Origin of the sequence: Enterococcus sp. UD-01 (genome assembly GCF_044909655.1) — a bacterium.
In the GTDB taxonomy this organism is placed as follows: domain Bacteria; phylum Bacillota; class Bacilli; order Lactobacillales; family Enterococcaceae; genus Enterococcus_L.
Map to the genome: position 1 here is coordinate 1 of NZ_JBIYEU010000012.1, position 57,671 is coordinate 57,671.

The 57,671-nt window shown below is 37.1% G+C and carries 58 protein-coding genes and 1 tRNA gene (1 of these 59 running past the window's edge); 17 read left to right on the plus strand and 42 right to left on the minus strand.

The window, feature by feature from the left end; all coding sequences use genetic code 11:
* Positions 1 to 243 precede the first annotated feature (243 nt).
* The 3 genes from ABH902_RS10570 to ABH902_RS10580 form a co-directional block, all read right to left on the minus strand.
* A complete protein-coding gene (locus tag ABH902_RS10570; RefSeq protein ID WP_404590686.1) occupies positions 244 to 756 on the minus strand; it encodes a GNAT family N-acetyltransferase in 513 nt (170 codons plus the stop codon).
* Positions 757 to 831: 75 nt separating this feature from the next.
* Positions 832 to 1,191, minus strand: coding sequence for a hypothetical protein (locus ABH902_RS10575; RefSeq protein WP_404590687.1), 360 nt, complete (start codon positions 1,189 to 1,191; stop codon positions 832 to 834).
* Positions 1,192 to 1,262: 71 nt separating this feature from the next.
* Positions 1,263 to 1,631 (minus strand): CvfD/Ygs/GSP13 family RNA-binding post-transcriptional regulator, encoded by a 369-nt coding sequence (locus ABH902_RS10580; RefSeq protein WP_404590688.1) that lies wholly within the window; start codon positions 1,629 to 1,631, stop codon positions 1,263 to 1,265.
* Between the two features lie 193 nt (positions 1,632 to 1,824).
* On the opposite strand from ABH902_RS10580, the gene ABH902_RS10585 reads away from it, so the two are divergent.
* On the plus strand, positions 1,825 to 2,991 hold the full coding sequence (locus ABH902_RS10585) for a MalY/PatB family protein (protein ID WP_404590689.1): 1,167 nt from the start codon (positions 1,825 to 1,827) through the stop codon (positions 2,989 to 2,991).
* Between the two features lie 57 nt (positions 2,992 to 3,048).
* On the opposite strand, the gene ABH902_RS10590 is transcribed toward ABH902_RS10585, so the two are convergent.
* Positions 3,049 to 3,636, minus strand: coding sequence for a peptidylprolyl isomerase (locus ABH902_RS10590; protein WP_404590690.1), 588 nt, complete (start codon positions 3,634 to 3,636; stop codon positions 3,049 to 3,051).
* Between the two features lie 223 nt (positions 3,637 to 3,859).
* Here ABH902_RS10590 and ABH902_RS10595 point away from each other — a divergent pair, with 223 nt between their 5' ends.
* Positions 3,860 to 4,873 (plus strand): NAD(P)/FAD-dependent oxidoreductase, encoded by a 1,014-nt coding sequence (locus ABH902_RS10595; protein WP_404590691.1) that lies wholly within the window; start codon positions 3,860 to 3,862, stop codon positions 4,871 to 4,873.
* A 53-nt stretch (positions 4,874 to 4,926) separates the two neighbouring features.
* On the opposite strand, the gene ABH902_RS10600 is transcribed toward ABH902_RS10595, so the two are convergent.
* Positions 4,927 to 5,169 carry a DUF1450 domain-containing protein gene (locus tag ABH902_RS10600; RefSeq protein WP_404590692.1) on the minus strand — a complete coding sequence of 81 codons (243 nt, stop codon included), beginning with the start codon at positions 5,167 to 5,169 and terminating at the stop codon, positions 4,927 to 4,929.
* Positions 5,170 to 5,255: 86 nt separating this feature from the next.
* On the opposite strand from ABH902_RS10600, the gene ABH902_RS10605 reads away from it, so the two are divergent.
* A complete protein-coding gene (locus ABH902_RS10605) occupies positions 5,256 to 5,762 on the plus strand; it encodes a phosphatidylglycerophosphatase A (protein WP_404590693.1) in 507 nt (168 codons plus the stop codon).
* A gap of 798 nt (positions 5,763 to 6,560) precedes the next feature.
* Here the strand turns inward: ABH902_RS10605 and ABH902_RS10610 are convergent.
* The 5 genes from ABH902_RS10610 to ABH902_RS10630 all read right to left on the minus strand — a co-directional run bounded on the left by ABH902_RS10610 (position 6,561) and on the right by ABH902_RS10630 (position 10,576).
* On the minus strand, positions 6,561 to 7,418 hold the full coding sequence (locus ABH902_RS10610; protein ID WP_404590694.1) for a hypothetical protein: 858 nt from the start codon (positions 7,416 to 7,418) through the stop codon (positions 6,561 to 6,563).
* Positions 7,419 to 7,609: 191 nt separating this feature from the next.
* Positions 7,610 to 7,682, minus strand: a tRNA-Lys gene (locus tag ABH902_RS10615).
* A 132-nt stretch (positions 7,683 to 7,814) separates the two neighbouring features.
* Positions 7,815 to 7,943 carry a FeoB-associated Cys-rich membrane protein gene (locus ABH902_RS10620; protein ID WP_154775226.1) on the minus strand — a complete coding sequence of 43 codons (129 nt, stop codon included), beginning with the start codon at positions 7,941 to 7,943 and terminating at the stop codon, positions 7,815 to 7,817.
* A gap of 4 nt (positions 7,944 to 7,947) precedes the next feature.
* Positions 7,948 to 10,104, minus strand: coding sequence for a ferrous iron transport protein B (gene feoB, locus ABH902_RS10625; RefSeq protein WP_404590695.1), 2,157 nt, complete (start codon positions 10,102 to 10,104; stop codon positions 7,948 to 7,950).
* A gap of 4 nt (positions 10,105 to 10,108) precedes the next feature.
* Positions 10,109 to 10,576, minus strand: coding sequence for a ferrous iron transport protein A (locus ABH902_RS10630; protein WP_404590696.1), 468 nt, complete (start codon positions 10,574 to 10,576; stop codon positions 10,109 to 10,111).
* Between the two features lie 1,153 nt (positions 10,577 to 11,729).
* On the opposite strand from ABH902_RS10630, the gene nrdH reads away from it, so the two are divergent.
* The 5 genes from nrdH (at position 11,730) to ABH902_RS10655 (ending at position 16,426) form a co-directional block, all read left to right on the plus strand.
* On the plus strand, positions 11,730 to 11,951 hold the full coding sequence (nrdH, locus tag ABH902_RS10635; RefSeq protein WP_154775223.1) for a glutaredoxin-like protein NrdH: 222 nt from the start codon (positions 11,730 to 11,732) through the stop codon (positions 11,949 to 11,951).
* Between the two features lie 3 nt (positions 11,952 to 11,954).
* The gene (nrdI, locus tag ABH902_RS10640) at positions 11,955 to 12,332 is read left to right on the plus strand and encodes a class Ib ribonucleoside-diphosphate reductase assembly flavoprotein NrdI (RefSeq protein ID WP_404590697.1); all 378 of its coding nucleotides are present in this window, start codon (positions 11,955 to 11,957) and stop codon (positions 12,330 to 12,332) included.
* Positions 12,313 to 14,472: a class 1b ribonucleoside-diphosphate reductase subunit alpha gene (gene nrdE / locus ABH902_RS10645; RefSeq protein WP_404590698.1), complete on the plus strand. Its 2,160-nt coding sequence runs from the start codon at positions 12,313 to 12,315 to the stop codon at positions 14,470 to 14,472. The genes nrdI and nrdE overlap by 20 nt, the downstream gene beginning before the upstream one ends.
* A gap of 69 nt (positions 14,473 to 14,541) precedes the next feature.
* Positions 14,542 to 15,504, plus strand: a complete 963-nt coding sequence (gene nrdF / locus ABH902_RS10650) for a class 1b ribonucleoside-diphosphate reductase subunit beta (protein WP_404590699.1) — start codon at positions 14,542 to 14,544, stop codon at positions 15,502 to 15,504.
* A gap of 106 nt (positions 15,505 to 15,610) precedes the next feature.
* A complete protein-coding gene (locus ABH902_RS10655; RefSeq protein WP_404590700.1) occupies positions 15,611 to 16,426 on the plus strand; it encodes a DUF92 domain-containing protein in 816 nt (271 codons plus the stop codon).
* A 225-nt stretch (positions 16,427 to 16,651) separates the two neighbouring features.
* Here ABH902_RS10655 and ABH902_RS10660 read toward each other — a convergent pair whose 3' ends face one another.
* From ABH902_RS10660 to ABH902_RS10725, 14 genes are all read right to left on the minus strand, one after another.
* A complete protein-coding gene (locus tag ABH902_RS10660) occupies positions 16,652 to 17,356 on the minus strand; it encodes an MgtC/SapB family protein (protein WP_404590701.1) in 705 nt (234 codons plus the stop codon).
* A gap of 175 nt (positions 17,357 to 17,531) precedes the next feature.
* Positions 17,532 to 18,233, minus strand: coding sequence for a glucosamine-6-phosphate deaminase (gene nagB / locus ABH902_RS10665; protein ID WP_404590702.1), 702 nt, complete (start codon positions 18,231 to 18,233; stop codon positions 17,532 to 17,534).
* 123 nt (positions 18,234 to 18,356) lie between these two features.
* Positions 18,357 to 19,463, minus strand: a complete 1,107-nt coding sequence (locus ABH902_RS10670; protein ID WP_404590703.1) for an LCP family protein — start codon at positions 19,461 to 19,463, stop codon at positions 18,357 to 18,359.
* 180 nt (positions 19,464 to 19,643) lie between these two features.
* On the minus strand, positions 19,644 to 20,972 hold the full coding sequence (locus ABH902_RS10675) for an O-antigen polymerase (protein WP_404590704.1): 1,329 nt from the start codon (positions 20,970 to 20,972) through the stop codon (positions 19,644 to 19,646).
* Positions 20,973 to 21,000: 28 nt separating this feature from the next.
* Positions 21,001 to 22,035 (minus strand): glycosyltransferase family 2 protein, encoded by a 1,035-nt coding sequence (locus ABH902_RS10680; RefSeq protein WP_404590705.1) that lies wholly within the window; start codon positions 22,033 to 22,035, stop codon positions 21,001 to 21,003.
* Entirely contained in the window at positions 22,029 to 22,460 is a 432-nt protein-coding gene (locus ABH902_RS10685; protein WP_404590706.1) for an adenylyltransferase/cytidyltransferase family protein, read from the minus strand. The genes ABH902_RS10680 and ABH902_RS10685 overlap by 7 nt, the downstream gene beginning before the upstream one ends.
* A 10-nt stretch (positions 22,461 to 22,470) precedes the next feature.
* A complete protein-coding gene (locus ABH902_RS10690) occupies positions 22,471 to 23,286 on the minus strand; it encodes a phosphorylcholine transferase LicD (RefSeq protein ID WP_404590707.1) in 816 nt (271 codons plus the stop codon).
* A gap of 12 nt (positions 23,287 to 23,298) precedes the next feature.
* A complete protein-coding gene (gene cps2T / locus ABH902_RS10695; RefSeq protein WP_404590708.1) occupies positions 23,299 to 24,489 on the minus strand; it encodes a beta 1-4 rhamnosyltransferase Cps2T in 1,191 nt (396 codons plus the stop codon).
* Positions 24,489 to 25,193: a sugar transferase gene (locus ABH902_RS10700; protein WP_404590709.1), complete on the minus strand. Its 705-nt coding sequence runs from the start codon at positions 25,191 to 25,193 to the stop codon at positions 24,489 to 24,491. The genes cps2T and ABH902_RS10700 overlap by 1 nt, the downstream gene beginning before the upstream one ends.
* A gap of 94 nt (positions 25,194 to 25,287) precedes the next feature.
* The gene (locus tag ABH902_RS10705) at positions 25,288 to 26,052 is read right to left on the minus strand and encodes a tyrosine-protein phosphatase (RefSeq protein ID WP_404590710.1); all 765 of its coding nucleotides are present in this window, start codon (positions 26,050 to 26,052) and stop codon (positions 25,288 to 25,290) included.
* Positions 26,053 to 26,073: 21 nt separating this feature from the next.
* Positions 26,074 to 26,775: a CpsD/CapB family tyrosine-protein kinase gene (locus tag ABH902_RS10710; protein ID WP_404590711.1), complete on the minus strand. Its 702-nt coding sequence runs from the start codon at positions 26,773 to 26,775 to the stop codon at positions 26,074 to 26,076.
* 17 nt (positions 26,776 to 26,792) lie between these two features.
* The gene (locus tag ABH902_RS10715; RefSeq protein WP_404590712.1) at positions 26,793 to 27,617 is read right to left on the minus strand and encodes a YveK family protein; all 825 of its coding nucleotides are present in this window, start codon (positions 27,615 to 27,617) and stop codon (positions 26,793 to 26,795) included.
* Between the two features lie 545 nt (positions 27,618 to 28,162).
* Positions 28,163 to 29,146, minus strand: coding sequence for a diaminopimelate epimerase (gene dapF / locus ABH902_RS10720; protein ID WP_404590713.1), 984 nt, complete (start codon positions 29,144 to 29,146; stop codon positions 28,163 to 28,165).
* 125 nt (positions 29,147 to 29,271) lie between these two features.
* Positions 29,272 to 29,883, minus strand: a complete 612-nt coding sequence (locus ABH902_RS10725; RefSeq protein WP_404590714.1) for a superoxide dismutase — start codon at positions 29,881 to 29,883, stop codon at positions 29,272 to 29,274.
* Positions 29,884 to 30,049: 166 nt separating this feature from the next.
* Between ABH902_RS10725 and ABH902_RS10730 the strand changes: the two genes are divergently transcribed.
* The 3 genes from ABH902_RS10730 to ABH902_RS10740 all read left to right on the plus strand — a co-directional run bounded on the left by ABH902_RS10730 (position 30,050) and on the right by ABH902_RS10740 (position 33,104).
* Complete coding sequence (locus ABH902_RS10730; RefSeq protein WP_404590715.1) at positions 30,050 to 30,856, plus strand: DUF1189 domain-containing protein; 807 nt, start codon at positions 30,050 to 30,052, stop codon at positions 30,854 to 30,856.
* A 103-nt stretch (positions 30,857 to 30,959) separates the two neighbouring features.
* Complete coding sequence (ispG, locus tag ABH902_RS10735) at positions 30,960 to 32,051, plus strand: flavodoxin-dependent (E)-4-hydroxy-3-methylbut-2-enyl-diphosphate synthase (RefSeq protein ID WP_404590716.1); 1,092 nt, start codon at positions 30,960 to 30,962, stop codon at positions 32,049 to 32,051.
* Positions 32,052 to 32,141: 90 nt separating this feature from the next.
* Positions 32,142 to 33,104, plus strand: a complete 963-nt coding sequence (locus ABH902_RS10740; RefSeq protein WP_404590717.1) for a phosphoglycerate dehydrogenase — start codon at positions 32,142 to 32,144, stop codon at positions 33,102 to 33,104.
* Positions 33,105 to 33,155: 51 nt separating this feature from the next.
* Here ABH902_RS10740 and ABH902_RS10745 read toward each other — a convergent pair whose 3' ends face one another.
* The 10 genes from ABH902_RS10745 to ABH902_RS10790 form a co-directional block, all read right to left on the minus strand.
* Entirely contained in the window at positions 33,156 to 34,094 is a 939-nt protein-coding gene (locus ABH902_RS10745; protein WP_404590718.1) for a glycosyltransferase family 2 protein, read from the minus strand.
* 278 nt (positions 34,095 to 34,372) lie between these two features.
* Positions 34,373 to 34,684: a HesB/YadR/YfhF family protein gene (locus ABH902_RS10750; protein WP_404590719.1), complete on the minus strand. Its 312-nt coding sequence runs from the start codon at positions 34,682 to 34,684 to the stop codon at positions 34,373 to 34,375.
* 65 nt (positions 34,685 to 34,749) lie between these two features.
* On the minus strand, positions 34,750 to 35,415 hold the full coding sequence (locus ABH902_RS10755) for a potassium channel family protein (RefSeq protein WP_404590720.1): 666 nt from the start codon (positions 35,413 to 35,415) through the stop codon (positions 34,750 to 34,752).
* A 117-nt stretch (positions 35,416 to 35,532) separates the two neighbouring features.
* On the minus strand, positions 35,533 to 36,165 hold the full coding sequence (locus ABH902_RS10760; RefSeq protein WP_404590721.1) for a response regulator: 633 nt from the start codon (positions 36,163 to 36,165) through the stop codon (positions 35,533 to 35,535).
* Positions 36,140 to 37,243, minus strand: a complete 1,104-nt coding sequence (locus ABH902_RS10765; protein WP_404590722.1) for a sensor histidine kinase — start codon at positions 37,241 to 37,243, stop codon at positions 36,140 to 36,142. The genes ABH902_RS10760 and ABH902_RS10765 overlap by 26 nt, the downstream gene beginning before the upstream one ends.
* Positions 37,240 to 37,971 (minus strand): cell wall-active antibiotics response protein LiaF, encoded by a 732-nt coding sequence (gene liaF / locus ABH902_RS10770; protein WP_404590723.1) that lies wholly within the window; start codon positions 37,969 to 37,971, stop codon positions 37,240 to 37,242. Before liaF ends, ABH902_RS10765 begins: the two co-directional genes overlap by 4 nt.
* A gap of 184 nt (positions 37,972 to 38,155) precedes the next feature.
* Complete coding sequence (gene greA / locus ABH902_RS10775; protein WP_404590724.1) at positions 38,156 to 38,629, minus strand: transcription elongation factor GreA; 474 nt, start codon at positions 38,627 to 38,629, stop codon at positions 38,156 to 38,158.
* A gap of 256 nt (positions 38,630 to 38,885) precedes the next feature.
* Positions 38,886 to 40,310: an endolytic transglycosylase MltG gene (mltG, locus tag ABH902_RS10780; RefSeq protein ID WP_404590725.1), complete on the minus strand. Its 1,425-nt coding sequence runs from the start codon at positions 40,308 to 40,310 to the stop codon at positions 38,886 to 38,888.
* A 330-nt stretch (positions 40,311 to 40,640) separates the two neighbouring features.
* Positions 40,641 to 41,978, minus strand: coding sequence for a H2O-forming NADH oxidase (gene nox, locus ABH902_RS10785; protein ID WP_404590726.1), 1,338 nt, complete (start codon positions 41,976 to 41,978; stop codon positions 40,641 to 40,643).
* Between the two features lie 211 nt (positions 41,979 to 42,189).
* A complete protein-coding gene (locus ABH902_RS10790) occupies positions 42,190 to 42,843 on the minus strand; it encodes an HAD family hydrolase (protein ID WP_404590727.1) in 654 nt (217 codons plus the stop codon).
* 150 nt (positions 42,844 to 42,993) lie between these two features.
* Between ABH902_RS10790 and ABH902_RS10795 the strand changes: the two genes are divergently transcribed.
* Together ABH902_RS10795 and ABH902_RS10800 are read left to right on the plus strand one after the other, a co-directional pair.
* Positions 42,994 to 43,968: a ring-cleaving dioxygenase gene (locus tag ABH902_RS10795; protein WP_404590728.1), complete on the plus strand. Its 975-nt coding sequence runs from the start codon at positions 42,994 to 42,996 to the stop codon at positions 43,966 to 43,968.
* A 22-nt stretch (positions 43,969 to 43,990) separates the two neighbouring features.
* Positions 43,991 to 44,611 carry a flavin reductase family protein gene (locus tag ABH902_RS10800; RefSeq protein WP_404590729.1) on the plus strand — a complete coding sequence of 207 codons (621 nt, stop codon included), beginning with the start codon at positions 43,991 to 43,993 and terminating at the stop codon, positions 44,609 to 44,611.
* Positions 44,612 to 44,652: 41 nt separating this feature from the next.
* Here ABH902_RS10800 and ABH902_RS10805 read toward each other — a convergent pair whose 3' ends face one another.
* From ABH902_RS10805 to ABH902_RS10815, 3 genes are all read right to left on the minus strand, one after another.
* Positions 44,653 to 45,009 carry an iron-sulfur cluster biosynthesis family protein gene (locus ABH902_RS10805; RefSeq protein WP_404590730.1) on the minus strand — a complete coding sequence of 119 codons (357 nt, stop codon included), beginning with the start codon at positions 45,007 to 45,009 and terminating at the stop codon, positions 44,653 to 44,655.
* Positions 45,010 to 45,332: 323 nt separating this feature from the next.
* Positions 45,333 to 47,099 (minus strand): multidrug efflux ABC transporter subunit EfrB, encoded by a 1,767-nt coding sequence (efrB, locus tag ABH902_RS10810; protein WP_404590731.1) that lies wholly within the window; start codon positions 47,097 to 47,099, stop codon positions 45,333 to 45,335.
* Entirely contained in the window at positions 47,096 to 48,826 is a 1,731-nt protein-coding gene (locus ABH902_RS10815; RefSeq protein WP_404590732.1) for an ABC transporter ATP-binding protein, read from the minus strand. Before ABH902_RS10815 ends, efrB begins: the two co-directional genes overlap by 4 nt.
* A gap of 482 nt (positions 48,827 to 49,308) precedes the next feature.
* Between ABH902_RS10815 and ABH902_RS10820 the strand changes: the two genes are divergently transcribed.
* Both ABH902_RS10820 and rnjA read left to right on the plus strand, forming a co-directional pair.
* Entirely contained in the window at positions 49,309 to 49,521 is a 213-nt protein-coding gene (locus ABH902_RS10820; RefSeq protein WP_404590733.1) for a DNA-directed RNA polymerase subunit epsilon, read from the plus strand.
* A gap of 1 nt (position 49,522) precedes the next feature.
* On the plus strand, positions 49,523 to 51,199 hold the full coding sequence (gene rnjA / locus ABH902_RS10825; protein ID WP_404590734.1) for a ribonuclease J1: 1,677 nt from the start codon (positions 49,523 to 49,525) through the stop codon (positions 51,197 to 51,199).
* A 135-nt stretch (positions 51,200 to 51,334) separates the two neighbouring features.
* Here the strand turns inward: rnjA and ABH902_RS10830 are convergent, their stop codons facing one another.
* Complete coding sequence (locus tag ABH902_RS10830; RefSeq protein WP_404590735.1) at positions 51,335 to 51,784, minus strand: universal stress protein; 450 nt, start codon at positions 51,782 to 51,784, stop codon at positions 51,335 to 51,337.
* A gap of 187 nt (positions 51,785 to 51,971) precedes the next feature.
* Here ABH902_RS10830 and ABH902_RS10835 point away from each other — a divergent pair, with 187 nt between their 5' ends.
* Complete coding sequence (locus ABH902_RS10835; protein WP_404590736.1) at positions 51,972 to 52,121, plus strand: hypothetical protein; 150 nt, start codon at positions 51,972 to 51,974, stop codon at positions 52,119 to 52,121.
* Between the two features lie 151 nt (positions 52,122 to 52,272).
* Here ABH902_RS10835 and ABH902_RS10840 read toward each other — a convergent pair whose 3' ends face one another.
* The 4 genes from ABH902_RS10840 to ABH902_RS10855 form a co-directional block, all read right to left on the minus strand.
* On the minus strand, positions 52,273 to 52,473 hold the full coding sequence (locus tag ABH902_RS10840) for a cold-shock protein (RefSeq protein WP_069636133.1): 201 nt from the start codon (positions 52,471 to 52,473) through the stop codon (positions 52,273 to 52,275).
* A gap of 149 nt (positions 52,474 to 52,622) precedes the next feature.
* Positions 52,623 to 53,291 carry a DNA repair protein RadC gene (gene radC / locus ABH902_RS10845; protein WP_404590776.1) on the minus strand — a complete coding sequence of 223 codons (669 nt, stop codon included), beginning with the start codon at positions 53,289 to 53,291 and terminating at the stop codon, positions 52,623 to 52,625.
* 86 nt (positions 53,292 to 53,377) lie between these two features.
* Positions 53,378 to 54,037, minus strand: a complete 660-nt coding sequence (locus ABH902_RS10850; protein ID WP_404590737.1) for an HAD family hydrolase — start codon at positions 54,035 to 54,037, stop codon at positions 53,378 to 53,380.
* Positions 54,030 to 55,346 (minus strand): bifunctional folylpolyglutamate synthase/dihydrofolate synthase, encoded by a 1,317-nt coding sequence (locus ABH902_RS10855; protein WP_404590738.1) that lies wholly within the window; start codon positions 55,344 to 55,346, stop codon positions 54,030 to 54,032. The genes ABH902_RS10850 and ABH902_RS10855 overlap by 8 nt, the downstream gene beginning before the upstream one ends.
* Positions 55,347 to 55,680: 334 nt before the next feature.
* On the opposite strand from ABH902_RS10855, the gene ABH902_RS10860 reads away from it, so the two are divergent.
* Positions 55,681 to 57,671, plus strand: partial view of a YfhO family protein gene (locus ABH902_RS10860; RefSeq protein ID WP_404590739.1) — the 5' portion only. Its footprint extends 610 nt past the window's final position; 1,991 of the gene's 2,601 nt are visible here — the first part of the coding sequence; the start codon lies at positions 55,681 to 55,683; its stop codon lies off the right edge, out of view.

The following is a 57,671-nucleotide window of genomic DNA, read 5'->3' on the forward strand; positions in this document are numbered from 1 at the left end:
TTCCTGGTTTTTCAAGTTTTTTTCAAACCTGAAGTGTTATTCTATTGTTGTCATCTGGCGTTGGTTACCCTCGCCTTGCGACATGTAATAATATAACAACTTTTTTCTGATTGGTCAACTACTTTTTTCAAAAAACTTAAAAAGATTTTCCCAGCTTTTTTACTCATATTTCAACTTTCGTATTTCTTCCAATTAATTTCTAAATATATCCATGCTGTTTCCTTAAAAACAAAGATTTACGATCTATTTTTTGTAAGAGTAAGTGAATAGTTCGAATTTAGTTTCTTGGGGATCATTAGTACTTTTAACGTGCTCAAATTCATTTCTTTTATAAAAAGCAATCAGTTTACGATTACTACTCAGACAATCCAAGCGTAAAGCTGTTACTTTTCCTTTAAATTCAGCTTTTAATGCATCTAAAAGTTGTTTTCCGTATTCTAATCCTCTAAAAGGAGGTCTGATAATTACTCTATGTATATAACGTACATTCTCCTGTACCTCCACATTTTTCCATAGATTTTGGTCCCAGGCAGAGGCTTTTGACCACGCTGCAGCCATTCCTACTATTTGTTCATTTTCATCATAATAGAAATAGACATCGCCATTTATTACAGCTTGAGTTATACCGTGTTTATCTTCACCGTTAAGGACATCTGACCATTGAGTGCTGCCTTGATCACGCAGCCATGCTGCTGTTTCTTTTAATAAATCCATTGCAATTGGTGCTTGCTCTGTTGTCGCTTGTTTTAAAATCATTATCATTCCTCCAAACTATATAGAAAAAAGCAAGATACGAGATCCTGCTTCTTGTTTACAAACTTTATTGTACGGTTAAAACATTGGCACTCCTTCAATTTCGTAAGAAGCTAAAAGATTTTTTAATTCTGATGGTTTCTCCCATACATAGTCTTCATTGATGGCAACCATATCTTGTTCACTCATTTCAAATACAAACAACGGCATATTCTCAGCTGCCGAATGCGCATTTGTTAATTCGACCAAACTAATTGAAGTAACATCTAATTGAATTTCTTCTTTGAAAATTTGCAGAATACTTGCTAACCCTGTCATATCTTCAGAAACTTTTGCAGTAACAAACCCCATTAAACCACCAACTGGATGAACAAGAAACTTTTTTGACCCGTCATTTAGGTTCAACATAATAGTACCAGCGACTTTTTTGTTAGACAAAACTTCCACCTCAATTAATTTTTTTCATAAACTTAGGAAAATTGTATCATATTTTCTGAAAAAAAACAGATTTATTTCGCAAGTAATTTATTCATTGCTTCTTCTCTCCAACCGGGAAGTTCTTTTTTCAACGTTGCAAAGCCAATCTTCTTATTTTTATTCGTAAAATATTTTTTTCTTCTATAATTGGGCTGCTGTACTTGTTTAGCCAAAGTTCGTAATGACAAGCTGATTTTTTTTGAATACTCATCGATATCAATCACTTGAACTTGAACCTTTTGCCCAACGGTTAATAAGCTATGTATGTTTTTAGTGTACCCTGCTTGAACTTCTGATACGTGAATTAGCCCTTGAACATTAGTATCTAAAGAAACAAAAGCTCCATAAGGCTGCAAACCTGTAATCGTCCCATCAAGTATCATTCCAATTTTGTATTCCATTATTTTGTCCTCTCTATAGTCACTTTATTGCTCTCAGTTATGATGATATCACTTTCCGCGTAAATATGCATAGATTTATTTCTACTATAAAAAATATCTTGCTTTTGGTTCATCTTTCATTGAATCTTTTATATGTTATAGTTAGAATAAAGTTAAGTAAGACCATACTACGTATATAGAAAGGAAATAGCAGATGACAGAATTTGATAAAGTATACAATCGCCGCAATACTAATTGTTCCAAATGGGATTCGATCAAAGAAACATACGGGGAAGATGATTTACTTCCTTTATGGGTTGCTGATATGGATTTTAAAGCCAACCAGCCAGTACTGGACGCATTGAAAAAGACCATTGATCAAGGAATTCTCGGTTATTCGCCTGCTCCCGCCTCTTTATATGAAGCAATTCAAGAGTGGCAAAAACGTCATCACGATTATATTGTTAATAAAGAAGCTATTTTATTTAACAGCGGTGTCGTTCCCAGTTTAGCGATCGCTGTTCAAGCGTTCACGGAACCAGGCGATGCAGTGTTAATTCATGATCCTGTTTATTTTCCATTTGCAAAAGTCGTGGAGGAAAATAAGCGCAAACTTGTCCGTAGTGTTTTATCTATTGAACAAGAGCATTTCGTTATGAATCTTGAAGAAATGGAAAAACAAATCATCAGTGAAAATGTTCGATTGTTCATTTTGTGTAATCCGCATAATCCCGGCGGACGTGTCTGGACAAAAAGTGAACTCGAAGCTGTTGGAAAATTATGTGCAAAATATGATGTTCTTGTCATTAGCGATGAAATTCATCAGGATCTAATCTTTCCGCCACACACGTTTACCACATTTGCTAATGTCCATCCAAGCTTTAGTGATTTTTCAATTACTTTAACCGCTGCTACAAAAACCTTTAATTTAGCTGGTATTAAAAACTCAATGATTTTTATTGAAAACCCAGATTTACGGAAGAAATTTGTCGCAATTCAAGAACAAAACTTCCAAAATGAAATTAATGTGTTTGGCTATGTAGGAACGGAAGCGGCTTATCGGTATGGTGATAGCTGGCTGAACGAGCTTTTAGATTATTTAAAAGAAAATATTGATTTCGTTTCCGACTATCTTCAAAAAGAATTACCCCAGATTAAAATGATGCGTCCAGAAGGCACTTATTTGATTTGGTTGGATTTTTCAGCTTACGGACTGACTGACGCAAAATTACAGGAGCAGCTGGTTCACAAAGGAAAAGTTGTCTTAAATGCCGGCATTACCTTTGGTCCTCATGGAACTCAACATATGCGTTTAAATGTTGCTTGTCCAAAATCAACATTAATCGAAGGCTTAAAAAGAATCAAAGCGGCTTTTGAATAAGCTCTTATACTAAAAAAATAGAAACAAAAGCTGAAATCAGCTCTTGTTTCTATTTTTTTATTCACTTATTTCTACTGCATCAATGACAACATCAAAGGTCGGACGATCTTGAGAGTCTCTTTGAACGCCACCGATTTCATCAACGACATCCATGCCTTCCACAACATGACCAAACACAGTATGACGGAAGTCCAACCATGGTGTACCGCCTGCTTTGTAAGCTTCAATGACTTCAGCAGGAAAGCCTGCTCCTTCCAGTTGACCCATCATATTTTCCGGAACGTTTTTGTTGCTTACGATAAAGAACTGACTGCCGTTTGTATTCGGACCAGCATTGGCCATAGACAACGCACCACGTAAATTGAATACATCTCTAGAAAACTCATCTTCAAATTTTTCACCGTAGATGCTTTCGCCACCCATTCCAGTTCCGGTTGGATCGCCGCCTTGAATCATAAAATCAGGAATTACACGGTGGAAAATCACTCCGTTATAATAGCCTTTTTTAGCTAATTGAACAAAATTTCCAACTGTTTTCGGTGCTTGTTCCGGAAACAGCTGCACAGTAATATCGCCTCGATTGGTTTTAATGACCGCTTTTGGGCCTTTGGCATTGGCCAAATCTAATTGTGGAAATTGTGACATGATTTTTCCTCCTACAATACTTTTATTTATCTCTCTTATCATACCCAACTTTATCTTTAATTTCCATTATCTTTGTTAAACTTTTAAGAGAACCTTTTTTTCCACAACGATCACTTGCTTTTTTTTGTTACAAGTGCTATTTTTTGATAAAAATGATTTACTACTTTTTTGGATTTTATCTTCATGATAACTTCTTTTTACTATAGAAACTGGAGGAATTTTAATGTCTGACGCAAAAGATATTTATGATTTAACAATTGTCGGCGCAGGGCCTGTTGGGCTTTTCGCTGCTTTTTATGCAGGTATTCGTAAAGCAAAAACAAAAATCATTGACAGTTTGCCCCAGCTTGGCGGTCAATTAGCTACGCTTTATCCTGAAAAATATATTTATGATGTGCCTGGTTTTCCGGCAATCAAAGCCAGCGATCTTGTGGAAAATTTAGAAAAACAAATCGCTCCTTTTGATCACGACACTTGCTTAGAAGAAGAAGTGCAAAACTTAGTGCAGGAAGATGGCTATTTTCGACTTGAAACCTCAAAAGGAGTGCATTTTTCTAAAGCAGTTATTTTTGCTATTGGAAATGGTTCTTTTCAGCCGCGGCGACTAACTATCGATGGTGCTGAGGAACTTGAAGGCAAGCATGTCCACTATTATGTGACAGATATGAATAAATTTTCCGGTAAAAAGGTGGCGATAGCCGGGGGCGGTGATTCCGCGATTGACTGGGCTTTAATGCTTGAGCCAATTGCCGAAAAAGTGTCAATTATCCATCGTCGACCTGAATTTCGCGGTCATGAGCATAGTGTGGATAATTTGAAAAAATCAGCTGTTTCCATTTATACACCTTACGTTATCGATCAGCTGTTAGTAGAAGATCAGTCCTTCAAAGGTATTCAATTAAAGGAAACTAAAGCAGAAAATGTTAAGCATTTGGATTTAGATTCTTTGATTATCAATTATGGCTTTACTTCCTCTTTAGGTCACTTAAAAAATTGGGGCTTAGAGGTCAGTCGTAATGCCATTGAAGTCAATTCTGATATGTCCACAAATATTCCCGGTATTTATGCGATTGGCGATATTTGTAATTATGATGGTAAGGTAAAATTAATTGCCACTGGCTTTGGTGAAGCACCAACTGCCGTGAATAATGCGCTACATTTTATCAAACCGGATACGAGAACACAGCCAATGCACAGCACAAGTCTATTCGAAGGAAAAGAAGCTAAGGCACTTTAAACACAAATAAAATCCGTCTGACAAAACTAAAGTAAATGTTGTCAGACGGATTTTTAATTCATTTCTTCTTGCCAGAGAAGAATGGCTTTTTTGATATTCTCTACAAGCGCTTCCGGTGTTTCACCAACGATGCGTTCCCCTTCAAAAAGAACGAAAAAGGTTTGAGCACAAAGTACACATTCGTTCATACATGAATACGTCACAACATCAGTGTTTTCTTCAATAAAAGCATCTTCTAACAACAAGTCGCCGCCTTTAGCCAAGTTTTGCTCGCAGCATTCAATTAACGGATTCATTGATCTTCTCCTTGCTTTTCACTCTTCAATTAGTATACCATTGAAGTATTATAAGTTTAAAAATGATGCACTGGAGGGAAATCGGAATGGTAATTAAAGGAGAAACCTTAGAACAAAAAGCTCGACAGCTGTTAAAAGAACGTGGCGTGGAAGTTGAAGATTTAGCTGAATTAGTGATGTTTTTACAAAAGTCTTATATTGATGACTTAGATTTGGCCGCTTGTCTGGAAAACGTCAATAGTGTTTTATCAAAACGAGAAGTCCAAAATGCAATTATTACTGGTATCCAGTTAGATATTCTAGCTGAAAAGAAACAATTGCTACAGCCGTTACAGGAAATTCTGGAAGTGGATGAGGGACTTTATGGTATTGATGAAATCTTAGCTTTATCTATCGTAAATGTTTATGGTTCTATCGGATTTACCAACTATGGTTATATTGATAAGGTAAAGCCTGGCATCTTAGCAAAACTGAATTCTCACGAAGGGCCTCAAGTTCATACTTTTCTAGATGATATTGTAGGCGCCATCGCGGCTGCGGCTGCGAGTCGTCTCGCTCATTCGCAACCCGATAAAAGCGATATTACAAAATAAAAATAAAATATGAATGAAATTACTATTAAGCTATACTTTCTACTGTAAAATCAATAAATTTCGTTCTTTTTATCATTTTTCCATGTTTTTGTTTGCTTCATTAGTAATTCTTCTATTATAATAAGTTTAAAGTATATTACATTTTTATACTTATTAGTTAAAGTTGCCACTATAGGTACATCACAAGAGTTCATTCTGATACAATGAGCACATCCATTCAGTTGATGATTTTCTTCCCCAATAGATAAATCAACTACCTATAGTGGTCAGCTTTATACTAGTACCCCTTTTGTCAACAGCTTTCTTCGCTTGACCAGTCAGGATACACTAATGAAAAGATAGAAGTAAAAAATAAAAAACGATATCAGAATTCCTTCCAATACCGTTGTATCGTTCAACATTAATCTTTGGCATGAGTAAGCTTACCCATCTTTTTAGGGGTAGATATTTTCCTAAAAATTGAGTACAATGAATCATGTCAGTGCTTTTACATTGACGAGGGCAACTTGATTGGTCAGTGTCTGCTGACTTCTCAGGGCTTCATAATTTGGTGGCCGCCAAATTGTGAAGTGCCTTTTTTTATTTTATTTTTTGACTTCTATCATGTACTCATTGTACAAGATTAATGAATGTTTAGTCAATGCTGATTACTTTTTATTTTTTCACAAAAGATATCCTCTTTTTTTACTTTCTTACTCTTCAAACTACTGCAGTATCACTCTTCTATTTATTTAATACCTCAATACATGAATATTATTTTAATATTTTAACTATATGTTTTAAGAAATTCCCATATAACTAATTAGTAGAAACAGCCATTTTTAACGCTTGAATGCTGTCAAAGTGCTGAATAGTATAAACATTATTGCCCTTTTGCCAGACGACTGAATTGTTTTGGTATTGATTATCCGTATTTGTCGTCAGCGTAATTTGGCCAACATTTTGCGGAGCAGGGAGCATCGCTTTTTCTAAATACGCTACTGCCTCTTTAGCCAATGGTTCTGCTTTTTCACCTTCAATATTAGATGCACGAACAACTAAGCTCCAATTACCTTCCTGCCACGATAAATAACTGGAACCAGCCGCACCTTGCTGATAGCCTGTAATACCATAGCCTAAATCGACTTTCATCCCGTTGTTATCGATAATCTGATTCACTGCTGCCGCAGCTTCTTCAGCTGAACCATACGTTTTCTTTTCAAATGAAGCAATTGGATTTAATTCATTCAAAGCAGTGTCATTCACACCAATTGGTTGGGGCTGAGCATAATAAAGGACTCTAAAATTATTGTGGTCACTTGCCGGTGTGGTTGCAGCACTTAAATAGTCAGCTGTTTGGCTTGTTAATATTGCTTGTGGTAAAGCATCATTTGGAAAAGCCGTTTTTAATTGGTTTAACACTTGCTCAGCCTGTTTTTGCGGTTCATTTGTTTTGGTCGTACTGGCTTTGGTTTGACTAGTAGTATTTTCTGACGAAGCAGCTTTATTCGAAGTTGCTTTCGTTGTGGTTTTCGTTGTACTTTCTTTGGTTGACGTTGTTTTTGACGTTTGTGTGCTCTTTTCTGTACTTGTACTTGATTCAGAAGTTGTTTTCCCGCCGCATGCAGCTAACGTTAAACCCGCTATCACTATAAATGGATACACTAATTTTTTCATTCTATCTCCCCCGTTACTTTCTTTCCCTTAGTGTATCATCAAATAACAGAATACTCACTTAATATGATTAATTTTTAGGTTGCTCATAAACGAAATTTTTACTATTTGCACAAAAAAAGAGAATGCGCATTCCATCTTCGAAACGTCCGAAGACGCCGACAGAATACCATTCTCGTGGGTTTGGCACCCAATGGGCCGTGAGGGGCTCGAACCCGCGACCCGCTGATTAAGAGTCAGCTGCTCTACCAACTGAGCTAACGGCCCAAAAATTTAGTACTTAAATATTGTATCACTAGAAAGCTGTTTGTTCAAGAGGCAACTTTCTGAAAAAATGAAAAAATTAAAGCTGAAGAATGATTCATTCCACTCCTCAGCTTTAAATAATCTCACTTTTCTTTATTCATGTTGTTTTTTTGCTGGACATGATGTATGACAATCGTCACAGCTTTCGCCCTTTTTAACCCGGGAATAGATAACATAACCGGCACTGCCAAAGATAAGTGCAGCTAAAATGTAGGTTGCCATAAACTTACCCTCTTTCTAAGGTTGTCATTGTAATCACTGGATTTAGTACCTTTTCTTTTGGTTTTCTTACTAAGAAATAAATCATCGCTAATAAAAGTAAAGCCGCAATCACGGTAAGTACACCAATATGGCCATTCTCAAAGATGACATGTCCAAATTGATAAATAATAAAGCTTACGGCATAAGCCAATGCGCATTGATAGCCAATGGCTCTTGCTGTCCATTGCCAGTCGCCCATTTCTCTGCGAATAGCACCAATAGCTGCAAAACACGGTGCACATAGTAAGTTAAAGACTAAGAATGAATAAGCGGCAACTGGTGTAAAGGCGCCCTGCAAAGCAGACCAGACTTCCACACCATTTTCTGAAACCTCGCTCAAATGACCAAATAAAATACCAAATGTTCCTATCACATTTTCTTTAGCAACCAGACCTGTAATCGTTGCTACAGCGCCTTTCCATGTGCCCCAGCCAAGCGGAGCGAAAATAGGAGCAATCACTTTACCTAAATTAGCTAAGATACTTTGATCTTCCGATACGGCTTGTAGCGTAAAGGAATAGGTTGATGTAAACCAAATAATAATACTCATGACAAAAATAATCGTTCCCGCTTTTTTTACAAAGGATTTACTGCGGTCATAAGCATGGCGCAGGACACCGCGTAGCTGTGGCATATGATACGCCGGCAATTCCATAATAAATGGTGCAGGATCTCCAGAAAAGATATTGGTTTTCTTTAACGCAATTCCTGATAAGATAATGGCTGCAATTCCAACAAAATACGCAGACGGTGACACCCAGCTGCTCTTAGGGAAAAAAGCGCCGGCAATTAAAGCAATAATCGGCAGCTTAGCGGAACAAGGCATAAACGTAGTAACCATGATGGTCATGCGTCGATCCTTTTCGTTCTCGATCGTTCTGCTGGCCATTACTCCAGGTACGCCACAGCCAGTAGCGATTAGCATGGGAATAAACGATTTTCCGGATAAGCCAAATTTTCTAAACAACCGATCCATAACAAAAGCGATACGTGCCATATAACCACAATCTTCCAAAAAGCCTAAACATAGGAATAAAACCGCTAATTGTGGTAAAAAGCCTAGTACAGCACCGACACCGGCAATAATTCCATCTAAAATCAGGCTTTGCATCCACGCTGCCACATGCCAGCTCTCCATCAAATTAGTGACCGTAGTTGGAATAATGTTGCCAAATAATTCGTCATTAATCCAATCGGTTCCCATTGTTCCCACCGTTTGAATGGATAAATAATAAACAAACCACATAATAAGAGCAAAAATCGGTAAAGCCAACCAACGATTTGTCACAATTCGATCAATTTTATCACTTCTACTAAATGTTACTGCTTCTTTTTCAATCGCACATAAAGCTGTTAATCTGGTAATAAACTCATAGCGCTCATTAATCACAATCGCTTCACTTGTATCACCAAATATTTGTTCTGTAATCTGAATAATTTCTTCTATCTCTTCTTTTTGTAGGCTGCTTAATTCTAACTCTAAGCTGACTTTGCTGTCTCTTTCAAAAAGTTTAATACTATACCAGCGCGCTTGCTTTTCCAAAACGCTGTTTCCCAGTACGTCTGCAATTTCAGTTAAAGCTGCTTCTAAGCGATTGTCATAGGTTGGATAATTGAATTCAGGAGGATAAACAGCTGTTTCCTTTTTCGCTTGTTTGATCAAGTCGTCCAAGCCGCGTTTTTTCAAGGCACTAATTCCTAATACCTTAATGCCTAAGCCATAGGAAAGCTTGTCGATATTGATTTTTTTGCCGGTCTTATCTAAAATATCCATCATGTTTAAACCAACGACAACTGGGATTCCTGTTTCCATCAATTGTGTCGTCAAATAAAGATTTCTTTCCAAATTCGTTGCGTCAACGATATTGACGATCACATCCGGACTACCACTAAGCAAATAGTCACGAGCAACGACTTCTTCCGGTGTATAAGGAGAAAGAGAATAAATTCCCGGCAAATCCTGAATAGTTATGTGTTTATCCCTTTTCAGTTTGCCTTCTTTTCGTTCAACAGTAACTCCGGGCCAATTTCCTACATATTGATTGGCGCCAGTGAGTGCATTAAATGCAGTGGTTTTCCCACTATTGGGATTTCCTGTCAGAGCGATATGCATTTCTTCCATGTATTTATCCTTCTTTCTGTACTAAAACCAGCTCAGCCTCATTTTTCCGAAGTGTCAACTCATACCCGCGCAAATTAATTTCAATAGGATCACCTAACGGAGCCATTTTCCGTACCAGTAAATCAACGCCCTTTGTCAGCCCCATGTCCATCAAGCGACGCTTCACAGCACCCTGCCCGTGAATCCCAACTACTTTAGCTTGTTCGCCTACAGACAACTGATCCAATGAAACCCAATTGGCTTCTTCAACATTTTTTTCTACTATTATAATTTGTTTTAAAACAGACAGGTTAATCGCGATTCGACTATTGTGGAGCAAAACAATTCCGTTTTCTCCGGAATGATTCACTAAAACCACTTTCCCCTCAGGCACTAAACCCAAATTGTTCAAATGCTTCTTAGCAAAACCTTCAGCCTGTATTTCTTCGATCGTATAAACCTTGTTCAATTTTGCTTGGGCCAATGTCAACATAGAAATACCTCCTTATTTAAAAGCGGAACAGGCTTGCCCAGCTCTGACAGAAAAATAGGAAATTGAGGATGAGGCGCTCTTCGCCTCATTCACAATTTATCTTTTTTCCGAAGAGCTAGCCTGTGCAGCTGGATAACGTAAAAGCGGAACAGGCTCATCCAGCTCTGACAGAAAAATAGGAAATTGAGGATGAGGCGCTCTTCGCCTCGTTCACAATTTATCTTTTTTCCGAAGAGCTAGCCTGTGCAGCTGGATAACAATGATAATGATCAACACTTTCTTACGAAAGTCTTGTACTGTTCATCATCAGTTCATTGCTTCCACTGTGATTCTCAGCAAAAGCGGAGCAAATCGCTCAATCTTGTAGAAAATTAGGAAATTGGCATTGAAACGCTTTATGTTTCACTGACAATTTATCTTTTTTCCTAAAGATTGATTTGCGCAGCTAGATAACTTAAAAGCGAAATGAGCTCGTCCGACTCTTCTGAAAAAATGATCAACACTTTCTTTGCAAAGGATCAACACTTTCTGCGAAAGTCTTGTACTGTTCATCATCAGTTCAATTCTTTTCACTGTGATTCTCAGCAAGTCTTGTACTGTTCATCATCAGTTCAATTCTTTTCACTGTGTTTCTCAGCAAGTCTTATACCGTTCGTCAACAGCTCATTTCTTTTCACTGTGTTTCTCAGCAGATCCATTCTTTGTTATCTTATTTATAAAAAATATATTCTCAAATTAACTATTAATTGTGAAAAAGTTTCATTATAGACACTGTTGAAATTGATAATCGTTCTCATTAAGTATAACTCTTTGTGAGGGCTAAATCAATATAGTTTCTAGCTATTGGTAAGAAAATAATTAAGCGCTAACAAGGTCGATTTACGTTTAGTGTCTCTCCTTCAAAACAGCCACTATATCTTGTGGTTTTGCTTTTCTAAAATTTACTTCAAAATTTAATAAAAAAATTTTCCAGACGTAAATATCCCCAAAATAGCCGTAAAAATCAAGAGATTACGTGCTTTCATATTTCTTTCAAAAACACTAAACTTGGTATTTAAGTAAAAACAGACCACAATATGTAGTGCCTAAGTGTTGACTTTTTCCCAGAGAGATTTATACTAGTGAATGTAAACTAATTGAGGAGGAATAAAAAATGAACGTAAAAATCTTTTCTAAAAATAATTGTATCCAATGTAAAATGGCAAAACGTTTTTTAAGTGAAAATAATATAGCATTTGAAGAAGTTAATATCGACAATCAGCCGGATGCAATCGACTGGTTAAAAGAACAAGGATTCCAAAGTGTTCCGGTAATTACTTCCGATGCGGCAACTGTTGTAGGCTTCCGTCCCGACCAGTTGAAACAATTGGCTTAATCAATGAAACTTGTTTTTTTTTCAGTCACCGGACAAACCAGACGCTTTATTAAAAAATTGGATTTGCCAGCTTACGAAATTGAGCCTGCGAATCCTTTTTTTGAGATAAATGAGCCTTTTATCCTAATCGTTCCTACTTACGACCAAGAAATCACCGAAGTAGTGAATGATTTTCTTGATTATAAGAGTAATCAAACCTATCTGCTGGGTGTAGCAGGCAGCGGCAATCGTAATTTTGCTGAATTATTTATATACACAGCCAAAGACATAGCACGTGATTATCAGGTACCGCTGCTTTTCGCTTTTGAATTTAGCGGAACCTCTGATGACGTGGAATCCTTTAAGAAAGTAGTGAGTGAACTTGAGCCTAAAAGAAATTAAAGATGTCAGTTACTTTAAACTGAATAATGAAATCAATCGTCCTGTCAACGGACAAATTCCTTTGAACAAGGATAAAGAAGCGTTAGCTGCCTTTTTCAATGAAAATGTACTCCCAAATACAAGAACCTTTAATACCATAGAAGAAAAAATCAATTATCTAATCTCTAATGATTATATTGAAGCTGCATTTATTGAAAAATACTCTATGGCTTTTATTGAAAAATTATACGCTTTTCTTGCAGAACAAAATTTCCAGTTTAAATCATTTATGGCAGCTTACAAGTTTTATTCACAATATGCTCTAAAAAACAATGAAGGAACCGAATACTTAGAAAGCTATGAAGATCGAGTGGCTTTCAATGCTTTGTATTTTGCGGACGGCAATGAAGAACTCGCACTGATTTTGGCAGATGAAATGATTCATCAACGCTATCAGCCGGCGACTCCTTCCTTTTTAAATGCGGGACGCAAACGCCGCGGCGAGCTTGTCTCTTGTTTCTTAATTCAGGTAACGGATGATATGAACAGCATTGGACGTTCAATCAACTCTGCCCTGCAATTATCCAGAATTGGCGGTGGTGTAGGAATTACTTTAGCAAATCTACGTGAAGCCGGTGCACCGATTAAAGGCTACGAAGGAGCTGCCAGCGGTGTCGTTCCAGTCATGAAATTATTCGAAGATAGCTTTAGCTACTCCAATCAATTGGGCCAACGGCAAGGTGCTGGTGTGGTTTACTTGAATGTTTTCCATCCGGATATTGAAATGTTCCTTTCTGCGAAAAAAGAAAATGCCGATGAAAAAATTCGAGTGAAAACATTATCTCTAGGTGTTGTCGTACCGGATAAATTTTATGAGCTTGCACGTAAGAATGAAGATATGTACTTATTTAGTCCTTATAGTGTTGAACGTGAATATGGTGTTCCGTTTTCTTATGTAGACATCACAAAAGAATATGATAATCTGGTCGCTAATCCAAAAATTCGCAAACGTAAAATTAAAGCACGTGATTTGGAAAATGAAATTTCAAAATTACAACAAGAATCTGGTTATCCGTATATCATCAACATTGACACGGCCAACCGCAGCAATCCAGTATATGGAAAAATTATCATGAGTAACCTATGTTCTGAAATTTTACAAGTTCAAACGCCATCTGTCTTAAACGGCAAACAAGAATATGAACAGCTTGGTGTTGATATCAGCTGTAACTTAGGCTCAACCAATATCGTCAACTTAATGGACAGCCCTGATTTCGGCAAATCCGTTCGCGCCATGACACGCGCCTTAACTTTTGTAACAGATGCTTCAGATATTGATGTTGTGCCATCTATCCAAAATGGTAATCGACTAAGCCATACGATTGGTTTAGGGGCGATGGGCTTACACACCTTCTTCGCTAAAAATCATATGGAGTATGGCTCTCAAGATTCACTGGACTTTACGAATGTTTACTTTATGCTTTTAAACTACTGGACATTGGTAGAAAGTAATAATATTGCCAAAGAAGAACAAAAATCCTTCCACAATTTTGAAAAATCTGATTATGCAAATGGTTCTTATTTCGATAAATACATTGAAGGAGATTTCACTCCGCAATCAGAGAAAGTCAAAGAAATTTTCAAGGATATCTTTATTCCTACTGCACAGGATTGGGCTGAATTAAGAGAAGCGGTGAAAAAAGATGGTTTGTATCATCAAAATCGTTTAGCTGTAGCACCAAATGGTTCTATTTCTTATATTAATGATACAAGTGCCAGCATTCATCCAATTACACGCATGATCGAAGAACGCCAAGAGAAAAAAATCGGTAAAATTTATTATCCTGCTCCTTATTTGGCTAATGATACCATTCCTTATTATACATCTGCTTATGATATGGATATGCGTAAGGTGATTGATGTCTATGCAACAGCACAGCAGCACGTAGACCAAGGGATGAGCTTAACACTGTTTATGCGATCTGAAATTCCAGAAGGCCTCTATGAATGGAAAACTACCTCTAAGCAAACAACGCGTGATTTGAATATTTTACGTCACTATGCTTTCCATAAAGGTGTAAAATCAATTTATTACGTACGTACATTTACAGATGATGCTGAAGAAATCGGCAGCAACCAATGCGAAAGTTGTGTGATCTAGTTAGCTTAGAATAGTTTATGAGTTAGTACTAGACATCCTGATATTCATTCAGTTATAGGAGGAAAATACATGGCAACATATTATGAAGCAATCAACTGGAACGCGATTGAAGACGTGATTGATAAATCAACTTGGGAAAAATTAACTGAACAATTCTGGTTAGATACACGGATTCCGTTATCCAACGACTTAGATGACTGGCGGACGCTTTCTGATTTAGAAAAGACAACGGTCGGCTATGTTTTCGGCGGCTTAACGCTACTGGATACTGTGCAGTCTGAGAGCGGAATGGATCAATTAAGAAAAGATATTCGTACACCACACGAAGAAGCTGTATTAAATAATATTCAATTCATGGAATCCGTTCACGCGAAAAGCTATTCTTCCATTTTCAGTACGTTAAATACGAAAAAAGAAATTGATGATATTTTTGAATGGACGAATACAAACGTTTATCTACAAACAAAAGCTGAAAAGATCAATGAAATTTATAAAAACGGTACGGCTTTAGAAAAGAAAATCGCCAGCGTCTTTTTAGAAACTTTCTTGTTCTACTCCGGCTTTTATACACCGCTTTACTATTTAGGAAACAATAAGCTGGCTAACGTCGCTGAAATTATTAAATTAATCATTCGTGACGAATCAGTTCACGGAACCTATATCGGCTATAAATTCCAATTAGGCTTCAACGAACTGTCAGAACCTGAACAAAATGACTTAAAAGATTGGATGTACAATCTTTTATATGAATTATATGAAAATGAAGAACGCTATACAGAAGAATTATATAATGAGCTTGGCTGGACAGAAGAGGTTAAAACCTTCCTGCGTTATAATGCCAACAAAGCGTTAATGAATCTAGGTATGGATCCTTTGTTCCCTGACACAGCGAATGATGTCAATCCAATCGTTATGAACGGAATCTCTACAGGAACCAGCAACCATGATTTCTTCTCCCAAGTCGGTAATGGCTACTTACTAGGTACAGTCGAAGCGATGAACGACGATGACTATTACATCGGTATGGATTAAATCATTATCAATAAAAGGATAAAGTCAATCACTCGATTGGTTTTATCCTTTTTTATTTATTCGTGTTATACTTTTGGAAGACAATACGGTCAATAGGTGGTGACTTATGACAATTTTGCTTTACAAATTTATTCTAGGTGGCTTAGCTGGTAGTATCATCGGCTTTTTTTCTTTGGTTCATCGTATGCTGACCAAATCCGGCGCAGTTGCTGCGGGTCTTTTAGGTGCTTTGATTTGCGGATATGGTCCATGGTCAACCTGGCTAGTCTTGCTGCTATTCTTCGGCAGTTCCGGTGGTATTCATTTACTCACACGGAAGCTAAGCAATCCCTCTGCGACTTCGATTACTGAAAAAGGGCATACGCGCGATGCCTTCCAAGTAACAGCTAATAGCTTGCCGGCCTTGTTTTGTCTGATGCTGTTTTATTACACACAGCAGGAGTTATTTTTAATTGGCTATGTCAGCGGAATTGCCGGTGCAACTGCTGATACTTGGGCTTCTGAAATTGGCACATTAAGTAAACGACCGCCTCGCTCCATCTTAACATTAAAAAAAGTTCCTCCTGGAATTTCAGGTGGTATTTCTCCGTTTGGTTTGGGGGCTACTTTAGCTGGCAGCTTGTTGATAGCAGGTGTTTTCTGGCTTGTGACGGCTGCTTTTTCATATGCTTCCTATCAGATATTACTTATCCCGCTACTATGTGGTTGTATCAATTCTGTCATCGATAGTTTGTTGGGAGCCGCTTTTCAAGTCAAATACCGCTGTAAAATCTGTGGCGCACTGACTGAAAAACGAGTGCACCATCAAGAACCAGCGATTCATATTGCTGGTATTAGCTGGCTAACAAATGATTGGGTGAATTTTTTCAGCGGTGTCATAACGATAATATTCTGCTTCTTCCTTGGATTATTAATACTATAAAAGGTAAGGTCAAAAGGGGGCGTGAGACAAAAGTAAATAACACTTTTGCTTCACGCTCTAAGTACGAATAAACGGTGGCCAAAAGTCAGGTTCTTCGACAATTTCATAAAATCCGACCAATATAAAAAGCATATTGGTCGTCTTTTACTCCAATTGCTCGAACCTAAACGACTTTTGGCTCAACCTCTTTTGCTCTCACCTTTGTTTGTGTTATATTGTGCTTCATTAGATACTAACCAGACGCAGCTTAGTAATGTTTTTATGAATGGATAAATCTTCTATGACTTCCGCATAGGTCATTCCTTTGGGCAAGTCAATCGTATAAATATTGGTGTAGATTTGAGTATCTTCTGTTAAAACGACACTAAAATTGACATCTTCAATTTCGATTTTATGTTCATCAAAATATTGATTAATGAATTCTTTGGTTTCTTTTTTATGGATATAGCGAATTTCCAGCTTTTTTGTAGTTGGTACATGAATAATTTTTTTCACCAAGGTTAAAGCGATAATAACGCCAACCGCACTGGTAATCGCAATCGCATAATAGCCCATGCCAATTGAAATACCTAAGCCCGCCGCTGCCCATAATGAAGCGGCCGTTGTAAGACCTGTCACAGATTGCTTAGTGACAATAATTGTTCCAGCACCAAGGAAACCAATGCCGCTGACTACTTGAGCAATTAGCCGTGCCTGATCTGAACGAATAACGCCGGTAAGTTCTGGATGGTTGACGGCATCCTGTAAGGCACTGGCAGCGATTTCAACTTGAACCAGCGCAATAATCGTTGCTCCCATACAAACTAAAATATGCGTTCGCAGCCCGGCCGGTCGATTTTTATATTGCCTTTCAAAGCCTATTGTTCCGCCGATTAGCATCGCTAAACATAGACGTATAATGATTTCAGGAATTGTTAAATAAATATCCATCTCCGAACCTCTCCTTTCACTATCCTTTTATTATAGCATTAATTTTACTTTATAGATTCGCTAGACCACATAATCTTAAATAAAAAAGCATGAAGTATCAGTCATAGACATAGACCTTTACCTCATACTTTTTAATAAACAATTGGGCAGAAACTTGTTCTTCTAACGTTTATTTTTATAATTTGCTGGCTGCAGCATCATCTACGATAACTACAACATCCGGGTGATTTTGTAAAGCACTTGCTGGCAAATCAACAGATACAGGACCGTCGATCATCCCTTTGATAGCATCTGCTTTTGCTTCACCATAAGCCATCAAAATCATTTTTTTACCTTTCAGAATTGAACCAATCCCCATAGAGACAGCTCTTGTTGGCACGTCTTCTACTTTGTCAAAATAACGTTTGTTGGCATTGATTGTAGATTCAGTTAGCTCAACAACGTGTGTCAAACTATCTAGCGGAGTCCCTGGTTCGTTGAAACCAATGTGTCCATTTTGACCAATTCCTAAAATTTGAATATCAATCGGATGAGCATCAATAATTTCTTCATAATGTTTACATTCAGCTGCCAAGTCTTCTGCTTTTCCATTTGGTACAAATGTTTCTTTAAATGGTTTTTTCGTAAATAATTGTTCATTCATAAAATGACGATAGCTTTGTGCATCATTACCGCCCAAGCCAACATATTCATCCAAGTTTAAAGAAGTCATTTCTGAAAAGTCCAAGTCACTTTCTGTCATTTCTTTATATAAAGTTACCGGTGTGCTTCCTGTTGCCAGTCCCAACGTCTTAGCGCCATTGTCCATACCTGTCTTAATTAATTCAAAAGCTTTTTTGCCGCCTTCTTCGGCGTTTGCTACTTTAATGATTTCCATTAGAAATTGCCCCTTTACTTTTGGTATAGTCCAATTATACCATTTTAAAAAAAAGATTACTAGTATTAAAAAGCAAGTAGTAAAAAAAGATTTCTATTCTCGATTTGAGAATAGAAATCTTTTTTAATAGCCTACTGCTGCATTATTAGGATCTGTATAAATTTCACCTTGATTAGGATCTGTCACAGCTCCTCCTTGGTTGGCATCATAATATCCTGTTTCAACAGAAGTGCCATCAGATGCTCCATACGTACCATCATTGCCGTATGAGCCGAAGTTGCTATTATCTTTTGCTTGCATTTCTTTATTTTCAGGTAAGCCTAACTGAGCACGCAAATCCGTTTGAATTTTATAAAGCTTTTCTGGATCTAAAATTTGATAGTAAATACTATTAATTTCTTGTCCTTCTCCTTCTAATTGTAAGGAATCAATGTTACTAAACGCTGGCAAATATTTCTTCTGAATATCTACCATATTATCCCAAGTCAGATCAGTTTTTACATTTGCTTTAACTGCATCTAAAATTTTTCTATATTGTGAAACGCCATTTATACTAATGACTTTTTTAACGATCTTTTCAACAACTTCTCTTTGACGACGCTGACGACCGATATCTCCTTCTGGATCTTCCTCACGCATTCTAGCATATGCCAAACCAGTTTCAGAATTCAAAGTAATTTTTCCTTTAGGAACCGTAATTCCATCTAAAGTAAATTCAAATGGATTATCGACCTCTATTCCGCCTACTGCATCTATTAAGTCTTTCAAGCCTTTCATATTAATCGACACATAATTATCAATTGGAATATCCAATAATTCTTCTACTGTATCAATCGCCATTTTGGCTCCGCCAAACGCGTAAGCATGATTTAATTTATCTTGAGTACCATAACCAACAATATTTGTTAAAATATCTCGATCTAAACTAATCATCGTAGACTTTTTCTCTTTTGGATTAATCGTAACGACCATAGTAGTATCAGAACGTCCTTGCTCAGTCCGTCCTAAATCACCAGTGTCAATGCCCATCAGCAAAATAGAAAATGGTTCCTGAGCATCAATATTAACGGCTGTTTCTCTTTTCTTAGAAGTCCGGTCAATAGATTGATAAACATCTTTTAATGTTCCGGTTCCGTCAGAATACATTTTTATTCCGTATGCGCATATACCGGCAACAGAAATTAACACGAGGCCTAAAGCAGTTAATATTACTTTTTTCCATACGTTCATAAGACACTTCCTCATTTTTGAAAGAATAATTCATGAAACCTATTTTCTCATAGATTGATTCTTGTCGCAACTTTTTTTAAAGAATCGCAGAATATCTTAATGTAAATGTAAAATAAGTCTGTTTCTTAGTGTTCAAAAAAAGAATATTTATCTCTGCCATGAACGAAATTTTCCAAGAAACTATCTGCTAAATTTCATTCTCGTCAAGAATATATTAGCCAGATAGATAAAGCAAATCATTTTTAAACTATTGACCGAAAAAAAGATCGAAAACAGTCGCTCACTAATTGACATTAAAAATACGCCCGATACCATATAGCCATATATAATCAGCGCTGTATTTGATTTGTTCTGTGAAACAGGTTTTAATTTTACATATCCGTAAAAGAAAGAATAGAAAGCTGAAGTTAATGTTGTAAACAATAATAAACCAGACATGCCAAAATCATAAATATAGGATCTAAAAGCGGTGTATACATTTCCTAAACTATACCCTGTAACTGAATATCTAAATTCTTTGTGTGAGATGTAGATTAATTCCGGTATATTAAAGGTTCCCCCTATAAACCTGTTAATTCTAAAAAACAGCTCTTTCCCGAATATTTCAGATGAAACAGGAGGTGATTTCAAAAAAGAATCCAATAACGGAATTGGACCACCTGCATATACCGTAAAATAATACAGTGGATCACTCGATGCTTTTTCACTCAACCCTCTTCCGATAACCCCTCTTAACGAGACAAAGCAAATAAAAATCACAATAAGGAAACAAGCAATTTTGATTAATTGCTTGGCATTGACCATATCTTTTCCATATTTTTTATACGTTAAAATAAAAAAGAACACAACTGCCGCCATAGCAAAATACAGAACTTGAATTCTTGCAGCAGACATAAATGTAGTTATGGAAGAAATTATCAAGGGTAAAAAAAGGCTTTTTTTAACCTTAACCCCTTGAATTAATAAATTATTGATGATAATAAACAAATAAACATAAGATAATGCAATCATCAAGTCGTACATATGACCAGCCAAGCCGGACATACCTTGTCCTTCTTCTAAAACACCGTAGGAAGTAGCTTGGCGATAATGGTACATAATGACTGACCATTCTTTACTGCCGCCGCCCACACTTCTTGCAATGCGCAGAACTTCTTTTACATAATAAAAACCACTAAAAAGAGAAAAAGCAATTGAAAAAATATGCTGAATTTTAGGTATTTCAATTACTTGACTCTGCTCGGTTTCTAAACTTCCCCAATTGAAAAGGCGCAGACACAAAGTAGCCGAATATGCTGTAACTACAAATATGACTATACCAAAAATAATCACTGTATATGTTTTCCAGCTAAGATCGATTGCCCATAGATTCACATTGTACAACGCACAGAGTGTGCTGAATAAAAATACTTCTGAAATAATCATTCCAGGATGAATAAAATCCCCTTTAAACAGCAATATGGAAATGAAAAAAATAAATACTATAGTAATAAGTAAGAGTATTAACACCAGAATTCACCTCAGTTCTTTGCATCTCTTAATCCCATTTTTCTCCATGAAACCTCTTATACCCTGTGTACATAGAAAGGATTATCGTCACGTATTCTTTTTTTAATAAAAATTTGAACAAAGAATTTAATGACCATACTTTTTCCTCTTGCTTCAATTCAAACGTTTTATCGCTAATGATTCGTTGTAATAATAATTTCTTTTCAGAAATTGACAGATCGCAATCCCTGTGCAGTAGCTGACTTGATATAATCGTTTTTATATACGTGAGTTTGTAAGTATCTATATATTTTTGCTCTTTTTCATCAGTGATTTTCTGCCAAATTTGTGACTCAACTCTAGCAGTTTCAAGGAGTGAATCAATTTTATTCTTGTTATATTTTCTTGAAGTTGACGACAGATCTCTTCTGTAATGGATGTAATAGGGTTTAGGGTTTATGCTTATATTTCCGCATGCATTAAAAAATTCATAAGAAAATTTGGCATCTTCACTTCCAAATTTCATCGATTCATCAAAAAGTATATGATGCTTTTCGATCACGCTTCGTCTATAAAGACCATTCCAAACATTTAGAAGTAAGTTATTTTTCTTAAAAAAATGATAATAGTTATATTTGCTTTCCGAGGTGAATTCTCTTTCATGTTCGTTGTAAAAAGAAGTTTCTGTTTTTCTTAAAACAGCTCCAGATTTGTTTATATCTATCAATACACGACCGAATTTAACCGCATCTACTGTCTGTTTTTTCAATAGACGTACATTATCTGATAAAAAGTCTTTAGTCAGCTCGTCATCATCATCTAAAAACGTTATATACTCCCCGGCAGAACATTTGATTCCTCTATTTCTTGTCGCACAAATACCACTATTCTCATTATTTTGAAAAAATCTAATTCTGGCATCCTTTTTTGCATAAGATTTAGCAATTTCAGCAGAGTCATCAGACGAGCAGTCGTCTATTAACAATAATTCAAAATCTAAATATTCCTGCTCTAGCACGGATTGTATCGCTTTTCCCAGATATTCTTGGGAATTAAATATGGGCATAATTATGCTGACTAGCATCTACTTTCATCCTTGCTATTGATAATTTTTTTAGCCAACTTTGTTGAAGAAACACCTTTGGTATAGGGAAGGTAGCATACCTCTACCCCATATTTTTTTAGCTGTTCTTCTGTTTCAATCCATCTGCTTGAGCCTTTCCAATCATCGCCTATAAACACACAATCGAATTGAAATTTTTTCCAAGCATCTACTTTATCTAAATTATCCATTAACTCCACTTGATCAACGATTTCCAAAGCATTGATAAGCTGCATTCTATCCTGACAATTGATGATAGGTAATTTATTTTTATAAACTGAAACTAAGTCATCACTATTTACGCCAACTATTAAATAGTCGCATTTTTTCTTGGCGGCATTCAATAGATTTAAATGGCCAATATGGAGCATGTCAAATGTTCCTGCTGTAAATCCTCTTTTATACATAATGGGCTTCCTACTCTCCTATCACTTCAGTATTATGTTTGTTTCTCATATGCTCAGGTGGTACTTCCATATAATTGCCGTAAATTTGTTTTAAATATTCATCGTAATTTGCGGGTGCATTGAACTCAAAGCCTTCAAATTCAACTTTTATTCCATTACCATAAATTTGTTTTTTATTGAATATACTGTTAAATCTATACGCACCATGAAAATTAAAAAAAATTTCAGAAGAGTCATTTGAATATTTTCTAAGCGACTGTTCAAGGTAATCGTATTGTTTGGTCAAATTTAAAAGTTTCCCGATTGAAAACACTTTGTTCAATGCAATCAATACTCTCTCGTACCAAGGACGTCCTTTTTTATTGTCTTGAATATTTTCGAAGTTAGCAAACCCAACTAAAACCTTCAAAACTAATAATTTAATTTTATGAAGCTTTGCTTTGATCGGTGATTTCGGTAACCCATCCAAAGGAAAAATATCAATCCAAACAGGTTCTTCTCTTGGAATCTTCCAGCTATTATTTTTAATTTTCACAGAATAATCGACTAAGCGAGAATTTGGCCGTTTCGATTCTGAAACAAGGCTATAATGCCAAAATTGATGCTCTCCTTTAACAACTTTAGGAGCAAGTTGAACAAATTTATCATAGTCTTCTCTAGGCATAGCAACATCAATATCATCATCCCACGGAATGAAGCCTTTGTGTCTGATTGCACCCAAAAAAGTGCCTCCACTAATATAATAGGTTAATTGATTTTCCTCACAAATATCCCTAAACAAAATCAGCAATTCCAGCTCTTTTAATTGTAAATCTCTAAGCTTCAATATATTTACTCCTTATTCATTCTTTACCCACAGATTTTCATATAATCTTACGATCTTACTCCACGAATAGTCTTGTCTGATATGCTCTCTTGACCCGATATTCACGTAAGCTTGCTGAAGAAAGCCGTTATTTTCCAACTGATTTAACCATTGGCTTAAACTAGAATCTTTTTTCCAATAAAGCGCACTCTCTCTTCCAACTTCGTGGTTAAACCCTACGTCCAATAATAAATTTAATTGGGTTAACGATAATGCTTCTAAAAGAGAAGGATTAGTACCGCCAACCTCATGTCCATGGATATACCCGAAAGCTTTTTCTCGGATTAGTTTCAATAATTCTTGGTCGTAGACCGTACCTACGAATTTGATTCTTTTATCTTTTTCAAACTGCGTTTCTTTTTGCAGCTTCGCATAAAATTTATTTTTTTCAATGTTTGTAATCAACACTAAATCTTTTTGCGATGTTGATTTCATAAATTCCTGAATCATCGTTTCGTAATTATTTTCAGGGACAAAACGACCTACAACTAAAAAATAGTTGTGAAGCTGAATATCATGTTTTTTGAACCATTGTACGACTTGCTCATCATTCTCTTTTAAAACCGACTTTTCCACTTCAGCACCATAAGAAATATACGTAGTTACAGGCTTGAATTTTTTATATTCTTCAATGATATATTTTTCAATATTTAAGCTATCACAGATCAACAGGTCTGCATGCTTGACCATCAGCTTTTCAGAATATTTCCAATACTTGCGAACAGGATAACTCCATTTTGCTCTAAGCCATTCATGTCCGTCGGGATTGACATACAGCTTGCCTCCAATTTTTTCAATCTTTTTTCTAAAATACTTTATAAAGGGCCCTATACGACAGGCTAAAACGTAAAAAACAGGTGCATTATCTTTATTTTTCTCAGCCAATTTTAGTGCATAAGCTAATGCTTTAATATCGTAATAAATTGCTCTTGCCGGACCTATATTAGGAACATAAATGTTAAAACAATCTGCTCCATTATGTTGAAAATGCGCTTTCCCATCCCCGTATGAATGATCTTCAGTGTTCATACAGGCAACATGATACTGAATATTTTCCGTTTTTTTATATTCTGTAAGCTTTTCAACAAAAGTTTCAAAACCGCCGTATTTCGCTGGGATTCCTTTTGATCCGATAATATAGATATGTTGTATCTGATCCGTCATTAATAAGCTCCTTTTGAAAAGAACATCACACGAAAGGTTTGAAAGATAATTTTTAAATCGTTGAAAATAGATTGATTTTGTATGTACTCTAAATCAAGTTCAACCATATCAGCAAAATGAACATCATTTCTGCCTTGAATCTGCCACAAGCCTGTACAGCCTGGCTTTACCCCTAAGCGCTGCATATCGTGTTGACTGTATTCAGCTACTTCTCTTTGCAATGGAGGTCTAGGGCCAACCAATGACATTTCACCTTTTAATACATTCAGCAATTGTGGAAGTTCATCAATACTTGTTTTACGGATTTTTTTCCCTACCTTGGTAACTCTAGGATCATCCTTCATTTTAAACATTGCACCTTCTATTTCATTTAATTCAATTAATTCAACTAATTTTTCTTCAGCATCCGTACACATAGAACGAAATTTATACATAGTAAATAGCTGTCCGCATTGCCCTACTCTTTCTTGAGAAAAGAATACAGAACCTTTACGATCTTCGTATTTTATTAAAAAAGCAACAACCAAAAAAACAGGACTTAAGATGATGATGCCCAGTAAACTTATAACTATATCCAAACACCGTTTTAAAAAATAAAAGGACAGACTTTTTTTCTTTTTTATTGCTGGTACATTAAGTTTTCTTGCCTCATCTTTATCTGTATATAATTCATTTGTTACTCTTCCTGTAATCTTACCCTCCATAATTAATCTCTCCTTTTTTTAAACTAAAAAACATTGTTACCAACTCTATTTTTTAGTTTTTTAAAATCACACACCAACCTTTATGCATAATTTTTTAAAACAAACCAAATCGTTTTCGTCTTATTGCTGTAAACTCTGGTCTTACTACAGGATCACCATTTAAAATGTCTCGTGCCGTTTGCTGCATCGCTGCGACATGTTCGAATCCCATATCTTTTTCAATGGCATCATACGCTTTTTTCATAAAAAAACCGCGTTTTCTCAAGTTATGTGCATCTGAAGCCATCATACAGACTAAGTTGTGAGCAACCATCTTTTTAGCCGTTTTTTCAATTTGGCTGCCGAATATACCAACATAACTCGGAGCCGTTAGTTGGGTTAAAACCCCCATTTCTAAAAAAGGCAACAACTGGTTCGGGTCTTTAATAAAGATACTGTTTCTTTCTGGGTGAACGATTATCGGAATATGACCTTTACTTAGCAATTGCTCAAATAATTGTATTGCATAAGAAGGTACATCATTTGTCGGAAATTCGATCAACAGATATTGATTGCTGAGATCGGCAAACAAAAGCTCGTTGTTTTCAATTTGAGCGAACAATTCGCCGCTAATCCGAACTTCTTGCCCTTCAAATAAGGTAAGCGGAATCTGTCGTCGATCCAGCTCTTCCTGCAATGCAGTTACACAGGAAATTACCTTCCCAGCCGGATTATCGTATTTTCCATTATTATGATGCGGTGTACATAAAATATGAGTAATTCCCTGTCCAACCGCCATTTGAGCCATTGCCAGTGAATCTTCAAACGTTTGAGCACCGTCATCAATTCCAGGCAGTATATGACAATGTAAATCAATCATCTAAATTATCCTCCCTGTCGTTTAGGATCCATAATAATAGCCTTGATCTACAATATTTTTTGAACCATTGTAGACTACACCTAAAATATTAGCATCCACCATTTCTAGTAAATTTTTAGCTTTTAACAAGGAATCCTTTTTTGAGACATTTTCTCGAACTACCATAATCGTACCATCTGTTTTGGATGCTACAATTTGTGCATCTGTAACAGCAACAACAGGCGGCATATCAAAAATAACTAAATCATATTGCTCTTTTAACTTTTGAATTAAATCCGTCATTCTATTTGATTCCAGCAGTTCTGAAGGATTTGGCGGCTTAGGTCCGCTTGTCATTAAAGATAAATTATCAATTCCAGAAGTGCGAATGACTTGTTTTAGAGTTGTTTCACGATTCCCCAATATGGTACTTATTCCTCTGCTGTTATCGATAGAAAATGTTTTAGCAACCGTAGGCTTACGCATATCAGCATCCACTAATAAAATCCGTTTTCCTGAATTAGCAAAAACAATCGCTAGATTGGCTGACGTCGTTGATTTACCTTCGCTCGGTCCTGAAGAAGTGACGACTAACGTTTTTAATTCACGGTCGACCATCGCAAATTGAATATTCGTTCGAATAGTTCGATATTGTTCTGAGATAGGGGATGTTCTATCTGCTAAGGTAATTAAGCTTACTGCTTTTGTTGCTTGTTTTTTTTGCTGTCTTAGTTTATTTGCCATCGTATACTCCTCTTTTTTTAGACTCTTGAACGACTTTTACGCGTCGGCAGGTCAGCCGTATTTCCAAACTTAGCATTATTTTTCGATGTTGCTGTTTTTTGTAATTCTGCATCGAACATCTTCTCTTTTAAAGCTTCCGTGCGAACCATTGTTGCATTTTGTTCTTTTGCCGTCATATTCGGTACGACGCCTAAAATAGCAAAACCAAATTCTTCTGTCACAAAACGATCGTCTTTAATTGTTTTGTCAAACAGCTCAAAGATGAATGTAAGAGTAATTCCGATAATTAATCCCAATACGATCCCGATTAAAAGATTCAGATTGTTATTAGGAGAAACAGGCTTTAAGTTTGTTGTTGCCGCTGAAATAATCGTTATTTTATCTACATTCAACATATCTTTTGCTTTTTCCTGAAACACCAGTGCCGTTTGATTTGCGATATTTTGGGCAACAATCGGATCTGTTCCCTTAGAAATAATCGAAAACATCTGTGAATTTTGTGACTGATTGATTGAAACACTTGTGCCTAAAGCATCTAATGATAGTTCACTATCAAATTGCTTTTGCATTCTTTTTTGTACTTCTGTCATTACAGTGTCACTTTTGATTAAATCCTTGTATGTATTAATCATCTGCAGATTTCCGTTTATATCATTAACATTGGTTGTTTCATTTTGCGGCAGCCGGACAATTAGTTGCGCTTGAGAGCTGTATTGTGGAGTAAGTATAAAATAAGTTAGAATTGCAGCAATTCCTAAACCCAAAAACATACTTATAATGATTAAACCTACACGTTTTTTTAAAATTCCAACTAATTCTTGTATACTGATTGTCTCTTCCATTTTTTCCTCCAATTTTGACTATCTAAATAATTGTCTTTCGCGTGCTTCAAGACTATAAGCAAATAAGAGCATTTTTCTGTGGGTAAACAAAAATCTGCCTGCTTTTTAATTTTTTCTACTTCGATTACTGGTGTATTAAACTATTCGCGCTAAAAGCCCTTTCTTTTTGGTAAAGAACTGTCATAGAATCCTTTTGCAGTCACAGATAACTCTGGATCTATTTCTTATATATTTTGAGAATTGTTGTTTGATTGGTTGAATTACAGATTATTGGTTTTGTGGATAATAAAATGAGGTTTATTTTAGCCAAGAGAATTTGGCCGTGTGGTTTTGCGTTCGACAAATAAAACAGTAATTATGTAAGAATAATTATGATCGTTTTGCCTTTAGAAGATTTTGATACCAACCAACAGACAAATCACAAAAGAATTCCTTCTTTAAAGATAATTACCAACTAATTATCTGTGACTTGCCCAACCTTTTTATCGCTTCACACATACTCTTTTTATAAAACTCCAACAACCATAAACAAGAGACGATCTAAATTAAATAGTATCGTTCACTGTTTTTAAAAAATTTAAATAATCTTGATGTTCCGTCGTTTCTTTTATTGTTACTCGTTCAAAGCTTCCTTCAATAAAATCCGTCAATTCTCCTGTTAGTTCATGGGTAACAGTTGCATTTCCGATTAATTCCATCCAATAGCCGTCCGCATCATTTTCATGAACCACGGTTTTGACAAGGCCGCCTTGATTTTTGACAGTGATCGTCTCGCCAAATGTACCGTTATAAAGCAGCACGTACATCAGACTGCTGGCACACATTGCGGTACCACAAGCACTGGTAAAACCTACACCACGTTCAAAGGTGCGAACGAACAACTGATTTTCGCCTAGAACTTCTACGAAACTAACATTAATACCGTCCGGGAAAAGCGGATTTTCACCGTTTACATATGTAGCTATGCGCTCAAACTCAGCACTCATCAGGGTTGCATGATCAACAAATGTGATTAAGTGCGGGTTAGGCACTGCCACTGCAGAAAATTTGAGAGAATCAGACAACTCTGGAATAACTTCGTCAATAATAGTATTATTTCTTGTCTGCATGGGAATCGCTTGCGCTTCAAATCGAACAGGAGAAATTTCCACCTGATAAGTGACAACTCGTTCACCTAATTGTGGCGCTTTTCTGACTTTTAAAGCAGCAAACATCGTTTCTACCTTAAAAGAATCTTTTTGATGCTTTTCAGATAAATATCTAGCCACTGTTCTAAGACCATTTCCGCACATGCTTGCTTCACTGCCGTCACTATTAATTACGCGCATTTTAGCTAACGAGCTGCTTTTTTTTACTTCTTCAACCAACAAAAGTCCATCCGCTCCGCCTAATAGCCCGGATTCTCTATTACAAAGCTGAGCTCGTAAGGCTTCTATTTCCGCTGAGGTAAACGACTGAGCCAATTCTGTTTCATCAATTAGGAAAAAATCATTTTCTGAACCATGAACCTTTTGCATCGTTATTTCCATTCTACAAACTCCTTTAACCATTTTACTTTTATATTCCCATATTATTAGTATGCCACAAATAAAAAGAGGAAAACAGTGTAATTTACCGTTTTCCTCAAAAAATTTCTTATTCTTTGTGTTTCTCTTTATTTTGAAGCTGCTGCAAAGCGTTTGTTTACTTCGTCCCAGTTTACAACATTCCAAAATGCACCGATGTAATCTGGACGGACATTTTTGTATTTAAGGTAGTAAGCATGTTCCCAAACGTCTAAGCCCAAGATAGGTGTTTTGCCTTCCATTAATGGAGAATCTTGGTTAGCAGTTGAAGTCACTTCTAATTTGCCGTTATTTAAAACTAGCCAAGCCCAACCTGAACCGAAACGACCCGTTGCAGCTGTTTTAAATTCTTCTTTGAATTGATCAAAGCTACCAAAAGCTTCATCAATCGCTGCTTTAATTTCGCCAGTAGGTTCGCCGCCGGCATTAGGAGCCATGATTTCCCAGAAGAATGAATGGTTCGCATGTCCGCCACCATTATTGCGTACAGCTGTACGAATGTCTTCAGGAATACTGTCCATATCAGAAATCAGTTCTTCTACTGATTTTTCGCCTAATTCAGGATGTTTCTCAATTGCTGCATTTAGGTTTGTTACATACGTATTGTGATGTTTGTCGTGATGTAAATGCATGGTTTCTACATCAATATAAGGTTCTAGCGCATCATAAGCATAAGGTAAATCTGGTAAAGTGTAAGTCATTAAAAATCCCTCCAATAATTGGTATATAATTTCATACAAGTTTAGCTTACCAGATTTGAAGTAAATCTTCAAAGTAATTGCTTACAGTGTTTGAGTAAAACTTGTTTTTCCTTGACAACTCCTTTAGAATGACCTATGTACTTAAAATTAGAGCAGGAGAATAAATATGAATACACTTACACTTTTTAAAGACTCACTCTTTAAATTCTCAGATCTTAGTAGAGCGAAAAAAATGCCGTTCGGAAAAGTTATTCTGTATATCATTTTTCTTAGTATGGTTTTAGCTGTTCCTATCACAAAGCAAATTTTTTCAATTATGCATGACATCAAAAATGATGGCCAAAAAATCGCTGCAAAGCTCCCGGAATTTGAAATTAAAGACGGAAAATTTCAGACCTCTGCTGCCACTAAAGGTTTCATTTATCAAACAAATTCAATTATTTTTACCTTTGATCCGCAAGGCAAACGGGCACTTAGCGATATTGCCGCTGACTCCGTTGGCAGCACGATCGGCATCGGCTTTTTAGAAGATGAATTTGTGATCGCATTGCCAGGTTCCGGTATGACAGATTCTTTATTAGGCGCCAATCAGCTTGAGGTTCCTTATAAAAAAGGAACCTTAGACGGACTTAATAGTAAAAATTTAAAAAAAGCATTAGATGAATCAAGCGTACCTTTTTGGATAAAGCTGGTCATTTTCTTTGTTACTTTGTATCCGACCTTTCTTAATTTGCTGATCAATTTAATCTTAATTGCTTTTGGAGCTAATCTTTATGCTAGAATTCGCCGTTATCGGTTACGCTTTTTTGACTGTTTAAAGATTTCAGCTTATTGTGCAACCTTGCCGGTGATTCTAAGCAGCTTGATTCACTTTTTCAACCAGTCGTTTGATGACAGTTATCTGATCATTTTTACTTCTTTACTAATCTTTTTCTTTGCTTTGAAAAATGAAGAACGGCAGCCGCTTGTTTAAAACTTAAGCTTTTCTTAGAAACAGAAACGAAACATAGTGTGTTAAAATATAAGCTACATTACTTTATAAATATCAGGAAACACGAATAAGGAGAGAATTGATTATGGGAGAATTAACCCATCGCAAACATACACGCTCAGTGAAAATTGGTGATTTAACGATTGGTGGTAATGATGAATTATTCATTCAAAGTATGTGTACAACTAAAACACATGATGTAAAAGCAACAGTCGCTCAAATCAAACGCTTGGAAGAAGCCGGTTGTCAAATCGTACGGGTGGCTGTTCCTGATGAAGCGGCGGCTGCGGCTTTAGGCGACATCAAAAGACAGATCTCCATTCCTTTGGTCGCTGATATTCACTTCGATTATCGTCTGGCTTTAAAAGCAATCGAACAGGGCGTTGACAAAATCCGGATCAATCCGGGAAATATTGGACGCAAAGACCGCGTAGAAAAGGTCGTGACTGCCTGCAAAGCCAAAGGAATTCCCATTCGTATCGGTGTTAATGCCGGTTCCTTAGAAAAGAAATTCTTGCAAAAATATGGCTATCCTACTGCCGAAGCAATGGTAGCAAGCGCTGTTGAGCATATTAAAATTTTAGAAGACTTAGATTTTTATGATATTATTGTTTCTTTGAAAGCCAGCGATGTTAATTTAGCTATTGAAGCTTATACTTTAGCTGCTCAAACCTTTGATTATCCGTTGCACCTAGGTATTACTGAAGCCGGTACGAAGTTTTCAGGCGGCATTAAATCAGCAGCTGGACTAGGTGCTTTATTATCACGGGGAATCGGTAATACCTGTCGTGTTTCTTTATCTGCAGATCCGGTTGAAGAAATTAAAGTAGCGAAAGAAGTCTTAAAAGCTTTTGGTTTGGCAAGTAACGCTGCCACCTTGATTTCTTGTCCAACCTGCGGACGAATTGAAATTGACTTGATACCAATTGCTAATGAAATCGAGGAATATATCGAAAAAATTAAAGCACCAATCAAAGTTGCTGTTTTAGGCTGTGCCGTAAATGGTCCAGGTGAAGCCAGAGAAGCACACATCGGTATCGCCGGCGGTAATGGGAAAGGAATGCTGTTTAAAAAAGGCAAAATAATCCGAACAGTTCCAGAAGAAATTATGGTTGAAGAATTGAAAAAAGAAGTAGATTTAATGGCTGAAGCTTACGCTCGCGGCGAAGAAATCTAATTTGTTGAAAGATTGAACTGTGACACTAGTTCAATCTTTTTTTGTTTTTGCTGGTTTTTGATACAATAGGTTTAGCAAGGAGGCTTTAAGATGGAAAAACCTATCATCTATCTTTATGAACCATTAAAAGCAGAACAAATAGAAAAAATCAAACAAACCGCGGAAAATTATACAGTGGCAGCTTCCAAAGAAGAGCTATCGTCCTTGGATATCCATTCTATCGAAATTATGCTGGGTTGGGATAAAGAACTCGGACAACAATTACTGACTTCTCCTGACAGCCAGTTAAAATGGGTACAGACTATTTCAGCTGGCGTAGATACTTTAGACCTAGATCAATTTTCTAAAAAGGGAGTATTATTGTCGAACGCCAGCGGTATTCATAGTATTTCAATTGCTGAGCACGTTTTAGGCGTCCTGTTCACAGAATATCGTGGGATTCGCAAAAGTATCATTAAACAACAAGAAAAGGTCTGGTCCAGAGACGATTTAAGCTATCAGCAGTTATCCGGCCAAAAGATGTTGATCGTTGGAACGGGTCATATTGGCCAGCAGCTAGCCGCTTTTACTCAAGGACTAGGTATTCAAACCTATGGCGTTAATACTTCAGGACGTGCGACTACTGGTTTTATAGAATGCTATTCTCAAAAAAATATGAAGCGAATTATTACTGAAATGGATATTGTCGTCAATATCCTGCCTCTAACGGATCAAACCTATCAGCTTTACAATGAACACATGTTTCAGGCAATGAAGCCCGGAACTGTTTTTGTGAATGTGGGTCGCGGTCCTTCCGTTAATACAGCTGACTTAACTGCTGCATTGAAAAACGGTCAGCTACGCTTCGCTGCATTAGACGTTTTTGAAGAAGAGCCTTTACCAGAAGATAGTGAGCTTTGGAACATGGAAAATGTATTAATCACTCCGCATATCTCCGGACTGACTCCGCATTTTAAAACTAAATTATCCACTATCTTTTTAGAAAATTTAACCAGTTATCTGGCCAATCATACATTAGCTAAAAATGCTATTTCCTTAAAAAAAGGCTATTAATAAAAGGTGAGTCGCCTGCTGCTTGCAGAACCGACTCACCTTTTTGTTTTTTTAAAGTTTTTGATCTTTTTCAGTTTCTTTTACTAAATAAACTGGGCGTTTTTTTGTCTCTAGGAAAATTTTGCCGATATACTTTCCGATAATGCCCAGACATAAGAGCTGTAAGCCACCGACAAATAAAATAATGCAAACTAATGACGGCCAGCCGTTGGTAGGGTCCCCTTTAATGATGGTTTTAAAAAAGATAACCAGCATAGCAATTACAGAACCCATACATGAAAAAGCCCCAATATAAGAAGCGAAATTCAATGGAACCTCTGAGAAATTAACTATTCCATCAATTGAATAGCTTAACAAGCTCCAAAAAGACCAAGACGTTGAACCAGCTACGCGTTCACGATTTTCATAAGAAAGGTATTTTGTGTTAAAACCAACCCAGCTGAAAATCCCCTTTGAAAAACGATTATATTCAGTAAGCTCTAAAATCGCATCGACCATTTGACGCGTCATCAGACGAAAGTCTCTCGCTCCGTCCACCATTTCTGTTTCACCGATTTTATTAACTAAACGATAGAACATTCTAGCAAAAAAGCTGCGAATTGGTGGCTCACCTGCGCGGTCGCCTCTTCTCGTTCCAATACAATCTAATTCAGGATCTTCTGCCAACAGTTGAATCATTTGCGGTAATAATTCTGGAGGGTCTTGTAGATCAACGTCCATTACTGTAATTAAATCTCCTCTAGCTTCTTTTAATCCTGCATATAGACCTGCTTCTTTACCAAAATTACGGGAGAAAGATAAGTAGCGTACCTTTTGCGGGCATGCTTGGTATAAATTTCTTAACGCGTTCAGCGTTCCGTCTCTTGATCCATCGTTAATAAAGATGTATTCAACTTCATGTTGAAGTTGCGCGCTGACCTTTTCTACAGCGTCAAAAAAAATAGGAATCGATTCCTCTTCATTGTAGCAAGGAACTATAATTGACAACATGAACTTTCCTCCAAAAAAATAATCTAACATAATTATAGCATACTTTTATTACTGAATAATAAAAATATTTGCTTTGAATAAAGAAGATATTCTTTAACAAAACAAAACTGATCAACAAATAAATAACATTAATTTAACGATAAACGCCAATTATTCCGCCAATGATCAACAAATAGATATGAAAAGAAGTAAAGCAGCTTTTATTTATTTTTCATTCTTTATCATTAAAAAGGCGAAATGAACAACTGCTATTCTTCATTTCGTCTTTTAGGATGTATTTATTGTTTTAAATCTTCTTCATTTTTTGTGAATACATATTGCGGTTCATCTTTTTCTTCATCGTAGTCAACCTGCAAATCATACCCTTTAAAAAACCAATCATCCGTTTCTTCAATAAAGTAAGTAATGCCATTTATATTTTCTTTTATTAGCGGCTGATCCGGAGCTTCTACAGACATGGCGATAGAAAAACCATCATGAACGGCCGTTTTTCCATAAATTTTTCCATAAAAACGGATGCCTGTATCGGCTGTGACGCCGACTTCTTCCTTGAACCATTGTTGCGCACGCGGTGTGATTACTAATTTCATATAATCGAACTCCCTTCCTCTATGATATTGTAGCACAGAGTAGGCATTTGAGAGAATAAAGTGCTTTATTCGTTCATTTTTTCATCCAGTAAATCAACGTCATCTGTTTCACCGACAACTAACAGATTGTCATTTTCTCTGACCATTTCCTCTGCTGCTGGCGAGGCGATTACTTCTGTTTTTGAACGTCTAATGGCTACAACTGTTAGACCAAATCGTTGACGAAAATTTAGTTCACCTAAGGTTCTTCCGTAGAACTTTGGATTTGATACGCGAACCTCTGCTAATGACACTTCATTGGACAACTCAATATAATCCAAAATGTTACGGGAAACCAGCTTATGTGCAACACGAATTCCCATATCACGCTCTGGATGGACTACCAGATCAGCACCAATCTTATCTAAGACTCTAGCATGATATTCGTTGACTGCCTTGGCTAAAACATTAGGGACGCCCATTTCCTTAACCATTAATGTAACTAAAATACTCGCTTGAATATCTTCTCCAATGGCAACGACTACATGATCAAAGTTCCGAATTCCGAGCGAGCGTAAAGTCGTTTCATCCTGAGCGTTCGCCACCACCGCATGTGTGGCAATATTCATGTATTCGTTAACCCGGTCTTCATTACTGTCAATTGCTAAAACTTCCTGCCCGGATTTAATTAATGTTTGGCAAATACTGCCGCCAAATCTTCCTAAGCCAATAATTGCAAAATTTTGCTTCATTGATTTTCTCCTAGTGTTTGTTTGATTTAAGTATAACAAATCCTCATTCATTTTAATAGAAACAAAAAGCGAGAGCTAAAAGTTCCAACAACTTTTTCTCCCACTTTCCCCTCTTGTTTATTTAGCCAGTCCATGCTGAAACGCATAAATCGCTGCTTGCGTCCGATCCTCTACATCCAGCTTTGCCAATATATTTGATACATGTGTTTTGACTGTTTTCAAGGTGATGAATAATTCATCAGCAATTTCCTGATTACTACGCCCTTTGGCAATCAGCATTAAAATTTCGTGTTCACGATTGGTCAAGTCTTCATGTAATACTGGCTCTTGTTTTTTCGTTAAACGTTCCATCATCTTCGTCGTAACTTCCGGCTCCAGTACACGCTCACCTCGAGCAGTCGCACGTATGGCATTAGCAATCTCGTGAGCAGTAGAAGTTTTTAGTAAGTACCCTGCTGCACCCGCCTCAATCGCTGGATAAACCTTTTCATCATCAATAAAGCTAGTCACAATGATAATTTTCGCTTGGGGCCAATCTTTTAAAATAGCTTTCGTTGATTCAATTCCGTCCATTTCATCCATCACTAAATCCATTAAAATAACGTCAGGTCGCAGTTCCAGTGCCTTTTCATACCCAATACGTCCATTTTCAGCTTCTCCGACAACTTCAATATCTTCTTGAATAGATAGATACGAAGAGACACCCAATCGCACCATCTCATGGTCATCCACTAACATTACTTTGATCACTTGTTACTTCCTCCTTTATTACAGGCACTTTGATTTCCACGCTTGTCCCTTGTCCTTTAAAGCTGATAATTTTTACGATTCCGCCCATTCCTGCAACACGCTCACGAATATTTTTCAAGCCATAGCTGCCGGCTTTGTTTTCATTTTCACTCATATCGAAACCAACACCATCATCAATTAAACGGAGTAAAACATTATCGTCTACCTGATTTAAATAAACTTCCAGCTCTTTTGCTTTTGCATGACGTAATGTGTTGGAAAGCAGCTCCTGTACAATTCTAAAGAGATGATCCTCAATGCTGTTATTTAAATGGACATCTTCTACATCCCAGGTCAATTCGATTTTTATTTTTGTTTGTAATTCTTTTAATAATTGTTCAATTCCCTGACGCAAGCTTTTTCCTTCTAAGCTAACTGGACGTAAATGCAGCAATAACGCCCGCATTTCTGATTGAGAGGCATTGATAATATCCGTTACCATTACCAATTGCTTTCTGAACATTTCAGGCGTTTCACTTTTTTGTGCTTGTTCGTTTAAAGCAGACAACATCATCATAGCAGCAAACAGCTGCTGGCTGACTGAGTCATGCAGCTCTCTGGCCAACCGATGTCGCTCCACTTCCAAAATTTCTTCTTTTGTTTCTCCGTCCATTAATTGCGGACGACTATTTAATAATTGCAGTTCCTTAGACATAGCCAGTAGCTTGGTTCGAATTCTGATAATATCCTGATCGACTTCATCGATAAATTGATCATTGTCAGCATGAGGAACACTTTTAACAATCAGTGGACTCTCATAGCTTCCTCTAGCAAGTAACCGTAATTTTTCTTCAATTTTACCATATTGAGATTTTTGTACAATCGAAACAAGTAAAAAGGTAAACAAACCAATTAACAATGATATTAAAAGCATATGAAAAATTAAAGGAATATAAAAAATTCTCCGCTGAATCAGTTCCAGCATCCAATTTTTTTGCTTAATAGAGTGAAAATACGAAAATAAAGTAATTAAAATGACAATAAATGTACTAAAGGCAGCATACAGCGAAAGCATTTGCCGCGATATTCTACCTATCATACACGAATCACCTCAACGTCGCCCACTAAAGTATTGGTAAGAACCTTTAAGCGGCGAGTATTTGTATCAAAATCATTGCTGTATATTTTCAGTGACTCATTTTTTAAATGGTATTTTTCTTCTTCAAAATGAACATTTCCATAAAAGGTAGAGTGTTCTAAACTCACTGCAATACCCAGGGGCACTAATATTCTGGTTCTGCCAATCCCTTTACGGATAATAATAATATTGTCGTCCTTAGGCAGTAACGTATTCCCTAAATCAACGATAGTATCTCCTGACAAGATATCAATATTAATATCATCCCATTCGTATACATTCGTGCCGATCCGTTCATTGGCAAACCAAGGTCGTTTAAAGCGGCGGCCACTTTTAGGTTCCGCATTCGTTGTTTCAACCATGATCATTTGCTTTTTACGCCATGGAGCACGCTGTGTGATATCCACTCCAGCAATTTCCACGCCTTTTAAACCTATAAATAATACACCAAAAACAAGCATCAACCAAACAGCGGGACTGTTCATCATACCAATTAATATTAAAATGATCCCCAAAATCAGTTGAAAATTATTAAAACTAGTGCGATGTGCTTTTTTCAACACATAACTAACACATAAGATTCCTAAAACCAGCAAGACAGCCAGCCCCGGATTATGTAAAATTTGCCATAAAGCCAAAATAAAAAGTAAAGCTTCTACAACAATAAAAAAGCGCCATGGGTTATTCATAATTATCCCCCTCTCTAAAAACATTATATTGGTATTCTCATGTTTATGTTAGTTGCTGAAGCCTCATTTTACTATAGGACTTTAGCCCTAATTTTCTATTGACCTTTACGTTTTAAAAAGGATGGGCAAAATGATCAGACATTTTGCACCACCCTTTTTTTCTTTAGTTTTAAGTGAAACGTTTTTAGCTGACCTTGATAATCTTAACCTGCATATCGCCACCAGGAGTTGCAATGGTGACTTCATCATTTAAGTGTTTGCCAATCAGCGCTTGTGCAATCGGCGAGTCATTTGAAATTTTTCCAGAAAATGGATCTGCTTCAGCACTGCCGACAATTGTGTACTCTTCTTCCTCACCATCAGGCAATTCAACAAAAGTAACTGTTTTACCGATAGAAACTTCATCTTCGTCAACGCCGTCATTATCAATAATTTGAGCGAAACGAATCATGTTCTCAAGCGTCGTTATTTTTCCTTCTACAAAAGCTTGTTCATCTTTAGCAGATTCATATTCTGAGTTTTCGGATAAATCCCCAAAGCTTCTTGCAATCTTTATACGTTCAACGATTTCTTTTCGTTTAACTGTTTTTAGTTCTTCTAATTCTTGTTCTAGCTTTTCTTTTCCTTCAAGTGTCATAGGAAATACTTTTTCTACCATCTTAATTTCTCCTTCTTAACTTACTACAATGTTTTTATTCATTTATTGAAAAATTCCGCTTTCAATCCACAAAAGAGTACCACGCTTTAAGCAAATTGTAAATAATATTCACTTAAATTTTACAATTCCAATAAAAAGTTTTAGGAAACACTTAGCAAAATGCAGCAGGTTTTAATCGTTCATTTGAGAGTAAAGCGAAACGAGCCGCCTATGAGTCATAGGTTGGCTCGTAATAAAGTTACGCAAAAACTATTCATTATTCGCTTTCTTCAGTTTCTTTATTGACATATTTTTGGACATATTCTTGATGCTGCTCATAGGTTTCTGCAAAATAAACATTTCCAGTTGAAATATCTGCAACAAAGTATAGATAATTATTCTCTGTAGGATTCAATACCGCATTGATGGCTTGTTCGCTTGGACTGTCAAAAGGTCCTGGACCGTAGCCTGTATTCTTATAAAGATTATAAGGAGAATCCACTTCCAAATCTTTGTAAGTGACGGTTTCTTTATGTTCCCCTAATGCATACAAAATAGAAATATCTGACTGCAAAGGCATGTTTGCAGCGATGCGGTTAAAGAATACTTGGGCGATTTTCTTACGATCTTCTTCTTTAATTCCTTCTTTTTCAACTAATGAAGCCAACGTAAGAACTTGCTGAACAGTCATTCCTTTTGCGTGTACCATCGGAATAAACTGCTCCATAACACTACTACTTTTAGAAATCATCTGCTCGATAAAATCTTCAAGCTTAATATCCTTGTAATAATCATAGGTAGCTGGGAAGAGATAGCCTTCCAAACGATAACGTACGTCCTTAGCTTCTGCCGCACTTGTCAGCAGCTCTGGATACTTTTGTTTCATTGAATCGAAAAACTCTTGGTTTTTCATCAACTCGATGAACTGATCCTTTTTGAATGCTGTGTTCTTTTCGATCGCATCACCGATCTTATCAACGTCAAACCCTTCCGGAATTGTTACTTTACTGTCTGCCAGCTTGGTAGGTTCAGCTGTTCCGCCTTCTCGCAACAAAGCCCCGATTTCATCTAAAGTCATGCTCGGCGACATCTGATAATAACCAGCTTGAAAATCGGTTAAATTCTTGAATTTTGCGTAATAGTTAAAGACCATTCCGCTTTTAATCACTTTGCGTTCTTCCAAAATATTAGCAATTTTTTTATTGGAAGAGTCTGCCGGAATGTGAACTTGTACTAACTTTTTATCCTTGGCATCAAGCGGCTGTAATCCTGAGTCGACATACTTATATAAAGTAAAACCGAAAATGGCAATTAAAAGTAATAAAGCGGATGCCACAATTAATACAATTCGGCTGACGATACGATCTTCTTTTTTACGATTGCGTTTTTTCTGAGAACCATCAGTCAGTTGCTGTCTTGAGCCCGTATTTGTATTTGATTGTTCATGCTCAACGGATCGTTCAGGTTGCGTTTCTGAACTTCTTGAGCCTATAGACGGTTCTGTTGAAACGTCAGACTCGGTTTGATTATTGTTATTATAATTTTTATATTCTGCTTCATTGCGCTTAGAAGAATTCTGAGCGATGTGTTCAGAGGAAGCTGAATCATCATTACCGATATCTTCTCCGCGTAAAGAACGCAAGACCTGATCTTTAAATGAAGACGCGGAATGATCTTGTTTATTTTGGTTATCTTCTGCCAAAACAAATCCTCCTTACTTTCTAGGTAGCATTGCTAACTTTTATCATTATACATGAAAGCTTTTTAAAATTAAACTTTTTTAAAAAAAAGTCACTAAACTGTAAGAATCGCTTATCAATTTTTAGGCGATGAAAAATAAAAAGCGGGCGGGCCAAAACTAAAAAACAGTTTTGGCCCGCCCGCTACTTACGAATAAATGGTGGCCAGAAGTCAGGTTCTTCGGCAATTTCATAAAATCCGCTCAATATTAAAAGCATATTGTTCGTCTTTTGCTCCAACTGTTCGAACCTAAACGACTTTTGGCTCAACCTCTAAAAGTGATAAACGCTTTTTATTCTGCACTCAACGCAGCCATTGTAATATAATTATAAGGCTGATTAAAATGCGGCAAGAAGAAAATGTCTAATAATTTTAATTTATCAATCGTTACTTTTTCTTCAATTGCTAATGAAAACATATGAATGCCCATTGAAATATCTTCGTAAGAAGCCATTTGAGCGCCAATAATGCGACGTGAATCTGCTTCATAGACAATTCTTATTTTCACTTTATGATTTTCTTTCATGAAGCTCGGTTTTTGTAAATCTTCAAATTCGGTGTATTTAATTTTCAACCCGCGTTTTTCCGCTTCCTGCACAGTTAAACCTGTTGAAACCATGTGATAACCAAAGATAGATATACCATTAGATCCTTGAACTCCGATCGCTTCAAGCGGTGTACCGCCGACATTATGACCTGCTACAATCCCTGAACGTACAGCATTTGTTGCTAAGGCAATATAGGTCGTTTCCTGTAAGGCATTAGAGTAAATTGTTGCACAATCTCCTACCGCATAAACATCAGGATCACTGGTTTGCTGATGTTCATCCACTACATAAGCGCCGTTTGTAAATAACTGTAAATGCTCTTTACCCAGCTCGTTATTTGGTCTGAAACCGATCGCATTAATGACTAAATCAACCGCATATTCGCCTTTGTCTGTGACTAATGCTGCTACTTTTTCGGTTCCTTTATATTCTTTTGCCAGCTCATTAAAATGTAACTCAATACCATTTTCTGCTAAAACATTATCCATATCATCCGTGAACCATTGATCGTAGTAATTCGGTAAGCATCTTTGCGCAGCATCAAACAGCAAGACTTTTTTCCCGCGGCGTTTTGCAGCTTCGGCAATCTCTACACCAATGTAGCCGGCACCAATAACCGCCACTGTTTGAACCTCTGCTTTTGCCATAGCAGCATCAACGGTTTGGCCATCTTGGAACAGCTTCAAAAATTCAACATTCTTTAAATCTCTTCCCGGGATATCAGGATTGATCGGTGCTGAGCCTGTTGCCAAAATTAATTTATCGTAACTTTGCGTAAATTCTTCTCCATTTTGTTTCTTGCAATAAACTACTTTTTGATTGAAGTCAATACGTTCGACAGCTGTTTCCATAAAGATTTTTGCGCCCTTAGCTTCAAAGGCAGCCTGATCTGTATAAAACAAATTTTCATAGGAATCAATTTGACGACCAACCCATAATGCAGTTCCACAGCCTAAATAGCTGAGATTGGTATTGCGGTCAATCATGATGACTTCCTGATTCGGATAAGTATCCAATAATGTGTTTGCTGCTGCGATCCCTGCGTGGTTAGCTCCGACAATAACTGTTTTTGTTTTGCTCATAAGACTCTCCCTCTTTGTGATTTATTGAACTTTATTATACCGCAAGAAAAGGGTTTCTTTTTTCAATTTATACGCATTACGTTAAAATTATTGAGAATTATTATCATTTTGGAGATACTTTAGATATAATTGTTTTTTCAAAAATTAAGCATACACAACAAAAAAGCCTGTAAGAAACGAATAACTTATTTCTTTTCAGACTTTTTCGAATTTATTTATTGAGAATGAGCTGACCAATTTCTGCAGGTGCTGACACAATGTAATCAGCTTTAGCCAAGGTTAATTCTGAACGATCACCAAAACCATACAGGACCCCGATACTTGCCAAATTATTTTCCTTTGCTCCCAGAATATCATGGCGCCGGTCGCCGATCATAACTGTTCGCTGCAAATCTTGAATCACTCCTTGCGCCAATGCGTAACGGATGACATCGCCTTTTTTAGAACGCCGGCTGTCCAGCGTAGCTCCATAAATACCAGTAAAATAATGAGCCGCATCAAAATAGTCTAGAATTTGTTTAGCGAAAACTTCCGGTTTTGAGGTAGCAATATATAGCTGAGCTTGTGCCTGTTTTAACTCCGCCAGTAATGCAGGAATCCCTTCATATAAGTAATTTTCGTAGATGCCTTTTTCCTGATAATACTCTCTGTAGTAAGCAATTGCTTGATTACTAGCTGTTTCGTTCAGCTGAAAATTCTTTTGAAATGACTCATACAGCGGTGGCCCAATAAAGGAAGCCAGTTCGTTGTCATCAGGAACTTCAAGAGACATTTTTTCCAGCGCATAACGAACAGAGTTGATAATACCTGCTCCGGAATCGGTAATGGTACCGTCTAAGTCAAATAAAATTGTTTTATAAAGCATATTGTTCACACTTTCCTTTTTCTTTTATCCTACCATATTTATTTTAGGTTATGGTTAGTAAAAGTCAAATTAGTTGCCAATTCATATAAAATCCAATATACTTACTTTTAGTAAGTAAAATAAAAAAATAGTTTATGGAGGGTTTCAACTATGAATACACAAATTAAAGGCATTCACCATGTTACTGCAATGACATCTAGCGCAGAAAAAATCTATCGCTTTTTTACGGATATTTTAGGTCTGCGTTTAATAAAGAAAACGGTCAATCAGGATGATATTCAAACCTATCATTTGTTTTTCGCAGATGATCACGGGTCTGCTGGAACAGATATGACTTTCTTTGACTTTCCCGGACTTCCTAAAGGAACCAAAGGGACAAATACCATCTCACGCACTTCTTTCCGAGTGAAAAATGATGCAGCCTTGGATTACTGGGTAGCTCGTTTTAATGATTATGGAATCGATCATGGAGAAATAACAGAACGCTTCGGGAAAAAATATTTGGAATTTGAGGATTTTGACAATCAACGCTATCAACTAATTTCAGATGAAAAAAATACTGGTGTTTCTGCGGGTACTCCTTGGAAAAAAGCAGCTGTTCCTACTGAACATGCCTTAATTGGCTTAGGACCAGTGTTTGTAACAGTTGCTGATTTTGAGCACATGCAGCGAGTGTTGGTGGAAGTTCTAGGGTTTCATTTAGTTGATGCACAAGGAAGTTTCCATTTGTTTGAAGTAGGTGAAGGCGGCAACGGCGCTAGCATTATCGTTGAACATCGGGATGACCTGCCAAATGCTGCAGAAGGCTTCGGGAATGTCCATCATTTAGCTTTACGCGTGGCGGATGAAGCTGCCTTACGTTACTGGATTGATAAAATTAGTCGGCTTTCTTTCCCAAATTCCGGCTTCGTTGAACGCTTCTACTTCAAATCTGAATATTTTAGAGCAGCACCTCACATTTTATTTGAATTAGCTACTGACGGACCGGGCTTTTTGGAAGATGAAACCTATGAAGCGGCAGGCGAAAAGCTTTCACTCCCACCGTTTTTAGAACCAAAGCGGGAAGAAATTGAAGCACATGTACGGCCGCTTGACACTTCAGACGCCAATCAAGCACGTCAATAAAGGAAAGAATTGGAGAACAATTATGCTGCATTACCAAGCCAAGCAACTTACCTCAAAGCAAGCGTATAAATTTTTATCCGGCAGTATTATTCCACGTCCGATCGCTTGGGTGACTACTTTAAACCAAAAATATAACGTCATTAATGCTGCTCCGTTCAGTTTTTTCAACGCGGTGGCAGCAGAAATTCCATTAGTAACTATAGCGATTTTAAGACGTGATGGAAAAATAAAAGATACTGCCCAAAATATCTTAACTACCCAAGAGCTGGTGATTCAGCTGGTAAACGAACAAGTCGTATCAGCAATGAATCAAACAGCTGCTTCACTAGCTCCAGACCAAAGTGAAGTCACCATAAATCAGCTTGAGACCACTCCAAGTAAAACGGTCAAGGTTCCGGGAATTTCAAGTGCGCCGATTCGCATGGAGGGCAAGCTACATCAATATGTTCCCATCAAAGATCACAACGAGCAGGTGATTACTGATTTATTTATTATTGAAATAACGGATTTTTATTTTGATGAGGCGGTTTTCGATCAGGAACACGAATATATTCTCCCGGAAAAATTAGACCCGATTGCTCGATTGGCTGGAAATACCTACAGTCATATTGATCATTTCTTTGACCTAACAAGACCACAATAAAGAGAAGAGACTGCGCTTTTCGGGGACGCAGCCTCTTCTCTTTATTGTACGGCTCTAAGATCTACTATAGGAACGTTATTGTCAAGGACACCGCTTGGACTTTTTAAAGTAAGTACCTGCAGACGCTCATCCACATCCAGAGTCATTTCTTCGTCTAAATAGCGCTGAGAATAATCTTTCACGTAGACTTCACCCATACTTGAATCCAGCGTTAAATTGAAATCAGAGCGATCTTGCAGCTGATCTAAAATTAAGATTCGAAAGCTAGTATCCAACGAACAAACACCCATTTTTGAATATTTACCCACACCATCATCCAAATCTAAAATAATGACAGCTTTTTCTTCAATATACGGCAATAATTTGACTTGTGCTTGATCACTAATGTTTAAAAACATACATTTCCTTCCTTTCTATTTTGCTTACCTGCAACTCTACTTGACTCCAGTATAGCAAAGAAATGAAAAACATCAGCCCAATATGCACAGGTTGGATTTAAAGTCGTTAAGGTTCGAGCAATTGGAGGAAAAGATATCAAATGCGCTTTTCGCATTGATAGCTTTTATGAAATTGCCGAAGACCCTGACTTTTAACCACCGTTTATCCAAGGTTGGATTTAAAGTCGTTAAGGTTCGAGCAATTGGAAAACAGATCGGCAGATTATTGTATAAAAAAAGACTGAAACAAAACTAAAAGAATCGTTTTGTCCAGTCTTATTTTTTTAATCGTAGTCGCCTTCTTCAGCAAACTGACTATTATACAGTTTTTCATAAAAGCCGCCTTGTGCCAACAGCTCATTATGAGTTCCTTTTTCGATAATTTCACCTTGATTCATTACTAAAATCAAGTCTGCTTCACGAATCGTCGATAACCTGTGAGCAATTACAAAGCTAGTGCGCCCTTCCATTACTCGATCCATCGCTTTTTGGATTAAAGCTTCCAGACGAGTATCAACAGAGCTGGTTGCTTCATCTAAGATCAAAATTTTCGGATCAGAGATAATTGCTCGAGCAATCGTCAGCAGTTGCTTTTGTCCTAAAGAAACGTTATCGCCTTCTGCGTTGATTTCCATTTCATAACCATCAGGCATCGTACGGATAAAATGATCCACATTCGCAGTTTTGGCCGCATCCACTACTTCATAATCAGTAGCATCAAGTTTCCCAAAACGAATATTGTCTGCAATCGTTCCTTCGTAAAGCCAAGCATCCTGCAGTACCATTCCAAAAACTGAACGCACCTCTGAACGCTTCATTTTTTTAGTATCAATTCCATCGATTTTAATTGCACCTTGATTCACGTCATAAAAACGCATCAAAAGATTAATCAGGGTTGTTTTCCCCGCACCAGTCGGTCCGACGATTGCCACCGTTTGACCTGCCTGAACCTCAAAATTCAGATTTCTGATCAACGGTTTTTCCGGATCATAGCTGAAACCGACATTTTCGAATTGAACAGAACCTTGAACAGTCTCCGGTAATGGAATATCCTGTTCATTTTCGATTTCTTCCGGCTCATCCAAAATTTCAAAAACACGAGTCGTTGCCGCAGAAGCACTTTGCAACGCAGCAGATAGCTGCGTAATGTTGCCCATAGGCTGACTTACCTGCCAAATATACTGGATAAAGGCTTGTAGCTGTCCGACAACGATAATACCGGTAATCACATAATAGCTACCTAAAACAGCCATACCGATATACGTACCATAAGCAGTCATCTGTACTAGCGGCAGCATTAAACCTGAAATAAAGGATGCTTTAAATCCAAAACTATTCAAATTGTGATTGACGTTTTTAAACCCATTCAAAGTTTCTTTTTCGCGTCCATATAGTTTTAATACGCTAAAGCCAGTCATATTTTCCTGAACATAGCCGTTCAATTCACCTAGGGCATTTTGCATTCCCTGAAAGTATTTTTGTGAAATCCCGACGATTGTTTTGGAAATAAACAAAGATAGCGGAATCATAATCATTGAAATCAGCGCCATCAGCCAATTGATGTAAAACATCATGACAATCGCCATCACAATTCCCAGAACTGCTGACACAATATTGATAAAGCTTTGCTGCATCGCATTGCTGACCGCATCCACGTCATTTGTAACCCGTGACAAAATGTTTCCCTGCTGATTTCGGTCGAAATAAGATACAGGCAGGCGATTAATTTTTTCGTCAATATCTCGACGTAAATCACGCATTGAATGTTGAACGACCGTTGCCATTAAAAAGCCCGACAAAAATTGTGAAGCACAATAGCCTAGGCCAACGAATAAAATCCAAATCAGACATTTGATGATATACGGATAATTTAATCCGTCACCATTTGCTACATTTTTACTGATTTCTGTAATCGGCAATCCCGAAACATACGGCATTGCTGCATTAAAGGCAACTGTTAAGACAGTAAATAGCACGACTAAAAGAAACATTCCTTGATAAGGCTTGATGTATCTACCTAAACGTCGAATAGAAGAAAGGGCTTTTTTCATGCTAATTCCTCCTCTGACAATTGAGAAGCAGCAATATCATAATAGATAGGGCAATTCTCAAGTAATTCACGATGTGTACCGATGCCAACGACATCTCCTTCGTTGAGCACAACGATTTTATCTGCATTCATAATCGTCCCTACACGCTGAGCAACAATTAAAACGGTTGATTCTTTGGTTTCTTTTTTCAAACGAGCCCGCAGCTTCGCATCGGTCTGATAATCCAAAGCGGAGAAGCTGTCATCAAAGATATAAACCTCTGGGCGACGAATAATCGCTCTAGCAATTGCCAGACGCTGTTTTTGACCGCCGGAAAAATTCGTGCCGCCTTCTGAAAGCAGCTCATCATAGCCTGCTGGTTTTTGCGAAATAAATTCAGCTGCCTGAGCAATCTCTGCTGCACTTTCCATCTCAGCCATAGTGGCATCTTCTTTCCCGTAACGAAGATTGTCCGCAATGGTTCCTGTAAACAGGAGAGCTTTTTGTGGAATATAACCGATCTTTTGACGTAAGGCACTTAACCGATAATCACGAACATCCACGCCATCCAACAAAATCTCTCCGTCAGAAACATCATAAAAACGCGGAATTAATTGGATCAGGGTTGACTTGCCGCTACCAGTACTGCCGATAAAAGCAACGGTTTCACCAGGTGATGCAGTAAAGCTGACATTGCGAATCACAGGACTTTCAGAATGCCCCGGATAAGCAAAAGTGACATTTTTAAATTCTAAATAGCCTTTTGTTTCTGTTTCAGTGATCCCGGCTTCATTTTCTTTAATAGAAGGCTTTAGGTCAAACGCTTCTTGAATACGCCGAGCAGAAACAGCTGCACGCGGATACATCATAAAGACGCTGGCAAACATCATAAATGAAAATAACGCATGGAAAATATATTCGATAAACGCGATTAAATCCCCAACGAATAAGCTGCCATGCTCAATTTGAAGGGCGCCATTCCAAATAATTAATACCATAACTATATTAAATAGGAAGAAAAAACCCGGCTGCGCGGCTGCCATCAAACGGAAAAGACTTTTGGAGCTGCTTGTATACTCTTCATTCACTTTACTGAAACGTTTTTCTTCAAACTTTTCATTGACGAACGCCCGAATCACGCGTAAGCCTGAAAGGTTTTCACGTAAAATACCGTTAATTTTATCTAAATTCTTTTGTTGTTTGTTGGATAATGGCTCTGATACTTTTGCAATCAAGACGACGGCCGCTAAAAGAAACGGTAACGCCCCCAAGACAAACCAGCCTAAAGACGGGCTTGTACGGATAACCATAAACAAACTAACAATAAACATCATCGGTGTCATAAAACCGATTCTTAAAATATTTCCCATAAACAACATAATTTGATACGCATCATTGGTTGTTCTTGTAATTAATGAAGAAACACCTATTGATTCATATTCACGATGGGAAAAGGTCTGTACCTTTTCAAATAAATCATCACGAATGTCTCGTACAATATTGGTTGTTATTCTTGCGCCAAAATATCCCAGCATGATATTCATTGCCACACCAATAACCGTAATTACAACCATTAACACCCCTTGCTGCTTCACGTAATCGTAATCATTATTCCTAATACCGATATCAATCATTCGAGCTAAAATCGTCGGTAATCCCAGCTCAATTAAAATAAAACCGAACACACAAATGAAATCTAAAAACAATAATTTTTTGTACCTCATTGTGTAATGCCACATTAATTTCAATCAATCATCTCCCTATACCATTTTTTAACCGATTACTTCCACTATAGCATAAAACAGTATAAAAACAATCATCTGACAAATTATAATTAAATGAGAATTAGTCCTATCCACTTTATAAAAAACAGGCGCAATTTCAAGAGAATAAATCAAGTTTTTTAGCTAATTTCCATCTATAAACACCTTTTATTTGTAAAATGTTTTTTAACGCTGTAAGTCTGTTTCTATACTTATTGAACTTTTTGTGATAAAATACTTTTAATTGTTGTAAGACACAACTCACAGGAACGGTTGAAAGTATCATTATTTTCCATAAAACAAGACCAATGAAGCAAAGTCGAGGCTTCATTTCATCATTAACAAAAGTTTTTGATGACAATTGTTTTTAAGGTGGACAGCCACCTCATTTTGTTGTGTTCAAATTTAGCAGAAATAAGAATTAAAATAAATTAATGAACTGCTACGGCAGATAAAGGAGAAAAGCGATGATTTATAAAGTTTATTATCAAGAAACAAAAGTAAGAAACCCAAAAAGAGAAGATACAAAGTCTTTGTATGTTGAAGCTGACAACGATGTTATCGTGCGACAACTTGTAGAAGAAAATACCCCATATAATATCGAATATGTTCAAGCACTTGAAGGCAATCATTTAGCTTATGAACAAGAACACGCGGATTTCTCTATTACGGAGTTTTAACATGAAGGTAAATATAAAAAATAATGAAACTGGCGTTTTTGCGATCGGCGGTTTGGGTGAAATCGGAAAAAACACTTATGGGGTTCAATTTCAAGATGAAATCATCATCATTGATGCCGGAATCAAATTTCCGGAAGATGATTTGCTTGGAATCGACTATGTTATTCCCGATTACAGCTACATTGTGCAAAACCTGCATAAAGTCAAAGCGTTAGTGATTACTCATGGTCACGAAGACCACATCGGTGGTGTTCCTTATCTTCTAAAACAAGCGAATATCCCGATTTATGCCGGACCATTGGCCTTGGCTTTAATTACCAACAAGCTGGATGAGCATGGATTGCTTCGTGATGCGGAGCTGCACGAAATCAACGAGGATACGGTGATTCGTTTTCGTAAAACGTCCGTTAGCTTTTTCCGCACCACCCACAGTATTCCGGATGCTTTAGGCGTTGTAGTCAAAACTCCGTCCGGCAATATTGTTGCAACAGGTGACTTCAAATTTGACTTCACTCCTGTGGGTGAGCCGGCGAATTTACATCGAATGGCAAAATTGGGCGAAGAAGGCGTTTTGTGTTTACTGTCCGACAGTACCAACGCAGAAATTCCCACTTTTACAAAATCTGAAAAAACCATCGGCTCTTCTATTTTGAAAATTTTCGAAAAAATTGAAGGACGAATTATCTTTGCCAGTTTTGCATCAAATATTTTCCGTTTACAGCAAGCAGCAGATGCGGCAGTGAAAACGGGCCGCAAAATCGCTGTCTTTGGGCGTAGTATGGAAAATGCGATCGTTAATGGTGAACAGCTGGGCTACATTAATGTCCCTAAAGGAACCTTTGTTGATGCTTCAGAGCTTAATCAGCTACCAGCCAATGAAACGATGATTTTATGTACCGGTTCTCAAGGTGAACCGATGGCAGCATTAAGTCGAATCGCAAACGGAACTCACCGGCAAATTTCTATACAGCCTGGCGATACAGTTATTTTCTCAAGCTCACCGATTCCCGGAAATACAACGAGCGTGAATCGCTTGATTAACCTGCTTTCTGAAGCAGGCGCTGAAGTAATTCACGGGAAAATTAACAATATCCACACTTCTGGGCACGGTGGTCAGGAGGAACAAAAACTAATGCTGCGTTTAATGAAGCCAAAATTCTTCGTGCCAGTTCACGGTGAGTTCAGAATGCTGAAAATCCATGCCTCTTTGGCTCAGGATGTTGGCGTGCCGAATGAGAACTGCTTTATCATGGAAAACGGAGATGTGCTGGCTTTAACAGCTGACGAAGCCCGTTTTGCTGGTCATTTCAATGCAAGCGATGTATATGTTGACGGAAATGGCGTCGGGGATATCGGAAATGTGGTCTTAAGAGATCGCCGTATTCTTTCTGAAGAAGGCCTTGTCTTAGCCGTAGCTACCGTTGATATTAAGAACAAAGAAATTTTAGCCGGCCCGGATATTTTATCTCGTGGATTTGTTTATATGAGAGAATCCGGCGAAATGATTCATGAAGGACAGCGCTTATTGTTTAATGCTATTCGTGAGGCCTTGCGTGATGAAAATTGTACTGAAGCTAAATTGGGCGATGCTATTACAGCAGCTTTACAGCCGTTCTTATTTGAAAAAACAGAACGTCACCCAATGATTTTACCAATGATTATGACTTCTGAAAATTAAAAAATGCTGATTTTAATCAGCTGTGAAAAACTACATGTCATAAAAAAAGCGAGGGCGAGACAAAACTAAAAAATAGTTTTGCCTCGCCCTTTACTTATGAATAAACGGTGGCCAAAATTCTGGCTCAACCTCTCTTTAAGCAGGCACATTAACAACCAGTACGTTTGCTTTGGTATGATTGACTACATAAGCAGTTGTAGAGCCCACCATCATACGTTGAAAACCATTCAAACCAGTTTTGCCTAATACAATCAAGTCAATCGGTTCTTCCGACTGTGAGAAATCGGCAATTAAGGATTTAGGGTAGCCGTAGATCACGTAGGTAAATACATTGTCAACACCAGCAGCATGTGCATTGGCTTTTCTTCTTTTCATTTCTTCTTCTTCTTTTTCCTGAATTTCTTCCATCATTTGTCCCATTGAAAAAGTCAATTCACCGAAGTAATTCGCCATTTCTTCAATAACGTAAAGAATATGGAGGGAGGCACCATTTCGTTTGGCAATTTTAATTGCTTCTTGATAAGCAGCTTCCGCCTGATCGGAACCGTCCACAGCGACTAAGATGTTTTTATACGTATCTTCCATGAGCTCTGCACCCTCTCTTTGTTTTATCTATTATTATTATTTTACTACAGAAAAGCGGTTTCATCAAAAACCCTGCTACTTTATTTGTCTTTTTCTTTACAGAAAATAAAAAACATGCTATAGTAACCATGGAATTTCGTTATCAGATCTCGTCGCCTTTCAAAGAAACATAGAAAGGAGAATTCATATGACATTTGGTAATAAAGTATTAAAATACCGTGTAGCGCTTGATACAGAGAAAAATTTGTTTATGGCTATTGATGCAAAGAACCAAGCAAACGTTGCTTATGGTATCACGATTACACAAGCAGTAAAAGAATTGAAAAAATTTATTTAAGGAGTTATCAACCTAAATGAGCGATTCAAGTTCTAATACGATTTAAAGGTATCCGACAAATCAACTATTGCGGATACCTTTTTTGTTATCCTTTTTTCTGAAAAACAAAAAAAAACATCTGAACAACGTCAGATGTTTTTGAATGAATGAATTAGTTTTTTTCTACGTTTACTGCTTGAGGTCCACGATCTGAATCTTCTACGTCAAAGCTTACAGATTGACCTTCTTCTAAAGTTTTGAATCCGTCACCTTGAATAGCTGAGAAGTGTACGAATACGTCGCTGCCATCTTCGCGAGAGATAAATCCAAATCCTTTTTCTGCGTTAAACCATTTTACTGTTCCTTGTTCCATTCCTGTTCCTCCTCGTGCTTAAGCACAAAATATTGTAACATTGCCCGTACTCCGATAGAGGATTTTATTTACTAAAAACTTCTATATTGTTCCAAACAAGATTACAGTTACATTGTACACGCGACCCTAAATTTTTGCAAGAAATCTAACTACTCAGATAAGAAAAAGTTTTCTTCTCTTAAACTGATGTAGCCTCGGTCTCCTACAATAATATGATCCAACACATCAATGCCCATCATCTCTCCGCATTGTTTGATTCTTTCTGTGAATTTAATGTCGCTTTGAGACGGGGTTGGATTACCAGACGGGTGATTATGCGCTAAGATTAACCGCGCAGCAGAATACTTCACCGCAATCCGGAAAATCTCTCTAGGATGCGCAACCGACTGATTCAAGCTGCCCTTAAAGATCGTTTCTCTTCTAATAACTTCATTTTTAGTATTCAAATACAAACAGACTAAATGCTCCTGTTGGAAATCTTTCATTTCATTAATCAGATTTTGGGCAATTTGATAGCTGGATGATACTTTTCCGTATTTTATTTGCGTGCTTTGTTGAATTCGATAACCAAATTCAATCGCTGCCCGCATCTCGATCGCTTTAATACGGCCAATTCCTTTGATTTCAGTCATTTCAGTTAATGTAGCTGTTTTCAGCTCATGTAGATGGTTGAAATGGTTTAAAAAATTCGAGGCTACTTCCATCACATTGACGCTTTTTGAGCCAGTTCTCAGCAAAATCGCCAGCAGCTCCTGATTCGATAAAGCCTTCTCTCCTACCGACTCCAAGCGTTCCCGTGGTAAACAATCCTCCGGCATTTCGCGAATAAATAATTTTTCCTGTTTCAGCAAAAAAATCACTCCTTTTTGTTTCTATAAATAAGATACGCAAAGGAGTGACATTTTTATTTGGCTAAATAATTTGGTACTTCTAATAAGCTGTCAAAAATCTCTAAAGTTTTCGCTTTTATTTCTTGGGTAGGCGCCAGTAAATCCGGTACCATAATGACAGGAATTCCCGCAGCATGTGCAGCAGTAACGCCGTGAAAGGAATCTTCAAAAATCAAGGTCTTCTCCGGCTCTGTTCCTAAAGACTTTTGAGCTTTTTTAAAAATCTCCGGATCTGGTTTAGCTCTAGTTACGTCTTCTGCGGAAACAATCCCGACAAAACGTTCTCTAATCCCAGCTCCTTCAAGCAATAATTCAATTGCCGGACGTACATTGCTGGAAGCAACCATCCGCGGTATATTTTGTTCATCTAAATAATCCAAAAGCTCAATGACGCCTTCTTTCAAGGGCACCTTACCTGTTTGGAAGACTTCAATCGTGTGATTATAAGAACGTTTAATGAACTCTTCTACTCTTTCCCGACCAAATTCATGAAAAATTTCATGGTAATTCTTAGCGACCTCTTCATCTGATACGCCGACAAAATCTAGATAAAGCTCCTTGCTGTATGGAAAATTCATTGCATCCGCGACCGTTTGTGTCGACTGATAATAAATTAGCTCTGTATCAAACAACAAGCCGTCCATATCAAAAATTACACCGTCAAGTTTATTCATTATTTCCTCCTAGATTCAATAATAATTCTCGTACCTGTGAAACAAAGTAAAGCGAACCTGTGACCAGCAGTAAATCATCCGCTGACATTTTTTCCAAAATTTCTCCCAAGCCAAATTGCCATAGTGAAACGATCTCTGTTTTTTCATCAGCAAAGTGCTCCATCTTCGTTAATTCAATCGCTCTAGGATAATCAAAGCTGGTTAAATATAAATGAACATTGGGTACTTTTTTCAGTAGCCCAATCATTTGCTCGACGTTTTTAGTTGCCAAGGCTGAAAAGAGAATATTAATTTCACGGTTAGGGAACTCTTTTTTCAAGTTTTCTGCTAAACGACGCACCGCATGATCATTATGCGCACCATCTAAAATAATCAATGGCTCAGTGCTGATTCTTTCCATTCGAGCCGGCCATTGTGCTTTAAGCAAGCCTTGATAAACGTCGCGCTCTTTAAAATTAAACTGCTGCGTACGACAATAAAGATAAAACAACTGAATTGCGACAGCTGCATTTTCAACCTGATGCCTTCCTAATAAGCCGACTTTCACATTCGGCAGCTTACCTGCTTCGCCGTAAAAATGGAACACTTCTCCCCAGCTTTTATCCGGATGTAAATAATCTACTTGATAATCTTTGCCGTAATGATAGACCGTACTATGCTTTTCATGTGCTACTTCATCAATCACGGCTAAAGCTTCTACGCTAATATTTCCGGTAACTACTGGAATATTTTCTTTGATGATTCCCGCTTTTTGAAAAGCAATTTTCTCCAGTGTATCTCCTAAAATTTCGGTGTGATCCTTGCCGATAGTTGTAATAGCGGTCAGCATTGGTTTCACTACATTGGTGCTGTCCAATAAACCGCCCAGTCCAACTTCAATAATGGCAATATCTACTTTTTGATCTAAAAAATAGTCTAGCGCCATAACTGTTAATGTTTCAAATTCAGTGATACCAGCGGTTTGTTCCTCCTGATCCATTTCCTCAATCAGCTGTTGATATTTTTCCACATATTGGATAATGTGTTTATCTGAAATCCCCTGTCCATTAATGGCAATCCGTTCATTAAACTGCTCGATGTAAGGGGAAGTAAACGTACCGACCGTTAAGCCTAATTCTTCCAGCATACATCTTAAATAGGTGACTGTGGAGCCTTTTCCATTGGTTCCGGCAATATGAATGGTTGGAATTTTGTCTTCCGGATGATCGACACGCTTTAATAAGGCTTCAACGCGTTCTAGTCCCGGTCTGGTGCCAAAAGGCAGTCTACCATGAATCCAATCAATCGCTTCTTCAATTGTTACTGACATCTTATTCACTCCTCGCTTCTTTATTATAGCGAATGCGCAGGCGCTTTTCACTAATTAAAACTTTTAATCGTTAAATTCATAAAAAAGAGTAAAAATACCAAGAAAAAATATCAGGAAATTTTGCGTATGATAAAATAGACAGGTCACTATGTATTGATAGCAAGGCCGGATATTTTTGTACAATAGAGGTAAACCGTGATAGACTTAAATATTAATTAGTTTAAAGTCATGCGCTTTAACCTTTTCATGATTTGGGTAAATCGTTTGACTTTTTGATGAGCAAAGCCTTTATCCTAAAACAAAGAACAACTATTAGAATAGAGGAGCAATGTAAATGAACGTTAAAACAAAACAGCCTTTATTATTAGGCGGAAGTTTTTTACTTCCATTCGTATTATTAGGACTACTCTGGGCTATTCTGGGGCTGGCACCTTTTGGCGGAAATAATCTTCTAGTTAGCGATCTTGGTACGCAGTATCTGCCTTTTTTGAGTGCCTTTAAGCATTTTTTCCAAGAAGGAAATTTATCCTTTTATTCATTTTCTGATGCACTGGGCGGAAGTGTCTTGCCGTTAAGTGCCTATTATTTATTGAGTCCTTTTAACTTTTTGGTTTTATTTTTTTCATATGAACAATTACCGCTAGCAATTTTATTGATTATTACGTTAAAGATTTCTTTGATGGGTACGTCGATGTTTTATTATTTAAAAAAGACCTATCACACAACCAGCTGGTTTACATTATTATTTTCCACCTCTTACAGCTTCTGCGGCTTTGTTAGTATTTATGCATTGAATTTTATGTGGCTGGATGCTTTAATCCTCATGCCATTATTAATACTAAGTATTCAACAGTTATGGGATCAAAAGCGTTATGGTTTTTATGCCATTGTTTTATTTTCAACCATAGTGACAAATTATTATATGGGCTATATGCTTTGTATCTTTGCTGTTTTTTATAGTTTATATTGGTATTATCGAACAGCGGATAGAGCTTCTTTTTGGCAATTTCTCAAAAAAGGACGGCTTTTTTTCATTACTTCCTTTTTTACAGGAATCAGCACAAGTTTTATCTTATTTCCAGCTTTAACGGGCATGCTTGCTACGAATAAAACCAATTTTAACCCAGAGGTCTTTTTATTGAAGCCAAAATTTGGGTTCAGTGTGCTTTCTCAATTTGGTTTAGGCAGCGTGAATTTCGACTTTCGTTTAGATCATTTTCCAACACTTTATTCTGGTTTGTTAATGATGTTGCTTTTTATCGCTTATCTGCTGCTGCCAACGATTTCGTTTAAAGAAAAAAGAAATGCGCTTTTATTGCTGGGATTCATTTTCTTAAGCTTTTGGCTGGAGCTCTTTAATACGATTTGGCATATGTTTCAAAGTCCGGCGGGTTTTCCTTACAGGAATACATTTATTTTTAGTTTTCTAATCATTAAATTTGCTTACGAAGCCTTTCTTCAATTAAAACAAGGCGCACGCTTTTCGATCCGTATTCCCTTCTTATTCTCAGGATTATTGCTCATTGGTTTTCTTTTTTTAAATTATGTCGATGACACAACATTCGTCTTGGCAAACCAGTACATTATCATTAGTTTACTAAGTGTTTGGGTGTTGTATATTTCTCTAACCCTTTATTTAAAAACAACCGGAAATATGAAAAAGCTTTTAGCTGCTTGTGTTTTATTCGTTCTTTGTTTTGAGTTGGTCTTTAATTTTTGGGTAAGTTTGAAGGATATTCCTTTTGGCGATCAAAAACAATTTGCGGCAACTTATCAAACACAGAATTCGTTTGTTTCCGATCTAGAGCACAGACAAGCTGCACTGGTTCGTATCAAACAGACAATAGATTCTAAAGAAGCTGGCTATCGTGAAAAGAATAATGGGTATAATAACCCGCTCTTGTATGGGTATGCTGGAGTGTCAAGCTATACTTCAACACTGGATGCCAAAACGCAAAAAACCTTGCAGACATTGGGACTTTATCAAAAAAACGATCGCAGAATTGCCTATGTCGATGAATCCAAGGTGATCAATCTACTTTTAAATGTAGCCTACCAAATCACACCGGAAATTAAAGCAAAGCAGAGCAGTCTGATTGCTAATCCAGACGCGAATATTTATGAAAATGCTGAAGCAATCGGCATGGGCTTTTTAGTTCCCGACAGCTTTGCTAAAATTAAATTAGCTGAAAATCGACCCTTACAAAATCAAGAAGAAATCCTGCAGCAGATAAAACCTGGGGAAAGCTATTTTAAAGAATCCAAGGAGCTGGAATGGCATGCGCTGACTGACAATGACTATACATTAACTGCTCAGACTACTGC

What these genes read in the sequence shown, in the direction of transcription:
- ABH902_RS10765 (WP_404590722.1), bottom strand. Translation starts at nt 37,243, where the DNA reads ATGATAGGTAGAATATCGCGGCAAATGCTTTCGCTGTATGCTGCCTTT.
- ABH902_RS10705 (WP_404590710.1), bottom strand. Translation starts at nt 26,052, where the DNA reads ATGATTGATTTACATTGTCATATACTGCCTGGAATTGATGACGGTGCT.
- liaF (WP_404590723.1), bottom strand. Translation starts at nt 37,971, where the DNA reads ATGAATAACCCATGGCGCTTTTTTATTGTTGTAGAAGCTTTACTTTTT.
- ABH902_RS10805 (WP_404590730.1), bottom strand. Translation starts at nt 45,009, where the DNA reads ATGTTTTTAAACATTAGTGATCAAGCACAAGTCAAATTATTGCCGTAT.
- ABH902_RS10670 (WP_404590703.1), bottom strand. Translation starts at nt 19,463, where the DNA reads ATGAACGTATGGAAAAAAGTAATATTAACTGCTTTAGGCCTCGTGTTA.
- ABH902_RS10630 (WP_404590696.1), bottom strand. Translation starts at nt 10,576, where the DNA reads ATGTTGACATTGGCCCAAGCAAAATTGAACAAGGTTTATACGATCGAA.
- ABH902_RS10660 (WP_404590701.1), bottom strand. Translation starts at nt 17,356, where the DNA reads ATGGATATTTATTTAACAATTCCTGAAATCATTATACGTCTATGTTTA.
- ABH902_RS10820 (WP_404590733.1), top strand. Translation starts at nt 49,309, where the DNA reads ATGATTTATAAAGTTTATTATCAAGAAACAAAAGTAAGAAACCCAAAA.
- ABH902_RS10590 (WP_404590690.1), bottom strand. Translation starts at nt 3,636, where the DNA reads ATGTCACAATTTCCACAATTAGATTTGGCCAATGCCAAAGGCCCAAAA.
- nrdH (WP_154775223.1), top strand. Translation starts at nt 11,730, where the DNA reads ATGAACGTAAAAATCTTTTCTAAAAATAATTGTATCCAATGTAAAATG.
- ABH902_RS10605 (WP_404590693.1), top strand. Translation starts at nt 5,256, where the DNA reads ATGGTAATTAAAGGAGAAACCTTAGAACAAAAAGCTCGACAGCTGTTA.
- rnjA (WP_404590734.1), top strand. Translation starts at nt 49,523, where the DNA reads ATGAAGGTAAATATAAAAAATAATGAAACTGGCGTTTTTGCGATCGGC.
- ABH902_RS10840 (WP_069636133.1), bottom strand. Translation starts at nt 52,473, where the DNA reads ATGGAACAAGGAACAGTAAAATGGTTTAACGCAGAAAAAGGATTTGGA.
- ABH902_RS10830 (WP_404590735.1), bottom strand. Translation starts at nt 51,784, where the DNA reads ATGGAAGATACGTATAAAAACATCTTAGTCGCTGTGGACGGTTCCGAT.
- ABH902_RS10725 (WP_404590714.1), bottom strand. Translation starts at nt 29,883, where the DNA reads ATGACTTACACTTTACCAGATTTACCTTATGCTTATGATGCGCTAGAA.
- ABH902_RS10745 (WP_404590718.1), bottom strand. Translation starts at nt 34,094, where the DNA reads ATGTTGTCAATTATAGTTCCTTGCTACAATGAAGAGGAATCGATTCCT.
- ABH902_RS10570 (WP_404590686.1), bottom strand. Translation starts at nt 756, where the DNA reads ATGATTTTAAAACAAGCGACAACAGAGCAAGCACCAATTGCAATGGAT.
- ABH902_RS10715 (WP_404590712.1), bottom strand. Translation starts at nt 27,617, where the DNA reads ATGGAAGAGACAATCAGTATACAAGAATTAGTTGGAATTTTAAAAAAA.
- feoB (WP_404590695.1), bottom strand. Translation starts at nt 10,104, where the DNA reads ATGGAAGAAATGCATATCGCTCTGACAGGAAATCCCAATAGTGGGAAA.
- ABH902_RS10710 (WP_404590711.1), bottom strand. Translation starts at nt 26,775, where the DNA reads ATGGCAAATAAACTAAGACAGCAAAAAAAACAAGCAACAAAAGCAGTA.
- greA (WP_404590724.1), bottom strand. Translation starts at nt 38,629, where the DNA reads ATGGTAGAAAAAGTATTTCCTATGACACTTGAAGGAAAAGAAAAGCTA.
- ABH902_RS10835 (WP_404590736.1), top strand. Translation starts at nt 51,972, where the DNA reads ATGACATTTGGTAATAAAGTATTAAAATACCGTGTAGCGCTTGATACA.
- nagB (WP_404590702.1), bottom strand. Translation starts at nt 18,233, where the DNA reads ATGGAAATCATTAAAGTAGCAAACGCCGAAGAAGGCGGCAAAAAAGCT.
- efrB (WP_404590731.1), bottom strand. Translation starts at nt 47,099, where the DNA reads ATGAAAAAAGCCCTTTCTTCTATTCGACGTTTAGGTAGATACATCAAG.
- nrdF (WP_404590699.1), top strand. Translation starts at nt 14,542, where the DNA reads ATGGCAACATATTATGAAGCAATCAACTGGAACGCGATTGAAGACGTG.
- ABH902_RS10610 (WP_404590694.1), bottom strand. Translation starts at nt 7,418, where the DNA reads ATGAAAAAATTAGTGTATCCATTTATAGTGATAGCGGGTTTAACGTTA.
- ABH902_RS10700 (WP_404590709.1), bottom strand. Translation starts at nt 25,193, where the DNA reads ATGGAGGGTAAGATTACAGGAAGAGTAACAAATGAATTATATACAGAT.
- ABH902_RS10800 (WP_404590729.1), top strand. Translation starts at nt 43,991, where the DNA reads ATGCTGCATTACCAAGCCAAGCAACTTACCTCAAAGCAAGCGTATAAA.
- ABH902_RS10585 (WP_404590689.1), top strand. Translation starts at nt 1,825, where the DNA reads ATGACAGAATTTGATAAAGTATACAATCGCCGCAATACTAATTGTTCC.
- ispG (WP_404590716.1), top strand. Translation starts at nt 30,960, where the DNA reads ATGGGAGAATTAACCCATCGCAAACATACACGCTCAGTGAAAATTGGT.
- cps2T (WP_404590708.1), bottom strand. Translation starts at nt 24,489, where the DNA reads ATGACGGATCAGATACAACATATCTATATTATCGGATCAAAAGGAATC.
- ABH902_RS10595 (WP_404590691.1), top strand. Translation starts at nt 3,860, where the DNA reads ATGTCTGACGCAAAAGATATTTATGATTTAACAATTGTCGGCGCAGGG.
- nox (WP_404590726.1), bottom strand. Translation starts at nt 41,978, where the DNA reads ATGAGCAAAACAAAAACAGTTATTGTCGGAGCTAACCACGCAGGGATC.
- ABH902_RS10655 (WP_404590700.1), top strand. Translation starts at nt 15,611, where the DNA reads ATGACAATTTTGCTTTACAAATTTATTCTAGGTGGCTTAGCTGGTAGT.
- ABH902_RS10730 (WP_404590715.1), top strand. Translation starts at nt 30,050, where the DNA reads ATGAATACACTTACACTTTTTAAAGACTCACTCTTTAAATTCTCAGAT.
- ABH902_RS10600 (WP_404590692.1), bottom strand. Translation starts at nt 5,169, where the DNA reads ATGAATCCGTTAATTGAATGCTGCGAGCAAAACTTGGCTAAAGGCGGC.
- ABH902_RS10855 (WP_404590738.1), bottom strand. Translation starts at nt 55,346, where the DNA reads ATGTCAGTAACAATTGAAGAAGCGATTGATTGGATTCATGGTAGACTG.
- ABH902_RS10685 (WP_404590706.1), bottom strand. Translation starts at nt 22,460, where the DNA reads ATGTATAAAAGAGGATTTACAGCAGGAACATTTGACATGCTCCATATT.
- dapF (WP_404590713.1), bottom strand. Translation starts at nt 29,146, where the DNA reads ATGGAAATAACGATGCAAAAGGTTCATGGTTCAGAAAATGATTTTTTC.
- ABH902_RS10750 (WP_404590719.1), bottom strand. Translation starts at nt 34,684, where the DNA reads ATGAAATTAGTAATCACACCGCGTGCGCAACAATGGTTCAAGGAAGAA.
- ABH902_RS10620 (WP_154775226.1), bottom strand. Translation starts at nt 7,943, where the DNA reads ATGGCAACCTACATTTTAGCTGCACTTATCTTTGGCAGTGCCGGTTAT.
- radC (WP_404590776.1), bottom strand. Translation starts at nt 53,291, where the DNA reads ATGCCGGAGGATTGTTTACCACGGGAACGCTTGGAGTCGGTAGGAGAG.
- ABH902_RS10790 (WP_404590727.1), bottom strand. Translation starts at nt 42,843, where the DNA reads ATGCTTTATAAAACAATTTTATTTGACTTAGACGGTACCATTACCGAT.
- ABH902_RS10680 (WP_404590705.1), bottom strand. Translation starts at nt 22,035, where the DNA reads ATGCTAGTCAGCATAATTATGCCCATATTTAATTCCCAAGAATATCTG.
- ABH902_RS10850 (WP_404590737.1), bottom strand. Translation starts at nt 54,037, where the DNA reads ATGAATAAACTTGACGGTGTAATTTTTGATATGGACGGCTTGTTGTTT.
- nrdI (WP_404590697.1), top strand. Translation starts at nt 11,955, where the DNA reads ATGAAACTTGTTTTTTTTTCAGTCACCGGACAAACCAGACGCTTTATT.
- ABH902_RS10740 (WP_404590717.1), top strand. Translation starts at nt 32,142, where the DNA reads ATGGAAAAACCTATCATCTATCTTTATGAACCATTAAAAGCAGAACAA.
- ABH902_RS10795 (WP_404590728.1), top strand. Translation starts at nt 42,994, where the DNA reads ATGAATACACAAATTAAAGGCATTCACCATGTTACTGCAATGACATCT.
- ABH902_RS10580 (WP_404590688.1), bottom strand. Translation starts at nt 1,631, where the DNA reads ATGGAATACAAAATTGGAATGATACTTGATGGGACGATTACAGGTTTG.
- ABH902_RS10755 (WP_404590720.1), bottom strand. Translation starts at nt 35,415, where the DNA reads ATGAAGCAAAATTTTGCAATTATTGGCTTAGGAAGATTTGGCGGCAGT.